Source organism: Mycobacterium sp. E2989, assembly GCF_001667595.1.
Lineage (GTDB): Bacteria > Actinomycetota > Actinomycetes > Mycobacteriales > Mycobacteriaceae > Mycobacterium.
In genome coordinates this window covers 1-40,456 of sequence record NZ_LZJX01000070.1, presented here as the reverse complement: position 1 = coordinate 40,456, position 40,456 = coordinate 1, and the positions used below count along the sequence as shown (strand labels likewise).

Here is a 40,456-nt window from a genome sequence, read left to right as displayed (position 1 = left end):
GCGCTACGTCGAGAAGACCAACGTGGTGTCCTACGGGCCCAACGGCCGCGCCAACCTCGCCGACATCTGGCGCCGCCGCGACCTGCCGCGCGACGCCAAGGCCCCGGTGCTGCTGCAGGTGCCGGGCGGCGCCTGGATGATCGGGATGCGGCGGCCGCAGGCCTACCCCCTGATGAGCCACCTGGCCGCGCGCGGCTGGGTGTGTGTCTCGAACGGCTTTCGAGTGTTGATGCGGCGTTTTGGTCGGCCGAGACTTCGGGCTGGCACATGCATGTGGGCGCGCTGGCGATTTGCGACCCGAAGGACGCGTCGGAGTACAGCTTCGAGCGGCTCCGCGAACTGATCATCGAGCGGCTGCCGGAGTTGCCGCAGTTGCGGTGGCGGGTCACCGGGGCGCCGCTGGGTTTGGACCGGCCGTGGTTCGTCGAAGACGAGGAGCTGGACGTCGACTTCCACATCCGGCACATCGCCGTCCCGGCGCCGGGCGGCCGCCGCGAGCTCGAGGAGCTGGTCGGCCGGTTGATGTCCTACAAGCTGGACCGCGCCCGGCCGCTGTGGGAGATGTGGGTGATCGAGGGCGTCGAGGGCGGCCGCGTCGCGTCGCTGACCAAGATGCACCACGCGATCGTCGACGGCGTCTCCGGCGCCGGCCTGGGTGAAATCCTGTTGGACGTCACGCCGGAACCGCGGCCGCCGCAACACGAAACGGTGGGATCGCTGGTGGGATCGAAGATTCCGGGCATCGAACGGCGGGCGGTGGGCGCGCTCATCAACGTCGGCGTCAAGACGCCCTTCCGCATCGCCCGGCTGGTGGAGCAGACCGTGCGCCAGCAGATCGCCGCGCTGGGTGTGAGCAGCGGCCGGCCGCCGCGCTACTTCGAGGCGCCCAAGACCCGGTTCAACGCCCCCGTGTCACCGCACCGGCGAATCACCGGCTGCCGCGTCGAACTCGCGCGGGCCAAGGCCGTCAAGGACGCCTATGGCGTCAAGCTCAACGACGTCGTGCTGGCGCTGGTGGCCGGCGCCGCGAGCGAGTACCTGCAGAAGCGCGGCGAGTTGCCCGCCAAACCACTCATCGCCCAGATTCCCGTCTCCACCCGCACCGACGACAACAAGGACGACGTCGGCAATCAGGTGAGCTCGATGACCGTGTCCCTGGCCACCGACGTCGAGGATCCCGCCGAGCGGCTGCGCGCGATCCATGAAAGCACCCAGAACGCCAAGCTGATGGCCAAAGCCTTATCGGCGCACCAGATCATGGGGCTGACCGAGACGACACCGCCCGGGCTGCTGGGGCTGGCCGCGCGCGCCTACACGGCCAGTGGGCTGTCGCGAAACCTGGCCCCCATCAACCTGGTTGTCTCCAATGTGCCGGGCCCGCCGTTCCCGTTGTTCATGGCGGGCGCGCGGCTGGATTCGCTGGTGCCGCTCGGGCCGCCCGTCATGGACGTCGCCCTGAACATCACCTGCTTCTCCTACACCGACTATCTGGACTTCGGCTTCGTCACGACGCCCGAGGTGGCCAACGACATCGACGATATGGCCGACCGCATCGAGCCGGCGCTCACCGAATTGGAGAAGGCCGCCACGCGGGAGTGAGGGGCTCTCTCTCCTGCCGCGAGCGCCACGCTGGCGTGACCGCCGCAAGCGAGCGTCACGCTAGCGTGCGGCTCGCCGGGCCAAGGCGGCTCTTACCCGGCTGACGATGTCGGCCGGGCGATCGCCGACGACCACTCGAACGACGATCCAGCCCAGACGTTCGAGCGTTTCGCGCCGCCTGATGTCCCACGTGTATTGCCAGCGATCCCGACGATGTTGCTCACCGTCGTACTCGGCGGCGACTTTGACATCCTCCCAACCCATGTCGAGGTAGTACGTTTGCTGGCCGAACTCGTCACTGACCGGAATCTGCGTTCGTGGCCGGGGCAGCCCCGCGCGGATCAGCAACAGCCGCAACCACGTCTCCTTGGGCGACTGCGCGCCGGCGTCCGCGAGACTGATCGCGTTACGCGCCGACTGAATGCCGCGTCGGCCCGGATACCGTTCGGCCAGCATCTGAAGCTCGGCCACCTTGCAGTCGGTCGCGCGAAGCAGGTCGTCGATCACGGCCACCGCATCGTTCATCGGGTGCCAGCATCCCAGGTCGGCAGCCGTCCGGGCCGGCGTCGTCACGGGAACGCCGTCGATGAGCGTGATTTCGTCGTCTTCTAGCCGGTCACTATGAATCCGCAATCCCGGCAACGGGTTTCTGTTGCTATGGAGGATCTCCAGCGGTGCCGTGGGGTCTACCCACACGGCACCATGAACAGCGGCAGCCGACAGCCCCGCGATAATGCCTCGCCGGCGCGACCACAGCCATGCTGCGCGGGCTCGAATCAGCGGAGTGAGCTCTGCGCCGGGATCGACATACACATCGCGAAACAACTTCGTGTAGTGCGTCCGCAACGCGCTCTTGATGAGTTCTCCGTGTGCGACCGCCTCACTGCCGATGAATGGTTCCGCCATAGCGGCAGCGTCGCACACACCCTGACGAACGTCAGGTCAGTGCGTCCCGACTATCCACACCCTGCCACGCCAGCGTGACGCTCGCGTCCCAGAGCCACGCTGGCGTGACGCTCGGCGCGACAGGCCTTAGTCGCGCTCGGGCGGGTTGGTCGCGTACACCCAGGACAGGAAGCGCGCGACGGCCTCCGCCGACCGATGCGCGCGGGGCGAGCTGAAGATGTCGAAAGCGTGTTGTGCGCTGGGCAATTCGGCGTAGGCGACCGGGGATTTCGAGACCGCGCGCAGTTCCTCGATGAACTCCTGGGCCTCGCCGACGGGGATGAGCGAATCGTCGCTGCCGTGCAACACGAAGAAGGGCGGCGCGTCGGCGTGTAGCCGCCGGATCGGTGACGCGTCGACGTAGACGTCGCGGTGAGAGTCGAATGGCCGCTTGACGACGAACTTTTCGAGCAGCGAGACGAACTCGGGCCGGCCCTCGCCCTCGGTGGAGAACCAGTCGTAGCGGCCGTAGATCGGGACCGCGGCCACCACCGACGTGTCGGCTTCTTCGAAGCCCGGCTGGAACTTCGGGTCGTTCGGGGTCAGCGCCGCCAGCGCGCACAGGTGCCCGCCCGCGGAGCCGCCGGTGACCGCGACGAAGTCGGGGTCACCGCCGTAGTCGGCGATGTTCTCCTTGACCCACGCCAGCGCCCGTTTGACGTCGACGATGTGATCGGGCCAGGTGTGCCGAGGGGAGACCCGATAGCCGATCGAGACACACACCCAGCCGCGCGCGGCCAGGTGGCTCATCAGGGGGTAGGCCTGCGGCCGCCGCATCCCGATCATCCAGGCGCCGCCCGGCACCTGCAGCAGCACCGGGGCCTTGGCGTCGCGCGGCAGGTCGCGGCGGCGCCAGATGTCGGCGAGGTTGGCGCGGCCGTTGGGCCCGTAGGACACCACGTTGGTCTTCTCGACGTAGCGCCGGCGCGCCACGGTGTTGCCCAGCGGCAGGCTGCGCCGCCCGCTGCGCGTGGGCTTGGTGTGCGGCAGCTTGCCCAGCGCCTCGGAGTAGTCGTGTCCGAGCTGCTCGCGCAGCCCCGCCTCCAGCACCGGCCCGGGGGTGGTGACGGCGCGGTAACGGATCACCCCCAGGATCGCCCACGACGCGGCGGTCAGCGCCAGCGCCGCCTTGCCGCGCCGCCCCTCGAAATGGCCGCGCCGCCAGCGCCGCAGCGCGTCCACCAGCGAGACGGAGAAGTAGACGCCCGGCACCTCCGAGGTCGGCCAGCCGAACCAGAAGACCAGGACGGTGCTGTAGCCCTTGCGGGCCAGCGGCCGTAATCCGTTGGCGGCGTTGGCCAATTCCAGGGCGGCTCGCGCCAGCGGCCGGGGACGCCGCAGTTGCGAAAGGCGGCGCATCAGCCGGTGACCCGGGATTGCAGATCGCTGCGCACGATCTTTCCGGTGCTGCTGCGCGGAAGCTCGTCGAGGATGGCGATTTCGCGGGGGACCTTGTAGTTGGCCAGGTTGTCCCGGACGTGTTGCTTGAGCGTCTCGACCGTGGCCTGGGCGCCCGGGCTCAGCACCACGAACGCCGCAAGGCGCTGGCCGTACTGCTCGTCGTCGACGCCGATCACCGCGGCCTCGGCCACGTCGTCGTGCGCCGCCAGCGTCTTCTCCACCTCGATCGGGTAGACGTTCTCACCGCCGGACACGATCATCTCGTCGTCGCGGCCTACCACGAACAACCGGCCGGCGTCGTCCAGGTAGCCCACGTCGCCCGAGGACATGAACCCGGCGTGGAAATCTTTCGTGGTGCCCGACGTGTAACCCTCGAACTGGGTGTCGTTGCGGACGTAGATGGTGCCGACCTCACCGGTGGGCAATTCGTTGAAACCCGCATCCAGAATCCGGATTTCGGTCCCGCCCGCCGGCCGGCCCGCGGTGTCGGGCGCCGCCCGCAGGTCCGCCGGGGTGGCGGTGGCGATCATGCCGGCCTCGGTGGCGTTGTAGTTGTTGTAGATCACGTCGCCGAATTCGTCCATGAACGCGGTGACGACGTCGGGGCGCATGCGCGAGCCGGATGCCGCCGCGAATCGCAATGTCTTGCAGCTGTACCGCTTGCGCACCTCGGGCGGCAACTCCATGATGCGGTCGAACATCACCGGCACCACCGCCAGGCCGGTCGCCCGGTGCCGGTCGATGAGGTCCAGCGTCGCCTCCGGATCGAACTTGCGCCGGGTGACCACGGTGCACGCCATCGACGCCGCGAAGATCAACTGCGAGAAACCCCAGGCGTGGAACATCGGCGCCACGACCACGACCGTCTCCTCGGCCCGCCACGGCGTGCGGTCCAGGATGGCCTTGAGCGTGCCGATGCCCGCGTTGCCGCCAGTTTGGTTGGCGCCCTTGGGCGTTCCGGTGGTGCCGGAGGTCAGCAGGATCATCCTGCCCTTGCGCCCGGTGCGCTCGGGCTGCTGGCCGCTGTGCGCGCCGATCAGCCGCTCGACGGTGAGCTCGTGCTGCCCTGGGGGCCCCTCCCGCTCGCGGGGGACGGTCCAGGCCACGATGCGGGTGGCCTCGGGTTTGTCGGCCAGCGCGCGGTCCAAGGTCTCGGTGAACTCCTCGTCGTAGATGACGGCGTCCACACCCTCGCGGTTGACGACTTCGGCGAGCGCCGGCCCGGCGAATGACGTGTTGAGCAACACCACGTCGGACCCGATCCGGTTGGTGGCCACCACCGCCTCGACGAAGCCGCGGTGGTTGCGGCACATGATCCCGACGACCCGGGGCCGGCCGGCGGGCAGTTTCTGCAGCGCCGCGGCGAGCGCGTTGATCCGCTCGTCCAGCTGGCGCCAGGTCAGCGTGCCCAGTTCGTCGATCAGGCCGGGCCGGTCGGGGCAGCGTTGCGCCGCACTGGCGAAGCCGACGGTCATCCCCATGCCCTCGCGGCGCATGGCCGCGGCGATCTTCAGGTAGCGGTCGGGCCGCATCGGCGCGATCATGCCCGCGCGCCGCAGGGTGGTGATGACGCCGAAGGCTTGATTCAAGGGAGAAGCCACGGCTCAGCCCAGGATCGGGAAGCGTCGCTTGGCGGCCAGGTCCTTGAGGGCCTGCTGCATCACCGATCGGACATGCTCGTCGACCTCGTCGACGTCCGGGTCGTCGCCGAATTGCGCGGCGATGTCGATCGGTTTCAGCACCTGCGTGACGATCTTGGTGGGCAGCGGCAGGTTGGGCGGAATCACGGCGCTGAACCCGAAGGGGAAGCCGAACGATAGCGGCAGGATGGCGCTGCGCAGCAGGCGCTTCACCCCCAGCCGCTCGGCCAGCCAGGTCCCGCGCGACAGGTAGAGCTGCGTCTCCTGCCCGCCGATGGACACCGCGGGCACGATGGGGACGCCGGCCTCGATCGCCGTCCTGACGTATCCCTTGCGGCCGTCGAAGTCGATGACGTTCTCCGACAGCGTCGGCCGGTACGCGTCGTAGTCACCGCCGGGAAAGACGATCACCACCCCGCCGGACCGCAGGGCCTGGGCCGCGTTCTCCCGGTTCGCCCGGATGTACCCGGTGCGTCGGAAGAAGTCTCCGGTGGGGCCGGTCATGAGGATGTCGTGGCTCAGCGTGTACACGGGCCGGTCGTAGCCGAATTTCTCGTAGAAGTGCACGGTGAAGATCGGGACGTCCATCGGGAACATGCCGCCGGAGTGATTGCCGACGACCAGCGCCCCGCCGGGCGGGAACGAATCCAGGCCGTGCACCTCGGACCGGAAGTAGACCTTCAGCGCCGGGCGCATCACGCCCATCAGGCGCTGGGTCAGGACGGGGTCGAATTTGCCGATGTCGCCGCCGTCGCGGTGATCGTTTTCGGTCACGTTCCTCCCTTGACGCTCCCGCGAGGCCGCTCGAGGTTTGAAGGCCGCGCCGAGTTTGATGGTAGCGAGCGCTGCGCGGCCGCCGTCATGGTGCTTATTTCTTTCCGCGTCCATCGATCGCGTCCATTGATATGGTGTCGCCCCGGTCCGGGCGCTATTGTTACGACGCCCTCAGTGAGATATCGAGAAGCGGGGAACCCGATGGACGCTGCCGGTTTGTCCCCCGAACTAAGCGCCCGATCGGGCCCCGCACGCAAAATCACGCCTCGTGACCGGCGCGCTCGCCGGCTGCACGCCAGCGTGGTCCGGTCCGAACCGGCCCAGACGAGCCAGCCGCCCGCGCCGGCGGGCGACGTCGACCCGGCCGGCGCGGACGCGGCGGATCAGCGCCAGGCGGACTACTTCATCCGGCTGCTCTCCCAGAATCGCCGGCTCATCGAACAGCGGATCGACGACTATCAGAAGGCGATCGCGTCCGCGCAAGTCGCCGGTGACGCCGATGCCGTCTGCAACCTTCGGCGCATGGCGCGAATCGAGGAACAGGATCGGGACAATCTCGACGCGATGCTGGAGAACCTGCGCCGCCGATTCGCCCGCCGGGCCCCCGGCGAGCCGCCCGCCCATTCCGCGCGGCGGCGCCCCACGGCTCGCTAGCCGAGCCCTCGTATTCGCCTGAAACACAACGGTTTTCGTCGCCAATACCACCGGCGGGGAGCCGGGTGGCGCGGAATCGGTGACACTGGATCGCGGTGCCGATACATTTGAGGGTCGAACTGGTTTCTCCCGACACCGAACGAGGCCGCCCATGGGATTCATGACCCCGGAGCTTCCCGACGTCGATCGCAAGGCCTGGCCCACTCTGCCGCGGGCCACCCGGCTGCAGGTCGTGACGCGGCACTGGGCGGAACACGGCTTCGGGACACCGTATGCCGTGTATCTGCTGTACCTGATCAAGATCGCCCTGTACATCGCCGTCGCCGCTGCGATCATCTCGCTGACCCCGGGCCTCGGCGGGCTCGGCCGCATCGCCGACTGGTGGACACAGCCGATCGTCTACCAGAAGGTCATCGTCTACACGCTGATGTTCGAGGTGCTGGGCCTGGGTTGTGGGTCCGGCCCGCTGACCGGACGGTTCATGCCGCCCATCGGCGGGATCTTGTACTGGTTGCGGCCCAACACGATTCGGCTGCCGGCGTGGCCGACAAAGGTGCCGTTCACGGCCGGTGACAACCGCACCGTCGTCGACGTCGCGCTGTACGCAATCGTTTTGGCCGGCGGGGTGTGGGCGCTGCTGTCGCCCGGCCACGGCGGGCCGGTCACCGCGGCCGGTGACGTTGGCCTGATCGACCCCGTTCGCGTCATCCCGACGATCGTCGCGCTGGCCGTACTGGGCCTGCGCGACAAGACCATTTTCTTGGCCGCGCGCGGCGAGCACTACTGGCTCAAGCTGTTTGTGTTCTTCTTCCCGTTCACCGATCAGATCGCGGCATACAAGCTCATCATGCTGTTGTTGTGGTGGGGCGCCGCAACATCCAAGCTGAACCACCACTTCCCGTACGTGGTGTCGGTGATGACGAGCAACAACGCGCTGTTGCGGCCCAAACTGTTCAACCCGCTCAAGCACATGCTGTACCGCGACCACATCAACGATCTGCGTCCCACCTGGTTGCCGAAGATGATGGCCCACGTCGGCGGCACCACAGCCGAATTCGTGGTTCCGACCGTGCTGGTCTTCTTCGCCGGCGATCACCCGTGGCGGTGGTTCCTGATCGGATTCATGGTCATCTTCCACCTCAACATCATTTCCAACCTCCCGATGGGAGTTCCGTTGGAGTGGAACGTTTTTTTCATCTTCTCGCTGTTCTATCTGTTCGGGCACTACGCCTCGATCCGGGCCACCGACCTGCGTTCGCCGCTGCTGTGGGCCCTCGTCATCGCCGCGGCGGCATTCGTGATCGTGGGAAACATGTTCCCTGAGAAGATTTCATTCCTCCCGGCGATGAGGTATTACGCCGGCAACTGGGCCTCCAGCGTGTGGTGCTTCCGCGCCGGCGCCGAGGAAAAGATCGACGCCGAGATCGTCAAGAGCTCCGCCCTCGTCGTCAACCAGCTGGCCCGGCTTTACGACCCCGAGACCGCGGAGATCATGGCGGACAAGACCGCGGCGTTCCGGGCCATGCACGTGCACGGCCGCGCGCTCAACGCCCTGGTGCCTCGCGCCTTGGGCGGAGAGGCCGAGGAGGCCAATTACAAGATCCGCGAGGGCGAGATCGTCGCCGGGCCGCTCGTCGGCTGGAACTTCGGCGAGGGCCACCTGCACAACGAGCAGCTGCTCGAAGCCGTGCAGCGCCGCTGCCACTTCTCCGACGGCGACGTGCGGGTGATCGTCCTCGAGGGACAGCCGATCCACATCCGGAAACAGTGGTACCGCATCTTCGACGCCAAGGCTGGACTGATCGAGGAAGGCTATGTCAACGTCGACGACATGCTCACCCGGCAGCCGTGGCCGGAGCCCGGAGACGAGTTGCCCGTGCATGTGATCGCTCGCGGCGACCCGACGCGGCGCAGCGCGCGATGACCCGTGCGGTGGTCGTCGGCGCCGGCCCCAACGGCCTGGCCGCGGCGATCCAGCTCGCCCGCCACGGCGTCGACGTTCAGGTGCTCGAGGCGCGCGACACCGTCGGTGGGGGAGCCCGCTCCGGCGAACTGACGCTGCCCGGCGTCATCCACGACCACTGCTCGGCGTTTCACCCGCTGGGCGTGGGCTCGCCGTTGTGGAAGGAGATCGACCTGCAGCGCCACGGGCTGCGGTGGAACTGGCCGGAGGTCGACTGCGCGCACCCGCTCGACGACGGAAGCGCCGGCGTGCTCTACCGGTCGATCGACGAGACGGTGGCCCGCATGGGCCCCGACGCCGCCCGCTGGCGGCGGGCGATCGGGGACCTGGCGGCGGGGTTCGACGAGCTGGCCGAGGACCTGCTCGGCCCCGTGCTGGGCATCCCGCGCCACCCGATTCGCCTGGCCGCCTTCGGGCCCCGGGCGCTGCTGCCGGCCACCACGATGGCCCGCTGGTTTCGCACCGAGCCGGTCCGCGCGTTGTTCGGCGGCGCCGCCGCGCACGTCTACACGCGGCTGGACCGCCCGCTCACCGCGTCCCTCGGGCTGATGATCCTGGCCAGCGGGCACCGCTACGGCTGGCCCGTCGCGCAAGGCGGGTCCGGGTCCATCAGCCAGGCGCTGGCCGCCGCGCTGAAGGAGCACGGCGGCTCGGTGGCCACCGGGGTGACGGTCACCAGCCGCAAAGACATCCCGGACGCGGACATCGTCATGCTCGACCTCAGCCCGGCCGCCGCGCTCGCCCTCTACGGCGACGCGATGCCGGGCCGGATCCGGCGGTCGTACGGGCGCTACCGCGAGGGCTCGTCGGCGTTCAAGGTCGACTTCGCGATCGAGGGCGACATCCCGTGGACGAACCCCGACTGCGCGCGGGCCGGCACCGTGCACCTCGGCGGCACCTTCGCCGAGATGGCCGACACCGAACGCCAACGCGCGCAGGGCAAGATGGTCGACCGGCCCTTCGTGCTCCTCGGCCAGCAATACCTGGCCGACCCGTCGCGCTCGGCGGGCAACGTCAACCCGATCTGGGCGTACGCGCACGTGCCGTTCGGCTACGACGGCGACGCCACCACCGCCGTCGTCGGGCAGATCGAGCGGTTCGCGCCCGGCTTCTCCGAGCGCGTGCTGGCGACGGTCAGCAAGTCGACCGCGGAACTGCAGGCGTACAACGCCAACTTCATCGGCGGTGACATCATCGGCGGCGCCAACGACGGGCTGCAGGTCATCTTCCGCCCGCGCATCGCCGTCGACCCCTACGTGACCGGCGTCCCGGGCGTCTACCTGTGTTCCCAGTCGACGCCGCCGGGGGCCGGCATCCACGGGCTGTGCGGCTACCACGCCGCCGAGTCGGCGCTGAAGTGGCTGAAGAAACCGCGCCGCGGCTGACGTCACATTCGCCGCGGGAACCGGGGCGGCGACCGTGCATGTTACTCATCTAGGCTGACGGCGAGCGCGTAATCAGCGGACTCTAGAGACATCACAAGACAGGGAGAGACAAGTGACGGTCCGAGTAGGCATCAACGGCTTCGGTCGAATCGGGCGGAACTTCTACCGGGCCTTACTGGCTCAACAGGAGCAGGGCACCGCTGATATCGAGGTGATCGCGGTCAACGACCTCACCGACAACGCCAGCCTGGCGCACCTGCTGAAATTCGACTCCATCCTGGGCCGCCTGCCGTATGACGTCAGCCTCGAAGGTGACGACACCATCGTCGTGGGCAGCAAGAAGATCAAGGCGCTCGAGGTGAAGGAAGGCCCGGCGGCGCTGCCCTGGGGTGACCTCGGGGTCGACGTCGTCGTCGAGTCCACCGGCATCTTCACCAACGCGGCAAAGGCCAGGGGCCACCTGGACGCCGGCGCCAAGAAGGTGATCATCTCCGCGCCCGCCACCGACGAGGACATCACCATCGTGCTCGGCGTCAACGACGACAAGTACGACGGCAGCCAGAACATCATCTCCAACGCGTCGTGCACCACGAACTGCCTGGCGCCGGTCACCCGGGTGCTCCAGGACGAGTTCGGCATCGTCAAGGGGCTGATGACCACGATCCACGCCTACACCCAGGACCAGAACCTGCAGGACGGCCCGCACAAGGACCTGCGTCGCGCCCGCGCGGCCGCGCTGAACATCGTGCCGACCTCCACCGGCGCCGCCAAGGCGATCGGGCTGGTGATGCCCGAGCTGAAGGGCAAGCTCGACGGTTACGCGTTGCGGGTGCCGATCCCCACCGGTTCGGTCACCGACCTGACCGTCGAACTGGCCAAGTCGGCCAGCGCCGACGAGATCAACGCGGCGTTCAAGGCCGCCGCCGAGGGCCGGCTGAAGGGCATCCTGAAGTACTACGACGCGCCGATCGTCTCCAGCGACATCGTCACCGATCCACACAGCTCGATCTTCGACTCCGGGCTGACCAAGGTGATCGACAACCAGGCCAAGGTGGTGTCCTGGTACGACAACGAGTGGGGCTACTCCAACCGCCTCATCGACCTCGTCGCGCTGGTCGGCAAGTCGCTGTAGTCGTGGGCATTCCGAACCTGAAAGACCTTCTCGCCGAAGGCGTCTCGGGTCGCGGCGTGTTGGTGCGCTCCGACCTGAACGTGCCGCTCGACGAGGAGGGCGCCATCACCGACCCGGGCCGGATCGCCGCGTCGGTGCCGACGCTGCAGGCGCTCGTCGACGCCGGCGCCAAGGTCGTGGTCGCCGCGCACCTCGGTCGCCCGAAGGGTGGCCCCGACCCGAAGCTGTCGCTGGCGCCGGTCGCCGCCGCGCTCGGCGAACACCTCGGCCGGCACGTGCAGCTGGCCGGCGATGTAGTCGGCGGCGACGCGCTGGCCCGGGCCGAGGGGCTGACGGACGGCGACGTGCTGCTGCTGGAGAACATCCGCTTCGATCCGCGCGAGACCAGCAAGGACGACGAGGAGCGGCTCGCGCTCGCCCGCGAGCTCGCCGAATTGGTCTCGCCCGGAGGCGCTTTCGTCTCCGACGGCTTCGGGGTGGTGCACCGCAAGCAGGCCTCGGTGTACGACGTCGCCACGCTGCTGCCGCACTACGCCGGCACCCTGGTGGCCGAGGAGATCGCGGTGTTGGAGCAGCTGACCAGCTCCACCGAGCGGCCGTACGCCGTCGTGCTCGGCGGGTCGAAGGTGTCGGACAAGCTCGGCGTCATCGAATCGTTGGCGACCAAGGCCGACAGCATCGTGATCGGCGGCGGCATGTGCTTCACATTCCTTGCCGCACAAGGCTTTTCGGTGGGGAAGTCGCTGCTCGAAGAAGAGATGGTGGACACCTGCCGCCGGCTGCTGGACACCTACGTCGACGTGCTGCGGCTGCCCAGGGACGTCGTGGTGGCCGAGCGGTTCGCCGCGGACTCGCCGCCGCAGACGGTGGCCGCCGACGCCATCGGTGACGACGTGATCGGGCTGGACATCGGGCCGGAATCGGTGAAGCGCTTCGCGGCCCTGCTGTCCAACGCCCGCACCGTCTTCTGGAACGGCCCCATGGGCGTGTTCGAGTTCCCGGCGTTCGCCACGGGCACCCGGGGCGTCGCCGAGGCCATCGCCGCGGCCACCGGCAAGGGCGCGTTCAGCGTGGTGGGCGGCGGCGACTCCGCCGCCGCGGTGCGCGCCCTGGGCATCCCGGAGGCCGACTTCTCGCACATCTCCACCGGCGGCGGCGCGTCGCTGGAATACCTGGAGGGCAAGACGCTGCCGGGCATCGAGGTGCTCGGGGAGCCGCAACCAAGTGGAGGGGACGCGTGAGCCGCAAGCCGCTGATCGCCGGCAACTGGAAGATGAACCTCAACCACTTCGAGGCGATCGCGCTGGTGCAGAAGATCGCGTTCGCGCTGCCGGACAAGTACTACGACAAGGTCGACGTCACCGTCCTGCCGCCCTTCACGGACCTGCGCAGCGTGCAGACCCTGGTCGACGGCGACAAGCTGCGGCTGACCTACGGCGGCCAGGACCTGTCCCCGCACGACTCGGGCGCCTACACCGGTGACATCAGCGGGGCCTTTCTGGCCAAGCTCGGTTGCAGCTTCGTCGTGGTCGGCCACTCCGAGCGGCGCACCTATCACAACGAGGACGACGCGCTGGTGGCCGCGAAGGCCGCCGCGGCGCTCAAGCACGAGCTGACCCCGATCGTGTGCATCGGCGAGCACCTCGAGACTCGCGAGGCGGGCGAACACGTCAGTTACTGCGAAAACCAGCTGCGCGGCTCGCTGGCCGGGCTGTCGGCCGAGCAGATCGCCGACGTGGTGATCGCCTACGAGCCGGTGTGGGCGATCGGCACGGGCCGGGTGGCCAGCTCCGCCGACGCGCAGGAGGTGTGTGCGGCGATCCGCAAAGAGTTGGCGTCCCTCGCGTCGCCAAAGATCGCCGAAAGCGTCCGGGTGCTCTACGGCGGTTCGATGAACGCCAAGAACGTCGGCGATCTCGTCGCTCAGGAGGACATCGACGGCGGCCTGGTCGGGGGCGCCTCGCTGGACGGCGAGCAGTTCGCGACGCTGGCAGCGATCGCCGCCGGTGGGCCCCTGCCATAGGCCCGGCCGGCCGAACCCTGCTCAGTTTGCATTGGCTCTGGACTACGGGCGAGTACTCGTGCGAGAGTAGTTGCGTGTCATCGATACGTATCTTCATCCTGGCGGGTCTCGAGGAGCGCGGCCCGATGCATGGACACCAGCTCCGCCTGCTTGCCGAGGAAGAGCACGTGGCCCTCTGGACGGACATCACCGTGGGCGCCCTGTACGGGGCGATCAAGCGACTGGCCGCCGAGGACCTCATCGAGGAGGTTCGCATCGAGCGGTCCGGCGCGTATCCGCAACGGCAGATCTGGGCCATCACCGATGCCGGCCGCGAGGCGCTGGGCGGTCTGCGGCTGCGCGCGCTGCGCGAGATCGTCATCAAACCGGACCCGTTCGACCTGGCGATCACCCGGTTGCAGCCCGACCACCTCGGTGACCTGCCGGCGACCATCGCGGCCCGGATCACGTCGCTGAACGCCATGCTCACCGAGTGGGAAGCCCATGCCGCCGCGATCGACCGCTACCTCACCGTGGCCGAGAAGCTGGTCATGAAGCACCGGGCCGACCGGCTGCGCGCCGAAATCGGTTGGCATGAAGAGCTTTCCGAGGCGCTCCCGACGATAGTCACCGGCCGGCGCGCGGGAGGTGAGCAGTCGTGACGACCTCGATGCCGAAAACCATTGGTGCCGAACGCCGCAACTGGTTCGCCCTGGCGGTGCTGCTGGTGGGCGCGTTCATGGCATTGCTGGATACCACCATCGTCAACGTCGCACTGCCGGCCATCCGCACCGGCCTTGCGGCGTCGAACGCCACGCTGTCATGGATAGTTTCGGGCTATGCGCTGGCTTTCGGGTTGGCTCTGATACCCGCTGGCAGGGTGGGTGACCGGTTCGGCCACAAATGGGTCTTCGTCGTGGGCCTGTCGTTGTTCACCGCGGCGAGCCTGGCCTGCGGACTTGCGCACGGCGAGACTCCGCTCGTCTGTGCGCGGGCCGTTCAGGGACTCGGCGGTGGCATCTTCTTCACGTCGGTCACCGCGTTGATCCAGCTGATGTTCACCGACCGCAAACGGGCGCGGGCCCTGGCGATCACGGGGTCGACCATCGGTTTCTCCGTGGCGCTGGGCCCGCTGGTCGGGGGGCTGATCATCCAGGCGTTCGGGCCGGACCCGGGGTGGCGATTGGTGTTCGACGTCAACGTGCCGCTGGGCGTGCTCGCGGTCGTCGCCGCGGCCGTCCTCCTGCCGGTGGGAAGCGACCGCGCGGCGACGTCGGCGGACTGGGCCGGCCTGATCCTGCTGTCCGCGGCGCTGGTCGCGTTGCTGGTCCCGTTGATCCAGGGACAGCAAGACGGCTGGCCGCTGTGGACGTACGCCTCGATGGCCGGCGCCGCGGCGTTGCTCGCGGTGTTCGCCCGGTGGGAGCGCCACGTCGAGGCGAGTGGGGGCAATCCGCTGGTGCCGCCGCGACTGTTCGCGCACGCGTCCTTCACCGGCGGCGTGCTGCTCGCGCTGGTGTACTTCGCGGCGTTCACGAGCATCTTCTTCACCATCGCGCTGTTGTGGCAGGCGGGGCTCGGCCACACCGCGCTGCAATCCGGTCTGGTGGTGACGCCGTTCGCCGTCGGGCTGGTGGGCGGCGCCTCACAAAGCGACACCCTGGCGGCACGCTTCGGCCGGACCGTGCTGGTGGCCGGGCTGGGGATGGTGGCCGTCGGCATCACCGCGATCTGGGTGGTGCTCGCCGTCACGCCGTGCACCGCGTACAGCGGTTGGCAACTGGCCGCCCCGCTCCTGGTCGCCGGCGTGGGCAGCGGCTTGTTCATCGCGCCCAACGTCGACTTCATCGTCGCCACGGTCGACGCGGAAGATGCCGGCGCGGCCAGCGGTGTGATCGGCACCGCGCAGCGGATCGGCAGCGCGATCGGGATCGCGATCATCGGCACCGTGCTGTTCGGCACGCTGCACGTCGACCGGCCCGGTCCGGCGGCGCTGGCGGCGGCCTTCGCGCACAGCGCGACGCAGGCGATGGCCGCCAGCGCCGGCCTCGGCGTCGCGGCCTTCGCGCTGGTCTTCGCGCTGCCGCGGCGGACCTGGGGCCGCTAGCCGGGCGTCGGTTACGGCCGGTGGCGCGCCAACCGGTAGGCTTTCACGTCATGGAGTTGGCCCTGCAGATCACCCTCGTGGTCACCAGCGTGCTGGTGGTCCTGCTGGTGCTGCTGCACCGCGCCAAGGGTGGCGGCCTGTCGACGCTGTTCGGTGGCGGTGTGCAGTCCAGCCTCTCCGGCTCGACGGTGGTGGAGAAGAACCTGGACCGGTTGACGCTGTTCATCACCGGCATCTGGCTGGTCTCCATCATCGGGGTGGCCCTGCTGATCAAGTACCGGTGACCCGTCGGCGGGCGGACCACGTGATCCGCACCGATACTGGGTTTCATGGTTGACGTTTCCGACATCGCGCTGGAACCGATCGGCGCCGTGCAGCGGACGCTGGTCGGTCGCGAGGCGACCGAGCCGATGCGCGCAGACATCCGGCTGTTGGGCGCCATCCTCGGCGACACCGTCCGCGAGCAGAACGGCGACGAGGTCTTCGATCTCGTGGAACGCGCCCGGGTCGAATCGTTTCGGGTGCGCCGCTCGGAGATCGACCGCGCCGAGCTGGCGCGCATGTTCGACGGCATCGACATTCACCGGGCGATCCCGGTCATCCGCGCGTTCAGCCACTTCGCGTTGCTGGCCAACGTGGCCGAGGACATCCACCGGGAGCGCCGCCGCGCCATCCACGTCTCCGCCGGCGAGCCGCCCCAGGACAGCAGCCTGGCCGCGACCTACGCGAAACTCGATGGCGCCGAACTCGATTCGGCCACCGTGGCCGAGGCGCTGCGCGGCGCGCTGATCTCCCCGGTGATCACCGCGCATCCCACCGAAACCCGGCGGCGCACCGTCTTCGTCACCCAGCACCGGATCACCAGTCTGATGCGGTTGCACGCCGAAGGGCACACCGAAACCGACGACGGGCGCAACATCGAGCGCGAACTGCGCCGCCAGGTGCTCACGCTGTGGCAGACCGCGCTGATCCGGTTGTCCCGGCTGCAGATCACCGACGAGATCGAGGTGGGGCTGCGGTACTACCCCGCCGCGTTCTTCCAGGTCATCCCGCAGGTCAACGCCGAGGTCCGCGACGCGTTGCGGGCGCGCTGGCCCGAAACCGACCTGCTCGCCACGCCGATCGTCGCGCCCGGTTCCTGGATCGGCGGCGACCGCGACGGCAACCCGAACGTGACGGGCGACGTGGTGCGCCAGGCCACCGGCAGCGCCGCGTTCACCGCACTGTCGCACTACCTGGCCGAGCTCACCGCCCTCGAGCAGGATCTGTCGATGTCGGCGCGCCTCGTCCCGGTCACTCCCGGGCTGGCCGAACTGGCGGAGGGTTGCCAGGAGAAGGTCCGCGCCGACGAGCCCTACCGGCGGGCGGTGCGGGTGATCCGCGCCCGGCTCACCGCCACGGCCGCCGAGATCCTGGACCGCCAACCGCAGCACGAGCTCGACCTCGGCCTGCCACCGTATTCCGCCCCGGGCGAGCTGCAGGCGGATCTGGACACCATCGACTCCTCGCTGCGCGCCCACGGCAGCGCGCTGCTGGCCGACGACCGGCTGGCCCTGCTGCGAGAAGGCGTGAGCGTCTTCGGCTTTCACCTGTCCGGGCTCGACATGCGACAGAACTCCGACGTCCACGAGGAGGTGGTGGGGGAGTTGCTGGCGTGGGCCGGAGTGCATCCGGACTACGCCTCGCTGCCCGAGGACGAGCGCGTCGCGCTGCTGGCGGGTGAACTGGGCACCCGCCGCCCGCTGGTCGGTGACCGCGCGCAACTGTCCGAACTGGCCCGCAAGGAGCTCGAGGTCGTCGACGCCGCGGCCTACGCCGTCGGGCGCTACGGCCCGGCCGCCGTCCCGAACTACGTCATCTCCATGTGCCGCTCGGTGTCGGATGTCCTGGAGGTGGCGATCCTGCTGAAAGAGGGCGGGCTGCTTGATGCCTCCGGGGCGGAACCGTATTGCCCGGTGGCCATCTCGCCGCTGTTCGAGACGATCGACGATCTGCACAACGGCGCGGCGATCCTGCGGGCGATGCTGGACCTGCCGCTGTACCGGGCGGTCGTCGACGCGCAGGGCGGGCGTCAGGAGGTGATGCTGGGCTACTCCGACTCGAACAAGGACGGCGGTTACCTGGCCTCCAGCTGGGCGGTCTACCGCGCCGAGCTGTCCCTGGTCGAGGTGGCCCGCACGGCCGGAATTCGGTTGCGGCTCTTCCACGGTCGCGGCGGCACCGTCGGCCGCGGCGGCGGGCCGAGTTATCAAGCGATCCTGGCCCAGCCGCCGGGCGCGGTGAACGGCTCGCTGCGGCTCACCGAGCAGGGCGAGGTGATCGCCGCCAAGTACGCCGAACCGCAATCGGCGCGGCGCAACCTGGAGAGCCTGGTCGCCGCCACGCTGGAGTCGACGCTGCTCGACGTCGAGGGGCTGGGCGATGCCGCGGAGCCCGCCTATGCGGTGCTCGACGAGGTGGCCACCCTGGCGCAGCGGGCCTACGCCGAATTGGTGCATGAGACACCGGGTTTCGTCGACTATTTCATGGCCTCCACGCCGGTCAGCGAGATCGGTTCGCTCAACATCGGCAGCCGCCCGACGTCGCGCAAGCCGACGTCGTCGATCTCGGACCTGCGGGCCATCCCCTGGGTGCTGGCCTGGAGCCAGTCCCGGGTCATGCTGCCCGGCTGGTACGGCACCGGGACGGCGTTCGAGCGGTGGATCGGGGCGGGCCCGGAAAGCGAAGACGAGCGGGTGGCGATCCTGCACGACCTGTACGAGCGCTGGCCGTTCTTTCGCAGCGTGCTGTCCAACATGGCGCAGGTGCTGGCCAAGAGCGACCTCGGGCTGGCGGCCCGGTACGCGCAGCTGGTTTCCGACGAGGAGCTGCGCGACCGGGTGTTCGACAAGATCGTCGACGAGCACCGGCGGACCATCGCGATGCACAAGCTCATCACCGGTCAGGACGACCTGCTCGCCGACAACCCCGCGCTGGCGCGGTCGGTGTTCAACCGCTTCCCCTACCTCGAGCCGCTGAACCACCTGCAGGTGGAGTTGTTGCGCCGCTACCGCTCCGGCGACGACGACGAGTTGGTGCAGCGCGGCATCCTGTTGACGATGAACGGGTTGGCCAGCGCGTTACGGAACAGCGGGTGATGGGCATCCGTAAGCCATGTCGGACGGCGCCTCACCGCTCACCGCGGCCGAGTTGGCGCAGAACGGCGTCTTCGAACGGCTCGCCCGCGTCGGGTACGTGGTCAACGGCGTCCTGCACCTGATCGTCGGCTATCTCGCGATCCGGGTTGCGTGCGGCGACGGCGGCACCGCCGATCAGACCGGCGCCCTGGCGACGTTGGCGGCCAAACCGGGTGGGCCGTTGGCGCTCTGGATCGCCACCGCCGCCCTTTTGGCGATGGGCCTGTGGCGGCTCGTCGAAACGGTCCTCGGCCGATCGAGCGACCGCAAGACGGAGGGCGCGTCGTCGGACGCGTCCTCGCGGGCGAAGGCCCTCGGACTGGCGGCGGTTTACCTCGCGTTCGCGTACTCGGCGTTCGGCTTCGCCCGGGGCGCGGGAAGGCCCGCGGATCAACAGAATTCGAGCATCAGCGCCCGGCTGATGGGAACGACCGCCGGCACGCTGGCGCTCGTCGCTGCCGGCGCGATCATCGTCGTGGTCGGCTGCTACCACATCCACAAGGGCGCCAGCCGCAACTTCGTCGACGACCTGCGGGGCAAGTCGGGCGACTTCGTGCGACGGCTCGGCGTGGCCGGCTACATCGGCAAGGGCATCGTGATCACCCTGACGGGCGCGCTGGTGATCGTCGCCGCCTGCCGCTCGGAGCCGAAGAAGGCCACGGGGCTCGACGGCGCGCTGAAGACGCTTGGGGCCCAACACTTCGGGGCGGCGCTGCTGATCGCCGCCGGGGTGGGGATCATCACCTACGGGCTGTACAGCTTCGTGATGGCCCGGTCGACCAAGATGTAGGCGCTATTCCACCGCGCGGTTGCGCAGCCGGTCCACCACGCCGCGCACCGCGTGCTCGGTCATGGACAGCGGCGTCATCATCACCTCGCCGACCTTCACCATGTCGTCGATGCGCCCGACGATCGTCTCCACCGGTTCGACCAGGACGATGAGTCGCCGTGCCAGGTCGTCCAGGCTGGACAGGGTGCCGTCCAGGTGATCCAGGCCGCTCTCCATGCGCTCGACCGTGGCGTTCAGGTTGGACAGGGAGGTGTTCAGCTCTTTCATGGTTCTGCTGAGGCCGTCCAGGACGTCTTCGACCTGCTCCACCGTCTTGTCGGCGTTCAACGCAGCCTGGGTGAGGGTCTTGATCCGGCTTCGCTCTTGCCCACCGCGCACGGTTCTGTCTGCCATGACCGCCATTATTACCCGGACCTACCGGGTGCGGAACTAGCTTCGCTGACCCGAGGGGAGTTTGGCCGCGGCCTCCTCGTCGAGCAGCCAGAGCGTGGTTTCGGTGCCGATCGCCCCGGCGGCCGGCACCGAAACCGGCGCGGCGCCGCCGATTGCCGCCGCCACCGCGTCGGCCTTCGAACCGCCGGACACCATCAGCCAGACCTCCCGCGAGCGCTGAACCGCGGGCAGGGTCAGGGTGATTCGCTGGGGAGGCGGCTTGGGGGAGTCCTCGACTGGAACCACCATGCGGCTGGTTTCCACGACCGCGGGCGTGTCGGGGAACAATGAGTTGATGTGGCCCTCCGGGCCCATGCCCAGCAGGTGCACATCGAAATTCGGTGCCGGCTGGCCGGGTTCGGCGTTGGCGGCCAGCAGCTGTTCGTAGGCGAGCGCGGCCGCCGCGAGGTCGGTGCCGAATTCGCCGTCGCTGGCCGGCATCGTGTGCACGTGGCTGGACGGAATGTCGATCCGGTCCAGCAACGCCGCCCGCGCCTGCTTGTCGTTGCGCTCGTCGTCGTCTTCGGGGACGTAGCGTTCGTCGCCCCAGAACAGGTGCACCTTGGGCCATGCGACGTCGCGTCCCACGAGGGACGCGAGCAATCCGATGCCGTTGCCGCCGCCGGTCAGCACGACGAGCGCTCGGTCCCGGGCCGCCACGGCGTCGCGGATGGAGTCGGCCAGCCGGTTGGCGGCGGCCTCGACCAGGGCTTGACTGTCGGGGAAAACTTCGATGATGGTGCTCACACGTACTGCACTTTCTCAATGCCCTCTAGCGCTGTTTGGTAGATCTCGTCGGGGTCGAGCCGCCGCAGGTCTTCGGCGAGGCACTCGCCGGTTTCCCTGCGCGGCAAGGGAAGCAGGGCCTCCGGCTTGGCGGTGCGGCTCAGTGTCGCCGTTCTGCCCTCCTGCGGCCGGCTCAAGACGATGGTCTCGCTCTTGCGGACGAGTTCCACCTTCAGGTCGCCTACCGCCCGGCGCACCGGGCCGTCGATGCGGCTGGCCAGCCAACCCGCCAGGACGTCGAGCGCCGGTTCGGTTTTCAGGCCGGACACCAGGGCCGACTCGATCGGCTCGTGGGGGGCCAGATCGACCGCGGAGGTGAGCAGCGCCCGCCAGTAGGTGATGCGAGCCCACGCCAGGTCCGTGTCGCCGGCGGTGTAGCCGGGCCGGCGGCTCCTGATCGCCGCCAGGGGATCGGTCCCCTTCGTGGCGTCGGTGATGCGCCGAATCGCCAACTTGCCCAACGGGTCCTGGGCGGGAACGGCCGGGGCGATGTCCGGCCACCACGCCACCACGGGGATGTCGGGCAGCAGGAACGGCATCACCACGCTGGCGGCGTGCCCCGCGAGCGCCCCGGACAGCTTCAGGATGACGACCTCGCTGGCGCCGGTGTCGCCGCCCGCCCGCAGCTGCGCGTCCAGGCGCGGCTCGTCGGCGTACGGGTCGCCGCGCATCGTCACGATGATCCGGCTGGGGTGCTCGTGGCTGGCGTTGTTGGCGGCCTCGAGTGACTCCTCCAGAACGGCGTCGCTGTCCGGCGCGATGATCAGCGTCAGCACCCGGCCCATCGTCACGGCGCCGACCTTTTCCCGCAGTTCGTCGAGCTTCTTGTTGACAGCGGTGGTGGTGGTGTCCGGCATGTCGATGATCAAGTGCGCCGCTCCTTTCCCCCGCGAGCGGGTGGGGTCCCCGCGGAGCCGGGGAGTACCCCCACATCACGCGGTCCTGCATCGTCGCCGGCGCGGATCACGGCCGCCGCCATTCACGCCCCGTGCGGCGCAGCATCTCGAAGGCCGACTCCGGACCCCAGGTGCCCGCCTCGTACGGCTCTGGCTTGCCGTCGGCCGCCCAGTTGTCCAGGACGGGATCCAGTATCTGCCAAGCCAATTCGACCTCTTCGTTGACCGGGAACAGCGACGGCTCGCCCAGCAGCACGTCGAGGATCAGCTGTTCGTAGGCCTCGGGCGATTCCTCGGCGAACGCCGAGCCGTAGGAGAAGTCCATGTTGACGTCGCGGACCTCCATCGCGGTGCCCGGCACCTTGGAGCCGAACCGCAGCGTGATGCCCTCGTCGGGCTGCACCCGGATGACCATCGCGTTGGCGCCGAGCTCGTCGGTCATGGTGGCGTCGAACGGCAGATGCGGGGCGCGCTTGAAAACGAGCGCGATCTCGGTCACCCTGCGGCCCAGGCGTTTTCCGGTCCGCAGGTAGAACGGCACGCCGGCCCAGCGGCGGGTGTCCACCTCGAGCGTGATGGCGGCGAAGGTCTCGGTGGTGGAGTCCTTGGCGAACCCCTCCTCGTCGAGCAGCCCGACCACCTTCTCGCCCCCCTGCCAGCCGCCGGTGTATTGGCCTCGGCTGGTGGTCTCGTCCAGCGGCTGCGCCAACTGGGTGGCCGAGAGCACCTTGATCTTCTCGGTCTGCAACGCCGCCGGGTTGAAGCTGACCGGCTCCTCCATCGCGGTCAGCGCCAGCAGCTGCATCAGGTGGTTCTGGATGACGTCGCGGGCGGCGCCGATGCCGTCGTAATAGCCTGCGCGCCCGCCCAATCCGATGTCCTCGGCCATGGTGATCTGCACGTGATCCACGTAGTGCGCGTTCCAGATCGGGTCGAACAACTGATTGGCGAACCGCAGCGCCAGGATGTTGCGAACCGTTTCCTTGCCCAGGTAGTGGTCGATGCGGAACACCGCCTCCTCGGGGAAGACGGCGTTGACGGCATGGTTCAGGTCCTGCGCGCTCTCGAGGTCGTGCCCGAAGGGCTTCTCGATCACCACCCGGCTCCAGCGATCGCCCTGCGGGCGGGCCAGCCCGGACTTGTGCAGCTGTTCGCACACCACGGGAAAGGACTTCGGCGGGATGGCCAGATAGAAGGCGTGGTTGCCGCCGGTGCCGCGCTCAGCGTCCAGCTTGTCCAGGGTCTCGGCCAGCCGGGCGAACGACGCGTCGTCGTCGAAAGACCCTGGCACGAAACGGAATCCCTCGGCCAGCCGCTCCCAGTTCTCCTCCCGGAAGGGTGTGCGGCAGTGATCCTTGACGGCCTGGTAGACCACCTTGCGGAAGTCCTGGGTTTCCCAGTCCCGGCGCGCGAACCCCACCAGCGAGAAGCTCGGCGGCAGCAGCCCGCGGTTGGCCAGGTCGTAGATGGCCGGCATCACCTTTTTGCGGGCCAGGTCGCCGGTGACCCCGAAGATCACCATGCCGCACGGGCCCGCGATGCGCGGCAGTCGCTTGTCGCGCTTGTCCCGTAACGGGTTATGCCATTGTTCAGCGGTACGAGCAGGGCTCATTTCGAGGCGGAGTCCAGCTGCTTTTGCGTCTCCTCCAGCAGCTCGGTCCAGGACTCCACGAACTTCTCCACGCCCTCGCTCTCCAGCACTTTGAACACGTCGGTGAGGTCGATCCCGATCCCGGCCAGCTTGTCGAACACCTCTTGGGCGGCCGACGCGGTGCCGGTGACGGTGTCACCCTTGATCTCACCGTGGTCGGCGACGGCGTCAATCGTCTTCTCCGGCATGGTGTTCACCGTGTTCGGTGCGACCAGCTCGGTGACGTAGAGGGTGTCGGAGTAGTCGGGGTTCTTGACCCCGGTCGACGCCCACAGCGGACGCTGCACGCGGGCCCCGTCGCCCTTGAGCGCCTCGTAGCGATCGCCGCCCTCGAAGACCTCCTGGTAGGCCGCGTAGGCCAGCCGGGCGTTGGCCACTCCGGCCTGGCCGCGCAACGCCGACGCCTCCTCGGAACCGATCTTCTCCAGGCGCTTGTCCACCTCGGTATCCACCCGGGACACGAAAAACGAAGCGACGGAATGGATCTTGGACAGGTCGTGGCCGGCCTCGCGGGCCTTCTCCAGGCCGGCCAGGTAGGCGTCCATCACCTGGCGGTGCCGCTCGACGGAGAAGATCAGCGTGACGTTGACCGAAATGCCCTCCGCAAGGGTGGCGGTGATGGCCGGAATCCCGGCCTTGGTCGCCGGAATCTTGATGAACAGGTTGGGCCGGTCGACGATCTTCCACAGCTCGATGGCCTGCGCGGTGGTCTTGTCGGTCTCGGCGGCCAGGCGCGGGTCGACCTCGATCGACACCCGGCCGTCGACACCGTCGGAGGCTTCCCACTGCGGCCGCAGCACGTCGCACGCGTTACGTACGTCGTCGGTGGTGACCGTGCGGATGGTGGCGTCCACGTCGGCGCCGCGCTCGGCCAGCTCGGTGATCTGGTCGTTGTAGGTGTCGCTGTCGGCCAGCGCCTTCTGGAAGATCGACGGGTTGGTCGTCACTCCCACAACGCTTTTGGTGTCGATCAGCTCCTGCAGGTTGCCGGACTGCAGCCGCTGGCGCGACAGGTCATCCAGCCACACGGATACGCCCGCGGCGGACAGCGCCGCGAGGTTGGGGTTCTGGGTCATGTGAATCACCCTTTCTCAGTTGTCCACTACCTGTTCCGCGGCGGCCGCGACGGCTTCTGCTGTGAAACCGAATTCACGGAACAAAGTCTTGTAGTCGGCGGATTCGCCGTAGTGCTCGATCGACACGATCCTGCCGGTGTCGCCGACGAGCTTGTGCCAGGACTGCGCGACGCCGGCCTCGACGGCCACCCGGGCCGACACCGACGGCGGCAGCACGCTGTCGCGGTAGTCCTCGGGTTGCGACTCGAACCATTCCACGCACGGCATCGACACCACCCGCGCGACAATCTCCTTGTCCGCCAACAACTTCTGGGCCTCGACGGCGAGCTGAACCTCGGAGCCCGTGGCGATCAGCACGACGTCCGGCTCGTCGCCGCCGTCATCGCCGAGGATGTAGCCGCCGCGGCCGACGCCCTCGAAGTTGGTGCCCTCGAGTATCGGCACGCCCTGGCGGGTCAGGATCAGCCCGACCGGGCCGCTGCCGTTGCCGCGGGCCAGGACTGTGCGCCAGGCGTACGCGGTCTCGTTGGCGTCGGCCGGGCGCACCACCGACAGGTTGGGGATGGCGCGCAGCGCCGCCAGGTGCTCGATGGGCTGGTGCGTCGGGCCGTCCTCGCCCAGCCCGATCGAGTCGTGGGTCCACACGTAGATGGTGTCGATGTCCATCAGCGACGCCAGGCGCACCGCCGGGCGCATGTAGTCGGAGAACTGCAGGAACGTGCCGCCGTAGGCCCGGGTGGGGCCATGCAGCACGATGCCGGACAGAATCGCGCCCATCGCGTGCTCGCGGACGCCGAAATGCAGCGTGCGGCCGTACCAGTCGGCGGTGTAGTCCTTCGTCGAAATAGACGGGGGCCCAAACGATTTGACGTTGTCCATGGTGGTGTTGTTGCTGCCCGCCAGGTCGGCCGAGCCGCCCCAGAGCTCGGGCAGTTTCGGCCCCACCGCGTTCAGCACCTTGCCGGACGCCGCGCGGGTTGCCAGCGGCTTGTCTTCCGTTGTCCAGGTGGGGATGTCGGCGTCCCAGCCGTCGGGCAATTCCTCGGCGGTCAACCGGTCCAGCAGCGCCTTACGATCCGGTTCGCGTTGCGCCCACGCGTCGAACTCCGCCTGCCACTTCTCGTGGGCTTCCTTGCCGCGGTCCACCAGCTTGCGCGTGTGGGCGATGACCTCGTCGCGCACCTCGAAGTTCTTGCCCGGATCGAAGCCGAGGATCTCCTTGACCGCCGCGACCTCCTCGTCGCCCAGCGCCGCGCCATGCGCCTTGCCGGTGTTCATCAGCTTCGGTGCGGGGTAGCCGATGATGGTGCGCAACTCGATGAATGACGGCCGGTCGGTGACGGCCCTCGCGTTGGCGATGGCCTCCTCGATGCCGACCACGTTCTCGCCGCCCTCCACCCGCTGCACGTGCCAGCCGTAGGCCTCGTAACGCGCGGCGGTGTCCTCGCACAGGGCGATGTTGGTGTCGTCCTCGATCGAGATCTGGTTGTGGTCGTAGAACACGATCAGGTTGCCCAGCTGCTGCACGGCCGCCAGCGACGACGCCTCGGACGTCACGCCCTCCTCGATGTCGCCGTCGGAGGCGATCACATAGATGAAGTGATCGAACGGGCTGGTTCCCGGTTCGGCGTCCGGGTCGAACAACCCGCGCTCGTACCGTGACGCCATCGCCATTCCCACCGAGGACGCCAGGCCCTGGCCGAGCGGGCCGGTGGTGATCTCAACGCCCTTGGTGTGCCGGAACTCCGGGTGCCCGGGCGTCTTTGATCCCCAGGTGCGCAACGACTCGATGTCGGAGAGCTCCAGACCGAAGCCACCGAGGTACAGCTGCAAGTACAGCGTCAGGCTGCTGTGCCCGGCCGACAGCACGAACCGGTCGCGACCCAGCCAGTAGGTGTCGCTGGGATCGTGCCGCATCGTGCGCTGGAAAAGCGTGTAGGCCAGGGGAGCCAGGCTCATCGCCGTTCCGGGATGTCCGTTGCCGACCTTTTGCACCGCATCGGCGGCCAGCACGCGAATCGTGTCGACGGCGGCCGAGTCGATCTCGGACCAGTCGTCGGGGAGGTGCGGTTGGGTCAGCGTGGAGATCTCTTCGAGTGTGGTCACAGACTCAGTCCTTGGGGTCATCGAGCCGATCAATCCCACCCTAGTGCGGGACGGCCGGCTCTTGCAGTGCAGGATTTCGGGTACCCGTTGCCGGCTGTTGTGAAAATTACGCGGTGGCCCTCGACCCGTAACATTCAGTTCGGAAATCTGGGAGAAGTCTGGGTGAATAGACCCTGCGGGCAGGCCGACACCGGCCCGCGGTCTACCATCGTGCGTAGTAGATGCTGCGCGTGTTGCGACCCCAAGGAGTTATTGCGTGAGCGTTCGCGGGCGCGTCGCCCCGAGCCAGATACCGAGCCGAGTTCACGGCACGGTGCTGGCGTATTTGGCGCTGACCAAGCCGCGGGTCATCGAACTGCTGCTCGTCACCACCATCCCGGCCATGCTGCTGGCCCACCGCGGCGCGGTGAACCCGCTGCTGATCCTCAACACGTTGGTCGGCGGGATGCTGGCCGCCGGGGGAGCCAACGTGCTCAACTGCGTGGCCGACGCCGACATCGACAAGGTGATGAAGCGCACCGCGCGCCGGCCGCTGGCCCGCTCCGCGGTCCCGCGCAGCCACGCGCTGGTGTTCGGGTTGGCGCTGTCGGTGGCGTCGTTCTTCTGGCTGTGGTGGACGACGAACATGCTGTCGGCGCACCTGGCCGGCGCCACCATCGCCTTCTACGTGCTGGTCTACACGCTGCTGCTCAAGCGCCGCACATCGCAGAACGTGGTGTGGGGCGGCGCGGCCGGCTGCATGCCGGTGATGATCGGCTGGTCGGCGGTCACCGGCACCATCGGCTGGCCGGCGTTGGTGATGTTCGCGATCATCTTCTTCTGGACGCCGCCGCACACCTGGGCGCTGGCGATGCGTTACAAGGACGACTACAAGGCGGCCGGCGTCCCGATGCTGCCGGCCGTCGCCACCGAGCGTCAGGTCACCAAGCAGATCCTGATCTACACCTGGCTGACGGTGGCCGCCACGCTGGCGCTGGCGCTGGCCACGGGCTGGCTGTACGCGGCCGTCGCCGTGGTGGCCGGGGTGTGGTTCCTGGCGATGGCCCACCAGCTCTACGCCGGGGTCCGCGCCGGCGAGCCGGTCAAGCCGCTGCGGCTGTTCCTGCAGTCGAACAACTACCTCGCGGTGGTGTTCTGCGCGTTGGCGGTCGACTCGGTGATCGGCCTGCCGCACCTGTTCTGACGCGCCCGGCAGACGCTCAGGGCAGCAGCACGATCGAGCCGGCGGTCTTGCGCCCCTGGAGGTCCTGGTGGGCGCGCGTGGCCTCGGCCAGCGGATAACGCCCACCGACCTCGACGGTGATCGCCCCGCCGGCGATCGCGTCGAACAATTCCTCTGCGCGCCAGCTGAATTCCTGGCCGGTGCGGATGAAGTGCGCCAGCGACGGCCGGGTCAGAAACACCGAGCCGGCGGCGTTGAGGCGCTGCGGATCGAACGGCGGAACGGGCCCGCTGGCCGCACCGAACAGCGCCAGCGTGCCCCGCACCGCGAGGCTGGCCAGGCTGGCGTCGAACGTGGTGGCGCCCACGCCGTCGTACACGGCATCGACGCCCGCGCCGTCGGTGAGCCCGCGAATCTGCCGGCCGAATTCCTCCGCGTCGTCGGGATAGGACAGCACCTCGTCGGCGCCGGCCTGGCGAGACAGCCGGGCCTTCTCCGGGGTGGAGACGGTGGTGATGACCCGCGCGCCGAGCAGATGGGCCCACTGCGTCAGGATCATCCCGACCCCGCCCGCCCCGGCGTGCACCAGCACCGTGTCGCCCGCCTGCACCGGGTACACCGACTTCACCAGGTAGTGCGCGGTCAAGCCCTTCAGGAGCACCGACGCGGCCACGTCGGAACTCACGCCGTCGGGCACGTGCGCCGTCAAAAAGGCTGGGGCGGTGGCGTACTCGGCGTATCCGCCGGACGCCGACGCGCTCACCACCCGGTCGCCGACGCGGAAGCCGTCGACCCCGTCACCGATCGCCGCGACGGTGCCGCACAGCTCGGAACCGAGGATGAACGGCAGCTCCCGCGGGTATTGCCCGGAGCGGAAATAGGTGTCGATGTAGTTGACCCCGATCGCCTCGGCCTTGATCAGGACCTCGGCGGGCCCGGGCGTGGGCTGCGGGGCCTCGACGTAGCGCAGCACCTCGGGGCCGCCGGTTTCGCTGACTTCGATCGCGTGCATGCGCCTATCATGCCCGGGCATGAAGCTCGCTCGTCCGGACGTCTTCCATCCCCGCATCGTTCTGGCGGGGCCGGACGACGATCCGGGCGTGGTCGCGGCGCTGCGGCGGCGCGGTCTGCACGCGCGCCGGCTGCCCTGGGACGACCCGGCGACTCTGCGCGCTGATCTGGTGATCCTGCGCACCAATCCCGACGATCCGGGCCGGCGCGACGAATTCCTCGCCTGGATCAGGCGGGTGCGCCACCTGCTCAACCCACCCGACGCAGTCGCTTGGAACCTCGATGAGCGGTATCTGCGCGACCTGGCGGACGCCGGGGTACCGACGCTGCCGGGCGGGACGGCGCAATCGGCGTTGATCTTCTTGGGGGGCAAGCGATCACACGCGTGGCCGGACGAGCCGGAGTTCGAATCGTGGGACCTCGGTTATGCCGCGCTCGCGTCGGCCGCCGCGCAAGCCGGCATCGCCGCGCGCGAGTTGCTCTACGCGCGCGCGGACGTGCGGGGGGAGCGGCTGGTGGGGCTCGACCTCGTCGCGCCGTCACTGGGCTGGGCGCACCTCGACCCCGCCACCCGCGAGCTTGCCCAGCGCGAATTCGCGCTGGCCGTCGAGTCAGCCTGCGAGCGGCTCGGGCTCGGCCCGCTCTTGCATCGACGCCCATAGCACGGCGGTCGCCGCGGTGCAGGCCGCGGCGCCGGCCACGTGCAACGCGACCAGCGCGGCGGGCACCCCGGTGAAGTACTGGGCGGTGCCGACGGTGGCCTGCGCGCACACCAGGGCGAGCAGCACGACCAGCCGCCGCAGGACGGGCCGGCCGGCGCGCACGGCCAGCAGCCCGAAGCCCAGCCCGACGATCAGCGCGAGGTAGGCGATCAGCAGCGAGGAGTGCGCGTGCACCAGGGTGTCCACGGCGACCTGGAGCCGGGGCACCGTCCGGGTGGGGCTGCGGTCACCGGCGTGCGGGCCGGCGGCCGTCACCAGCGTGCCGGTGACCAGCACCACCGCCAGGTCCAGCCCGATCAGCGCGGTCAGCGCGCGCAGCGGCCGGGGCACCCGCCGGTGCGGCACCCCGTCGTCGGGCTCACCTATCTTGACGTACAGCAGCACCGACAGCCACACCATCGTCATCGAGGTGAGCAGGTGGATGGCCACCGTCCACCACAGCAGCCCGGTGCGCACCGTGATGCCGCCGATGACGGCCTGCACCACCGTCGACACCGGCATCAGCCACGCGTACACCAGCACCTCGGGGCGGCGGCGGGCACGGGTCACGGCCAGCACGGCCAGGGCCGCGGCGACCACCACCGCGAAGGTGATCATGCGATTGCCGAACTCGACCGCCTGGTGGATGCGCGGCACCTCGGCGTGGGCGACGGGCGTGAAGCTGCCCGGAAAGCACTGCGGCCAGGTGGGACAACCCAGCCCCGAGGCGGTGACGCGCACGATCGCCCCGGTGACGGCGATGCCGCCCTGCGTGAGGATGACGGCCGCGGCGACGAGGCGCTGGACGCGCACGCTCGGGTTGGGGAGGAGGTCCACCAAGCGCCTCAGCGTTCGTCCCACGGGCATGGCCCGATGGTAGGCCACCGAAAACTACACGCTGTAGTAAGCCCTGGCGTCGCGAGACGTAAACCACGCACACCCGCCACGGCGTGTCGTGTGCGTGGTTTACGTGTCGCGAACGGTCGCGAGCCGGCGCGTCAGGTGAACCGGAACCAGCGCCGCGCGGCCAGCGCGGCGAGCATGCCCCACACCGCGAGGACGACGATGCCGAACCAGTCCACCGACAGGGCCATCGCCTGCGACAGGGCCTCGGTCAGCGCCCCGGACGGGGTGAGCCGGGCCGCCCACTTGACCCCGGTCGGGATCATCCCGCTCTCCACGGTCAGCGCGCCCAGACCGGCGAACACGAACCACAGCAGATTGGCCACCGCGAGGACGATCTCGGCGCGCAGCGTCCCGCCGAGCAACAGCCCCAGGGCCGCGAAACCCGCGGTGCCCAGCGCGATGACCGCCGCGCCCAGCGCCAACGCGGCCAGGGCGGGCCGCCAGCCCAGCGCAAAACCGATGGCGCCCAACAGGATTGCCTGCAGAAACACCACCGTCACGACGGCCAGGGATTTGCCGGCGATGATGCCCCAGACCGGCAGCGGGGTCGCGCCCAACCGCTTGAGCGCGCCGTAGCGGCGGTCGAAGGCGACCGCGATGGCCTGGCCGGTGAAGGCGGTCGATATCACCGCGAGGGCCATGATGGCCGGGACGAAGGTGGCGGCGCGGTTGTGCCCGAAGGAGCCGAACGGCAGCAGGGTGAGGCCGACGAGCAGCGTGATCGGGATGAACATGGTCAGCAGCAGTTGCTCGCCGTTGCGCAAGAGCAGCTTGAGCTCCAGGCCGAACTGCGCGGCCAGCATTCGCGGCACGGCGTTGGGCCTCGGGTCGGGGGTGAAGGTTCCCGTGGGGAAGACGTTCGATTCGGTCACTGCCGCAACTTCCTGCCGGTGAGGTCGAGGAACACGTCCTCGAGGCTGCGCTGCTCGACGCGCATGTCGGTGGCCAGCACGTCGATCCGCGCGCACCACGCGGTGACGGTGGCCAGCACCTGCGGGTCGACGGGGCCCTCGACCAGGTATTCGCCCGGCGTCACCTCGCTGGCACGGTATTCCTCGGGCAGCGCGGCGGTCAGCAGCGTCAGGTCGAGGCGCGGCGGCGCGGTGAACCGCAGCTCGTCCTTGGCGCCGGTGCGCATCAGCTCGGCCGGCGTGCCCGCGGCTACCGTCGCGCCGTGGTCGATGATGACCAGCCGATCGGCGAGCTCCTCGGCCTCCTTGAGTTGGTGGGTGGTCAGCAGCACGGTCACGCCGTCGCGCCGCAGCGCGTCGATCAGCTCCCAGACCAGCAGCCGGGCGTGGGCGTCCATGCCGGCGGTGGGTTCGTCGAGGAAGACCAGTTCGGGGCGGCCGACCAGCGCGCAGGCCAGCGCGAGCCGCTGCTGCTGCCCTCCGGAGAGCCGTCGGTAGGTGGTGCGGGCGGCATCGGTGAGGCCCAGGGTGTCCAGCAGCCAGGCCGGGTCCAACGGGTCGGCGGCGTAGGACGCGACCAAGTTGAGCATCTCGCCCGCGCGGGCGCTGGGGTAGCCGCCGCCGCCCTGCAGCATCACCCCGATGCGCGTGCGCAGGCGCGAGTTGTCGGCGATGGGGTCCAGCCCGAGCACCTCGATGGTGCCGGCGTCGGGGCGCACGAAGCCCTCGCACATCTCGACCGTCGTGGTCTTGCCGGCGCCGTTGGGCCCCAGCAGGGCCAGCACTTCGGCGGCGTGCACCTCGAGGTCGAGATCGGCGACGGCCGTGGTGGATCCGTAGTGCTTGCTCACCCCGCGCAGCCGCACGACTGTTTCAGGAACGTCCGAGCTCACGTGGAATCAGCGTAGGCGTCAGGTATCGCCTCGGGATTGGGGGTCTGCGTGGGATCGGGCGCCGGCGCGGCCCCGGCGGCCGGCTGCGGGGTTTCGCCGCCCTCGGTGGGGAGTCGCCGCCACGGCAGGCGGGTGTACGTCAGCGCGATGAGCACCACCACGATGAGGGTGCTGGCCAGGGTGGCGTCGACGATCTGGAACAGCGCGAAGCGGTCCCCGTTGGCGGTCGGGCCGAAGATGCCGACGACGAGGGTGATGACGATGACCGCGACGCGGAATCCGGTGCGGGTTGCCCAGGCGGCCAACGGGATGATCGCCCACAGCAGGTACCAGGGCTGTACGACGGGGAACAGCAGCACGGTGACGCCCAGCGCCACGCCCAGGCCGCCGATCGGGTGCAACCGGCCGCGGAAGACGGCCACCAGCAGCCAGCCCACCATTACGGTGATGATCAGCACGCCGATGGCGCGGGTGAGCCCCAGCACCGCGGTGGTGTGGTCGCCGAGTCCCAGCAGGATGCCGACCTGCCCGGTGCCCAGGGCCAGCAGGGTGGGAGGCGACATCCAGCTGCGGACGACGTTGGCGGTGCCCAGCGTGTAGATCCAGCCGAAGCCGAGGCCGCTGGCCCAGCCCACGACCGCCATCACCGCCAGCGACAGCGCGCTCATCGCGCCGCCCGCCAGCAGCAGCGCGCGCAGGTTGCCCCCGCAGCGGTAGGCCAGCGCCATTGTGACGAACCCGAGCGCCAGCAGCGACGGCAGCTTCACCTGCGACGACAGCGCGATCAGGACGGCGCCGGCCAGCAGCATGCCCAACGGCTCCCAGTCGGGGCCGGGCCGCCAGGAGGCCGGGAACAGCCGCGGGGAGTCGATCCCCCGCAGCGCGAACTCGGCGCCGGCCAGCATCAGCCCGAGCATCAGCGCCTCATTGTGGACGCCGGCCACCAGATGCATGATCAGCAGCGGATTGGCCGCGCCCAGCCACAGCGCGCTGACCTCGGCGACGCCGCAGCGGCGGGCCAGCCGGGGCGTCGCCCAGACGATCAACCCGACGCCGATCAGCTCGACCAGCCGATGGCACAGCACGGCCGCGACGATGTTCTCGCCGGTGATCGCCGAGATGCCGCGCCCGATCCACAGAAACAGCGGGCCGTAGGGCGCCGGCGTCTCGCGCCACAGGGTGGGCACCGACAGCGTGAAGACGTGCGACAGGCCCAGGCCCGACGCCGGACCCACCCGGTACGGGTCGAGCCCTTCCAGCGAGATCTGGCTCTGGGCCAGGTAGGAGTAGACGTCCTTGCTGTACATCGGGGGCGCGATCAGCAGCGGCAGGATCCACAGCATCAGGGTGCGGTCCAGGTCGCCGCGCGACATCCGCCTGCTGCCCAGCGCGAACCGGCCGAGCATCAGCCAGGCCAGCGTCATCATCACCGCCCCGGTCGTCGTCATCGTCAGGGACACGGTCTGGATGCGCGACGGCAGGTTGAGCAACCGCACGCCGAACGTGGGGTCCTGCACGACGGGACGCGCCCCGGCGCCCAGCGCGCCGATGGCCATCAGGACGGTCCCGGCGGCACCGAACCGCCGGGTGCGCTGCAGCGCGGTGAGCTCGGTATCGTTCAGCGGCGTGCCCACCGCTTGCTCGTCGCCATGCAGGCTGGCGATCGACGAGCTCAGCACGTGGTGGCGGGCTGCCATCAGAGCAGCGTAACCGCCGGGCTGGCCGGGCTCGCCTTGCCGCCGCGCGTTGTGTTGGCTGTGACCAGCGCAACGCCCGCTCAGGGGACCCTTGGTAGACCGATCCCCGGAATTGCGTCACACTGGTGTTGTGAAAATCCGAACCGGCTTCGACGACGCTGCCGTGGGTGCGGCGGGCGCGTCGGTGCCGGATGGACACACCCGCCGGGCCATCGTGCGCCTGCTGGTGGAGTCCGGATCGATCACGGCCGGCGAGATCGGGGATCGGCTGGGGCTGGCGGCCGCGGGCGTGCGGCGCCACCTCGACGCCCTGATCGAGGCGGGCGACGCCGAGTCGGTGCCCGCCGCCTCCTGGCAGCAGGTGGGTCGCGGGCGACCCGCCAAGCGGTTCCGGCTCACCGCAGCGGGCCGCGCCAAGCTCGACCACGCCTACGACGACCTCGCGGCGGCGGCCATGCGGCAGCTGCGCGAGATCGGCGGCGAGGACGCCGTCCGGACGTTCGCCCGGCAACGCATCGACTCGATCCTGGCCGGCGTACCGTCGGCCGAGGGCGACGACGACGCCGAGGTCGAGGCGGCCGCCGAGCGGGTGGCCGGCGCGCTGACCAAGGCGGGTTACGTCGCCACCACGACGCGGGTCGGCGGGCCGATCCACGGCGTGCAGATCTGCCAGCACCACTGCCCGGTGTCGCACGTCGCCGAGGAATTCCCCGAGCTGTGTGAAGCCGAGCAGCAGGCCATGGCCGAGGTGCTCGGGACCCACGTGCAGCGGTTGGCGACCATCGTCAACGGAAACTGCGCCTGCACCACCCACGTGCCACTTACCCCGGCGCCCAGCCCGCGTCGCGCCGGCGACGATGCAGAGCGAAGCGATGAGGAGCAGCGGCGCAACATGACCGACACCACGAGCATCGAAGGAGCGTCGTTATGACCCTCACGCCAGAGGCCCAAAAGGCTGCCGAGCCGTTGACCCAGGAGCAGACGATCGCGTCGCTGGGCCGCTACGGCTACGGCTGGGCCGACTCCGACATCGCGGGGGCCAGCGCGCAGCGCGGGCTGTCCGAGGCGGTGGTCCGCGACATCTCGGCGAAGAAGAACGAGCCCGAGTGGATGCTGCAGACCCGGCTGAAGGCGCTGCGCATCTTCGACCGCAAGCCGATGCCCAACTGGGGCTCAGACCTCTCCGGCATCGACTTCGACAACATCAAGTACTTCGTGCGGTCCACCGAGAAGCAGGCCGCCAGTTGGGATGACCTGCCCGAGGACATCCGCAACACCTACGACCGGCTCGGCATCCCGGAGGCCGAAAAGCAACGCCTGGTCGCCGGTGTGGCCGCCCAGTACGAGTCCGAGGTGGTGTACCACCAGATCCGCGAGGACCTCGAGTCGCAGGGCGTCATCTTCCTCGACACCGACACGGGCCTGCGCGAGCACCCAGAGCTCTTCCAGCAGTACTTCGGCACCGTGATCCCGGCCGGGGACAACAAGTTCTCCGCGCTGAACACCGCTGTGTGGTCGGGTGGTTCGTTCATCTACGTGCCGCCCGGCGTGCACGTCGACATCCCGCTGCAGGCCTACTTCCGGATCAACACCGAGAACATGGGCCAGTTCGAGCGGACCCTGATCATCGTCGACGAGAACGCCTACGTGCATTACGTCGAGGGTTGCACCGCGCCCATCTACACGTCGGACTCGCTGCACTCGGCGGTGGTGGAGATCATCGTAAAGCCCGGTGGCCGTTGCCGTTACACGACGATTCAGAACTGGTCGAACAACGTCTACAACCTGGTCACCAAGCGCGCCCGCGCCGAGGCCGGCGCCACCATGGAGTGGGTCGACGGCAACATCGGGTCGAAGGTGACCATGAAATACCCGGCCGTCTGGATGACCGGTGAGCACGCCAAGGGCGAGGTCTTGTCGGTCGCCTTTGCCGGGGAGGGCCAGCACCAGGACGCCGGCGCCAAGATGCTGCACCTGGCGCCCAACACGTCGAGCAACATCGTCTCGAAGTCGGTGGCCCGCGGCGGTGGCCGCACCTCCTACCGCGGACTGGTGCAGGTGAACAAGGGCGCCCACGGCTCCCGCTCCAGCGTGAAATGCGATGCGCTGCTGGTCGATACGATCAGCCGCAGCGACACCTACCCCTACGTCGACATCCGCGAGGACGACGTCACGATGGGCCACGAGGCCACCGTGTCCAAGGTCAGCGAAAACCAGCTGTTCTACCTGATGAGCCGCGGGCTGACCGAGGACGAGGCGATGGCGATGGTGGTGCGCGGCTTCGTCGAGCCGATCGCCAAGGAACTGCCCATGGAGTACGCCCTGGAGCTCAACCGGCTCATCGAGTTGCAGATGGAGGGCTCGGTCGGATGACGACCGCTGCTGCCGCCCTGAACAAGGGCGAATTGTTCGCGTCCTTCGACGTGGACGCTTTCGAGGTGCCCAGCGGCCGCGACGAAATCTGGCGCTTCACGCCGCTGCGGCGGCTGCGCGGCCTGCACGACGGGTCGGCGCAGGCCACCGGCAAGGCGCAGATCGACGTGGCCGAGCGGCCGGGCGTGCGGGTCGAGACCGTCCGCCGCGGTGACGAGCGGCTCGGACGCGGCGGTGTGCCCACCGACCGCGTTGCGGCGCAAGCGTTTTCGTCGTTCAACTCCGCGACGGTGGTGAGCGTCGGGCGGGACACGCAGATCGCCGAGCCGGTCAACATCACCGTGACCGGTCCCGGCGCGGGCGCGGTGGCCTACGGGCACCTGCAGATCAGCGTCGCCGAGCTGGGCGAGGCGGTCGTGGTGATCGATTTGCGGGGCAGCGGAACCTACGCCGACAACGTCGAATTCCTCGTCGACGACGCGGCCCGGCTCACCGTGGTGTGGATCGCGGACTGGGCCGACGACATGGTTCACCTGTCCGCGCACCACGCCAAGCTGGGCAAGGACGCCGTGCTGCGGCACGTCGCCGTCACGCTGGGCGGCGAGGTGGTGCGGATGTCGGCCAACGTGCGCTACGCCGCCCCGGGCGGGGATGCCGAGCTGCTCGGGTTGTACTTCGCCGACGACGGGCAGCACCTGGAATCGCGGCTGCTGGTCGACCACGCGCAGCCGAACTGTAAGTCCAACGTGCTCTACAAGGGTGCGCTGCAAGGGGATCCGGCGTCGCAGCGGCCCGACGCGCACACCGTGTGGGTGGGCGACGTGCTGATCCGCGCCGAGGCCACCGACACGGACACCTTCGAGGTGAACCGCAACCTGGTGCTCACCGACGGCGCACGCGCCGACTCGGTGCCGAACCTGGAGATCGAGACCGGCGAGATCGTCGGCGCCGGGCACGCCAGTGCCACCGGGCGTTTCGACGACGAGCAACTGTTTTACCTGCGCGCCCGCGGCATTCCCGAAGACCAGGCGCGCCGGCTGGTGGTGCGTGGATTCTTCGGCGAGATCATCTCGAAGATCGCCGTGCCGGAGATCCGGGAACGCCTCACCGCCGCCATCGAACACGAACTGGAAATCACGGAGAAGACAACAGCGTAATGACGACTTTGGAAATTAAAGACCTGCACGTCAGCGTCGAGGACCCCAACGCCGCCGAGGGAAACCGCGAGATTCCCATCCTCAACGGCGTCAACCTGACCGTCAATTCCGGTGAGACGCATGCGGTGATGGGTCCCAACGGATCCGGCAAGTCCACGCTGTCCTACGCCATCGCAGGGCACCCGAAGTACCGGGTCACCTCCGGGTCAATCACCCTGGACGGCCAGGACGTGCTGGACATGAGCGTGGACGAACGCGCCCGCGCCGGGCTGTTTTTGGCCATGCAGTACCCCGTCGAGGTGCCGGGCGTGTCGATGTCGAACTTCCTGCGCAGCGCCGCCACCGCCGTGCGCGGCGAGCCGCCGAAACTGCGGCACTGGGTCAAGGAGGTCAAGTCGGCCATGGCCGACCTCGACATCGACCCCGCGTTCGCGGAACGCAGTGTCAACGAAGGGTTTTCCGGGGGGGAGAAGAAGCGCCACGAAATCCTGCAGCTCGGGTTGCTCAAGCCCAAGATCGCCATCCTCGACGAGACCGACTCCGGCCTGGACGTGGACGCGCTGCGGGTGGTCAGCGAGGGCGTGAACCGCTACGCCGAGGCCGAGCACGGCGGCATCCTGTTGATCACCCACTACACCCGGATCCTGCGTTACATCCACCCGCAGTTCGTGCATGTGTTCGTCGGGGGCCGGATCGTGGAGTCGGGCGGCCCGGAGCTGGCCGACGAGCTCGAGGAGAACGGCTACGTGCGCTTCACCGCCCAGACCGATGGCGGCGACCCGCAGCGCCCGGCTTCGCCGAGCTTGCGATCGCCGCGGGCGGCCGCGGGAGCGTAAGCATGACCGCACTGGACGTCGACGCCATCCGCGCTGACTTTCCCATCCTGAAGCGCGTGATGCGCGGCGGAAAGCAGTTGGCGTACCTGGATTCCGGCGCGACGTCACAGCGCCCGCTGCAGGTGCTCGACGCCGAACGCGAGTTCCTGGTCACCTCCAACGGCGCGGTCCATCGCGGCGCGCACCAGCTGATGGAGGAGGCGACCGACGCCTACGAGCAGGGCCGCGCCGATGTCGCGGCGTTCGTCGGCGCCGACGCCGACGAGCTGGTCTTTACGCGAAACGCCACGGAGGCGCTGAACCTGGCCTCGTATGTGCTGGGCGACAAGAGGTTTGACCGCGCAGTCGGCAAGGGCGAGGTCATCGTCACCACCGAGCTCGAGCACCACGCCAACATCGTCCCGTGGCAGGAGCTGGCCCGCCGCAGCGGCGCCACCCTGCGCTGGTACGGCGTGACCGACGACGGCCGCATCGACCTGGACTCGCTCGAGCTGGACGAGCGCGTGAAGGTCGTTGCGTTCAGCCATCATTCGAATGTGACCGGCGCGGTGGCACCGGTGGCCGAGCTGGTCCGCCGCGCCAAGGCGGTGGGCGCATTGACGGTGCTGGACGCCTGCCAGTCGGTGCCGCACGAGCCGGTCGACTTGCATGCGCTCGACGTCGACTTCGCCGCGTTCTCCGGCCATAAGATGTTGGCCCCCAACGGGGTCGGCGCCCTCTACGGCCGCCGGGCGGTGCTCTCGGAGCTGCCGCCGTTCCTCACCGGTGGGTCGATGATCGAGACCGTGACCATGGAGGCGTCGACCTACGCCCCGGCTCCGCAACGGTTCGAGGCCGGCACGCCGATGACCTCCCAGGTCGTCGGGTTGGGCGCGGCCGCACGCTATCTGGGTGCCGTCGGCATGGACGCGGTCGAGGCGCACGAGCGCGAGCTGGTCGCCGCGACCCTGGAGGGCCTGTCCGGCATCGACGGCGTGCGGATCATCGGGCCGACCGCCATGGAAAACCGCGGCTCGCCCGTCTCGTTCGTCGTTGACGGGGTGCACGCCCACGACGTCGGGCAGGTGCTCGACGACGAGGGCGTCGCGGTCCGCGTGGGGCATCATTGCGCGATGCCGCTGCACCGCCGGTTCGGCGTGGCGGCAACCGCCCGGGCGTCGTTCGCCGTGTACAACACCACCGACGAGGTCGAGCGGCTGGTGGCCGGCGTCCGCCGCGCGGTGGAATTCTTTGGGAGAGACTGACGGTGCGCCTGGAGCAGATGTATCAGGACGTGATCCTCGATCATTACAAGCATCCCCAGCATCGCGGGCTGCGCGAGCCGTTCGGCGCGCAGGTCTACCACGTCAACCCCGTCTGCGGCGACGAGGTGACCCTGCGGGTCGCGCTGTCGGACGACGGCCGGCGCGTGGCGGACGTTTCCTACGACGGGCAGGGCTGCTCGATCAGCCAGGCGGCGACCTCGGTGCTCACCCAGCAGGTGATCGGTCAGACCGTGCCCGAGGCGCTGAACACCATCGCCGCGTTCACCGAGATGGTGTCCTCGCGCGGCACCGTCGAGGGCGACGAGGACGTCCTGGGCGACGGCATCGCGTTCGCCGGGGTGGCCAAATACCCGGCCCGGGTGAAATGCGCACTGCTGGGCTGGATGGCGTTCAAAGACGCGTTGGCCCAAGCTTGTTCAGACAGGGGCGCGGACTTCGAGGAGGAACAGGATGAGCGAGACCGCCGCACCGGGTGACGAATTTATTGCCGACCTCGAGGAGGCGATGCGCGACGTCGTCGACCCGGAGTTGGGCATCAACGTCGTCGACCTCGGGCTGGTCTACGGCCTCAACGTGGAAGAGGGCGACGAGGGGACCGTTGCCCTGCTCGAAATGACGCTGACCTCGGCGGCCTGCCCGCTGACCGATGTCATCGAGGACCAGTCGCGCAGCGCGCTGGTCAGCAGCGGCCTGGTCGACGACCTGCGGATCAACTGGGTGTGGAACCCGCCTTGGGGCCCGGACAAGATCACCGAGGACGGCCGCGAGCAACTGCGCGCCTTGGGCTTCACCGTCTAAAGCCACCTGCCCTTCCGCTAGCCAATGGCGGCAATCCGCCGCTCAAGGTGGAAGGGCAAATGCGGCAGGTGCAGGTGGTGGTGCGGCCGCCCCATCGGCGGGCACTGTTCCAGGCTGATGGTCGTCGCCTGCAGCGCGCCTCCGTCGTTCGTGCCCTGAGCCCCCATGCACGTGCCGTTGGTGATCGCCTGGGTGTTGCTGATCGTCTGCTTCTTGTAGGACGTCGCGTCG

General features: G+C 69.1%; 36 protein-coding genes and 2 pseudogenes. 22 read left to right on the top strand and 16 right to left on the bottom strand.

From position 1 onward, the window contains the following. Positions 1-235: pseudogene (locus tag A5680_RS25210) on the top strand (alpha/beta hydrolase); the annotation flags it as partial. A gap of 32 nt (positions 236-267) precedes the next feature. Beyond that, the gene (locus A5680_RS12765) at positions 268-1,599 is read left to right on the top strand and encodes a wax ester/triacylglycerol synthase family O-acyltransferase (RefSeq protein ID WP_067819820.1); all 1,332 of its coding nucleotides are present in this window, start codon (positions 268-270) and stop codon (positions 1,597-1,599) included. A gap of 60 nt (positions 1,600-1,659) precedes the next feature. On the opposite strand, the gene A5680_RS12760 is transcribed toward A5680_RS12765, so the two are convergent. From A5680_RS12760 to A5680_RS12745, 4 genes are all read right to left on the bottom strand, one after another. Further along, positions 1,660-2,505: a DUF559 domain-containing protein gene (locus tag A5680_RS12760; RefSeq protein ID WP_067819817.1), complete on the bottom strand. Its 846-nt coding sequence runs from the start codon at positions 2,503-2,505 to the stop codon at positions 1,660-1,662. Between the two features lie 126 nt (positions 2,506-2,631). Further along, the gene (locus tag A5680_RS12755) at positions 2,632-3,903 is read right to left on the bottom strand and encodes an alpha/beta hydrolase (protein WP_067819815.1); all 1,272 of its coding nucleotides are present in this window, start codon (positions 3,901-3,903) and stop codon (positions 2,632-2,634) included. Beyond that, on the bottom strand, positions 3,903-5,489 hold the full coding sequence (gene fadD12, locus A5680_RS12750) for an acyl-CoA ligase FadD12 (RefSeq protein ID WP_231977621.1): 1,587 nt from the start codon (positions 5,487-5,489) through the stop codon (positions 3,903-3,905). The genes A5680_RS12755 and fadD12 overlap by 1 nt, the downstream gene beginning before the upstream one ends. Positions 5,490-5,549: 60 nt before the next feature. Next, the gene (locus A5680_RS12745) at positions 5,550-6,290 is read right to left on the bottom strand and encodes a lysophospholipid acyltransferase family protein (protein WP_231633875.1); all 741 of its coding nucleotides are present in this window, start codon (positions 6,288-6,290) and stop codon (positions 5,550-5,552) included. A gap of 369 nt (positions 6,291-6,659) precedes the next feature. Here A5680_RS12745 and A5680_RS12740 point away from each other — a divergent pair, with 369 nt between their 5' ends. The 11 genes from A5680_RS12740 to A5680_RS12690 all read left to right on the top strand — a co-directional run bounded on the left by A5680_RS12740 (position 6,660) and on the right by A5680_RS12690 (position 19,568). Beyond that, complete coding sequence (locus A5680_RS12740) at positions 6,660-7,013, top strand: hypothetical protein (RefSeq protein WP_231964985.1); 354 nt, start codon at positions 6,660-6,662, stop codon at positions 7,011-7,013. A gap of 151 nt (positions 7,014-7,164) precedes the next feature. Beyond that, positions 7,165-8,937 carry a DUF3556 domain-containing protein gene (locus A5680_RS12735; protein ID WP_067819807.1) on the top strand — a complete coding sequence of 591 codons (1,773 nt, stop codon included), beginning with the start codon at positions 7,165-7,167 and terminating at the stop codon, positions 8,935-8,937. Then, entirely contained in the window at positions 8,934-10,361 is a 1,428-nt protein-coding gene (locus tag A5680_RS12730; RefSeq protein WP_067819805.1) for an NAD(P)/FAD-dependent oxidoreductase, read from the top strand. Before A5680_RS12735 ends, A5680_RS12730 begins: the two co-directional genes overlap by 4 nt. Before the next feature lie 112 nt (positions 10,362-10,473). After that, positions 10,474-11,493, top strand: a complete 1,020-nt coding sequence (gap, locus tag A5680_RS12725; protein ID WP_055403470.1) for a type I glyceraldehyde-3-phosphate dehydrogenase — start codon at positions 10,474-10,476, stop codon at positions 11,491-11,493. A 2-nt stretch (positions 11,494-11,495) separates the two neighbouring features. Next, a complete protein-coding gene (gene pgk, locus A5680_RS12720) occupies positions 11,496-12,734 on the top strand; it encodes a phosphoglycerate kinase (RefSeq protein ID WP_067819803.1) in 1,239 nt (412 codons plus the stop codon). Then, positions 12,731-13,516: a triose-phosphate isomerase gene (gene tpiA / locus A5680_RS12715; protein WP_067819801.1), complete on the top strand. Its 786-nt coding sequence runs from the start codon at positions 12,731-12,733 to the stop codon at positions 13,514-13,516. Before pgk ends, tpiA begins: the two co-directional genes overlap by 4 nt. Positions 13,517-13,590: 74 nt before the next feature. Then, positions 13,591-14,157: a PadR family transcriptional regulator gene (locus A5680_RS12710; protein WP_067819799.1), complete on the top strand. Its 567-nt coding sequence runs from the start codon at positions 13,591-13,593 to the stop codon at positions 14,155-14,157. Next, complete coding sequence (locus tag A5680_RS12705; RefSeq protein ID WP_231977620.1) at positions 14,154-15,602, top strand: MFS transporter; 1,449 nt, start codon at positions 14,154-14,156, stop codon at positions 15,600-15,602. Before A5680_RS12710 ends, A5680_RS12705 begins: the two co-directional genes overlap by 4 nt. Positions 15,603-15,652: 50 nt before the next feature. Further along, complete coding sequence (gene secG, locus A5680_RS12700) at positions 15,653-15,886, top strand: preprotein translocase subunit SecG (RefSeq protein WP_040624202.1); 234 nt, start codon at positions 15,653-15,655, stop codon at positions 15,884-15,886. A 45-nt stretch (positions 15,887-15,931) separates the two neighbouring features. Continuing rightward, a complete protein-coding gene (gene ppc, locus A5680_RS12695; protein WP_067819796.1) occupies positions 15,932-18,739 on the top strand; it encodes a phosphoenolpyruvate carboxylase in 2,808 nt (935 codons plus the stop codon). Between the two features lie 16 nt (positions 18,740-18,755). Continuing rightward, positions 18,756-19,568, top strand: a complete 813-nt coding sequence (locus A5680_RS12690) for a DUF1206 domain-containing protein (protein ID WP_067819793.1) — start codon at positions 18,756-18,758, stop codon at positions 19,566-19,568. Between the two features lie 3 nt (positions 19,569-19,571). Here the strand turns inward: A5680_RS12690 and A5680_RS12685 are convergent, their stop codons facing one another. The 6 genes from A5680_RS12685 to tkt form a co-directional block, all read right to left on the bottom strand. Further along, positions 19,572-19,970, bottom strand: coding sequence for a hypothetical protein (locus A5680_RS12685; protein ID WP_055403476.1), 399 nt, complete (start codon positions 19,968-19,970; stop codon positions 19,572-19,574). A 27-nt stretch (positions 19,971-19,997) separates the two neighbouring features. Further along, a complete protein-coding gene (gene pgl, locus A5680_RS12680) occupies positions 19,998-20,747 on the bottom strand; it encodes a 6-phosphogluconolactonase (RefSeq protein WP_067819790.1) in 750 nt (249 codons plus the stop codon). Continuing rightward, complete coding sequence (gene opcA / locus A5680_RS12675) at positions 20,744-21,655, bottom strand: glucose-6-phosphate dehydrogenase assembly protein OpcA (protein ID WP_067819787.1); 912 nt, start codon at positions 21,653-21,655, stop codon at positions 20,744-20,746. The genes pgl and opcA overlap by 4 nt, the downstream gene beginning before the upstream one ends. A gap of 94 nt (positions 21,656-21,749) precedes the next feature. Then, positions 21,750-23,294, bottom strand: a complete 1,545-nt coding sequence (zwf, locus tag A5680_RS12670) for a glucose-6-phosphate dehydrogenase (RefSeq protein WP_067819784.1) — start codon at positions 23,292-23,294, stop codon at positions 21,750-21,752. Then, positions 23,291-24,409: a transaldolase gene (tal, locus tag A5680_RS12665; RefSeq protein WP_067819781.1), complete on the bottom strand. Its 1,119-nt coding sequence runs from the start codon at positions 24,407-24,409 to the stop codon at positions 23,291-23,293. The genes zwf and tal overlap by 4 nt, the downstream gene beginning before the upstream one ends. 15 nt (positions 24,410-24,424) lie before the next feature. Further along, positions 24,425-26,515, bottom strand: a complete 2,091-nt coding sequence (tkt, locus tag A5680_RS12660) for a transketolase (protein WP_067819776.1) — start codon at positions 26,513-26,515, stop codon at positions 24,425-24,427. A 256-nt stretch (positions 26,516-26,771) separates the two neighbouring features. Here tkt and A5680_RS12655 point away from each other — a divergent pair, with 256 nt between their 5' ends. Further along, entirely contained in the window at positions 26,772-27,698 is a 927-nt protein-coding gene (locus A5680_RS12655; RefSeq protein ID WP_067819774.1) for a heme o synthase, read from the top strand. Between the two features lie 16 nt (positions 27,699-27,714). On the opposite strand, the gene A5680_RS12650 is transcribed toward A5680_RS12655, so the two are convergent. Beyond that, entirely contained in the window at positions 27,715-28,689 is a 975-nt protein-coding gene (locus tag A5680_RS12650) for a quinone oxidoreductase (protein WP_067819770.1), read from the bottom strand. Between the two features lie 19 nt (positions 28,690-28,708). On the opposite strand from A5680_RS12650, the gene A5680_RS12645 reads away from it, so the two are divergent. Beyond that, positions 28,709-29,350, top strand: coding sequence for a hypothetical protein (locus A5680_RS12645; RefSeq protein ID WP_067819768.1), 642 nt, complete (start codon positions 28,709-28,711; stop codon positions 29,348-29,350). Here the strand turns inward: A5680_RS12645 and A5680_RS12640 are convergent. The 4 genes from A5680_RS12640 to mptB all read right to left on the bottom strand — a co-directional run bounded on the left by A5680_RS12640 (position 29,300) and on the right by mptB (position 33,796). Continuing rightward, positions 29,300-30,256, bottom strand: a complete 957-nt coding sequence (locus tag A5680_RS12640) for a heme A synthase (protein WP_067819765.1) — start codon at positions 30,254-30,256, stop codon at positions 29,300-29,302. The two genes, A5680_RS12645 and A5680_RS12640, sit on opposite strands and share 51 nt — an antisense overlap. Before the next feature lie 131 nt (positions 30,257-30,387). After that, positions 30,388-31,098, bottom strand: coding sequence for an ABC transporter permease (locus A5680_RS12635; protein ID WP_369827654.1), 711 nt, complete (start codon positions 31,096-31,098; stop codon positions 30,388-30,390). Positions 31,099-31,163: 65 nt separating this feature from the next. Beyond that, positions 31,164-32,099, bottom strand: coding sequence for an ABC transporter ATP-binding protein (locus A5680_RS12630; RefSeq protein ID WP_067894176.1), 936 nt, complete (start codon positions 32,097-32,099; stop codon positions 31,164-31,166). Further along, the gene (gene mptB / locus A5680_RS12625) at positions 32,096-33,796 is read right to left on the bottom strand and encodes a polyprenol phosphomannose-dependent alpha 1,6 mannosyltransferase MptB (protein WP_067819748.1); all 1,701 of its coding nucleotides are present in this window, start codon (positions 33,794-33,796) and stop codon (positions 32,096-32,098) included. Before mptB ends, A5680_RS12630 begins: the two co-directional genes overlap by 4 nt. A 91-nt stretch (positions 33,797-33,887) precedes the next feature. Here mptB and A5680_RS12620 point away from each other — a divergent pair, with 91 nt between their 5' ends. Genes A5680_RS12620 through A5680_RS12590 form a run of 7 tightly spaced genes read left to right on the top strand, consistent with a single transcriptional unit; the run spans position 33,888 to position 40,225 of the window. Continuing rightward, positions 33,888-34,727, top strand: a complete 840-nt coding sequence (locus A5680_RS12620; RefSeq protein ID WP_231977619.1) for a metalloregulator ArsR/SmtB family transcription factor — start codon at positions 33,888-33,890, stop codon at positions 34,725-34,727. Beyond that, complete coding sequence (gene sufB, locus A5680_RS12615) at positions 34,724-36,169, top strand: Fe-S cluster assembly protein SufB (protein WP_067819746.1); 1,446 nt, start codon at positions 34,724-34,726, stop codon at positions 36,167-36,169. The genes A5680_RS12620 and sufB overlap by 4 nt, the downstream gene beginning before the upstream one ends. Continuing rightward, positions 36,166-37,326 carry a Fe-S cluster assembly protein SufD gene (sufD, locus tag A5680_RS12610; RefSeq protein ID WP_055405541.1) on the top strand — a complete coding sequence of 387 codons (1,161 nt, stop codon included), beginning with the start codon at positions 36,166-36,168 and terminating at the stop codon, positions 37,324-37,326. The genes sufB and sufD overlap by 4 nt, the downstream gene beginning before the upstream one ends. Beyond that, positions 37,326-38,162, top strand: coding sequence for a Fe-S cluster assembly ATPase SufC (gene sufC, locus A5680_RS12605; protein WP_067819744.1), 837 nt, complete (start codon positions 37,326-37,328; stop codon positions 38,160-38,162). Before sufD ends, sufC begins: the two co-directional genes overlap by 1 nt. 2 nt (positions 38,163-38,164) lie before the next feature. After that, positions 38,165-39,406 (top strand): cysteine desulfurase, encoded by a 1,242-nt coding sequence (locus tag A5680_RS12600; protein ID WP_067819741.1) that lies wholly within the window; start codon positions 38,165-38,167, stop codon positions 39,404-39,406. Next, positions 39,403-39,903, top strand: coding sequence for a Fe-S cluster assembly sulfur transfer protein SufU (gene sufU, locus A5680_RS12595; protein WP_067819823.1), 501 nt, complete (start codon positions 39,403-39,405; stop codon positions 39,901-39,903). The genes A5680_RS12600 and sufU overlap by 4 nt, the downstream gene beginning before the upstream one ends. Continuing rightward, entirely contained in the window at positions 39,878-40,225 is a 348-nt protein-coding gene (locus A5680_RS12590; protein ID WP_067819739.1) for a metal-sulfur cluster assembly factor, read from the top strand. Before sufU ends, A5680_RS12590 begins: the two co-directional genes overlap by 26 nt. A gap of 17 nt (positions 40,226-40,242) precedes the next feature. Here A5680_RS12590 and A5680_RS12585 read toward each other — a convergent pair. After that, a pseudogene (locus tag A5680_RS12585) lies at positions 40,243-40,456 on the bottom strand (hypothetical protein); the annotation flags it as partial.

Coding starts and splice junctions, on each gene's coding strand:
- A5680_RS12640 (WP_067819765.1), bottom strand. CDS start 30,256: ATGCCCGTGGGACGAACGCTGAGGCGCTTGGTGGACCTCCTCCCCAAC.
- A5680_RS12685 (WP_055403476.1), bottom strand. CDS start 19,970: ATGGCGGTCATGGCAGACAGAACCGTGCGCGGTGGGCAAGAGCGAAGC.
- A5680_RS12730 (WP_067819805.1), top strand. CDS start 8,934: ATGACCCGTGCGGTGGTCGTCGGCGCCGGCCCCAACGGCCTGGCCGCG.
- fadD12 (WP_231977621.1), bottom strand. CDS start 5,489: ATGATCGCGCCGATGCGGCCCGACCGCTACCTGAAGATCGCCGCGGCC.
- ppc (WP_067819796.1), top strand. CDS start 15,932: ATGGTTGACGTTTCCGACATCGCGCTGGAACCGATCGGCGCCGTGCAG.
- tal (WP_067819781.1), bottom strand. CDS start 24,409: ATGACCCAGAACCCCAACCTCGCGGCGCTGTCCGCCGCGGGCGTATCC.
- zwf (WP_067819784.1), bottom strand. CDS start 23,294: ATGAGCCCTGCTCGTACCGCTGAACAATGGCATAACCCGTTACGGGAC.
- sufB (WP_067819746.1), top strand. CDS start 34,724: ATGACCCTCACGCCAGAGGCCCAAAAGGCTGCCGAGCCGTTGACCCAG.
- A5680_RS12735 (WP_067819807.1), top strand. CDS start 7,165: ATGGGATTCATGACCCCGGAGCTTCCCGACGTCGATCGCAAGGCCTGG.
- sufD (WP_055405541.1), top strand. CDS start 36,166: ATGACGACCGCTGCTGCCGCCCTGAACAAGGGCGAATTGTTCGCGTCC.
- A5680_RS12690 (WP_067819793.1), top strand. CDS start 18,756: ATGTCGGACGGCGCCTCACCGCTCACCGCGGCCGAGTTGGCGCAGAAC.
- A5680_RS12765 (WP_067819820.1), top strand. CDS start 268: ATGCATGTGGGCGCGCTGGCGATTTGCGACCCGAAGGACGCGTCGGAG.
- sufC (WP_067819744.1), top strand. CDS start 37,326: ATGACGACTTTGGAAATTAAAGACCTGCACGTCAGCGTCGAGGACCCC.
- secG (WP_040624202.1), top strand. CDS start 15,653: ATGGAGTTGGCCCTGCAGATCACCCTCGTGGTCACCAGCGTGCTGGTG.
- A5680_RS12760 (WP_067819817.1), bottom strand. CDS start 2,505: ATGGCGGAACCATTCATCGGCAGTGAGGCGGTCGCACACGGAGAACTC.
- A5680_RS12645 (WP_067819768.1), top strand. CDS start 28,709: ATGAAGCTCGCTCGTCCGGACGTCTTCCATCCCCGCATCGTTCTGGCG.
- A5680_RS12635 (WP_369827654.1), bottom strand. CDS start 31,098: ATGCTGGCCGCGCAGTTCGGCCTGGAGCTCAAGCTGCTCTTGCGCAAC.
- A5680_RS12590 (WP_067819739.1), top strand. CDS start 39,878: ATGAGCGAGACCGCCGCACCGGGTGACGAATTTATTGCCGACCTCGAG.
- A5680_RS12650 (WP_067819770.1), bottom strand. CDS start 28,689: ATGCACGCGATCGAAGTCAGCGAAACCGGCGGCCCCGAGGTGCTGCGC.
- A5680_RS12755 (WP_067819815.1), bottom strand. CDS start 3,903: ATGCGCCGCCTTTCGCAACTGCGGCGTCCCCGGCCGCTGGCGCGAGCC.
- mptB (WP_067819748.1), bottom strand. CDS start 33,796: ATGGCAGCCCGCCACCACGTGCTGAGCTCGTCGATCGCCAGCCTGCAT.
- A5680_RS12600 (WP_067819741.1), top strand. CDS start 38,165: ATGACCGCACTGGACGTCGACGCCATCCGCGCTGACTTTCCCATCCTG.
- A5680_RS12745 (WP_231633875.1), bottom strand. CDS start 6,290: ATGGGCGTGATGCGCCCGGCGCTGAAGGTCTACTTCCGGTCCGAGGTG.